44 protein-coding genes and 1 riboswitch (1 of these 45 only partly in view) are annotated in these 57,671 nt (G+C 66.2%); of the genes, 11 read left to right on the forward strand and 33 right to left on the reverse strand.

Annotated features, from left to right (window positions below; translation table 11 throughout):
• Positions 1–146: 146 nt before the first annotated feature.
• Complete coding sequence (locus tag ACFPPB_RS05945) at positions 147–1,382, forward strand: multifunctional CCA addition/repair protein (protein WP_377325318.1); 1,236 nt, start codon at positions 147–149, stop codon at positions 1,380–1,382.
• Positions 1,383–1,458: 76 nt separating this feature from the next.
• Positions 1,459–3,639, forward strand: a complete 2,181-nt coding sequence (locus tag ACFPPB_RS05950) for an LTA synthase family protein (protein ID WP_377325320.1) — start codon at positions 1,459–1,461, stop codon at positions 3,637–3,639.
• A 111-nt stretch (positions 3,640–3,750) separates the two neighbouring features.
• Here ACFPPB_RS05950 and ACFPPB_RS05955 read toward each other — a convergent pair whose 3' ends face one another.
• Complete coding sequence (locus ACFPPB_RS05955; RefSeq protein WP_377325322.1) at positions 3,751–4,944, reverse strand: class I SAM-dependent methyltransferase; 1,194 nt, start codon at positions 4,942–4,944, stop codon at positions 3,751–3,753.
• Between the two features lie 157 nt (positions 4,945–5,101).
• Positions 5,102–7,258 carry a TonB-dependent receptor gene (locus ACFPPB_RS05960; RefSeq protein WP_377325324.1) on the reverse strand — a complete coding sequence of 719 codons (2,157 nt, stop codon included), beginning with the start codon at positions 7,256–7,258 and terminating at the stop codon, positions 5,102–5,104.
• Between the two features lie 208 nt (positions 7,259–7,466).
• Between ACFPPB_RS05960 and ACFPPB_RS05965 the strand changes: the two genes are divergently transcribed.
• Positions 7,467–8,246, forward strand: coding sequence for a hypothetical protein (locus ACFPPB_RS05965; protein WP_377325326.1), 780 nt, complete (start codon positions 7,467–7,469; stop codon positions 8,244–8,246).
• A 72-nt stretch (positions 8,247–8,318) separates the two neighbouring features.
• Entirely contained in the window at positions 8,319–9,065 is a 747-nt protein-coding gene (locus ACFPPB_RS05970) for a pteridine reductase (protein ID WP_377325328.1), read from the forward strand.
• Positions 9,066–9,163: 98 nt separating this feature from the next.
• Here ACFPPB_RS05970 and ACFPPB_RS05975 read toward each other — a convergent pair whose 3' ends face one another.
• The 3 genes from ACFPPB_RS05975 to folB all read right to left on the reverse strand — a co-directional run bounded on the left by ACFPPB_RS05975 (position 9,164) and on the right by folB (position 10,949).
• Entirely contained in the window at positions 9,164–10,024 is an 861-nt protein-coding gene (locus ACFPPB_RS05975; protein ID WP_377325330.1) for a DUF6159 family protein, read from the reverse strand.
• Between the two features lie 77 nt (positions 10,025–10,101).
• Complete coding sequence (folK, locus tag ACFPPB_RS05980; RefSeq protein ID WP_377325332.1) at positions 10,102–10,590, reverse strand: 2-amino-4-hydroxy-6-hydroxymethyldihydropteridine diphosphokinase; 489 nt, start codon at positions 10,588–10,590, stop codon at positions 10,102–10,104.
• The gene (gene folB / locus ACFPPB_RS05985) at positions 10,590–10,949 is read right to left on the reverse strand and encodes a dihydroneopterin aldolase (RefSeq protein ID WP_377325334.1); all 360 of its coding nucleotides are present in this window, start codon (positions 10,947–10,949) and stop codon (positions 10,590–10,592) included. The genes folK and folB overlap by 1 nt, the downstream gene beginning before the upstream one ends.
• A 99-nt stretch (positions 10,950–11,048) precedes the next feature.
• On the opposite strand from folB, the gene dbpA reads away from it, so the two are divergent.
• On the forward strand, positions 11,049–12,428 hold the full coding sequence (gene dbpA / locus ACFPPB_RS05990; RefSeq protein WP_377325335.1) for an ATP-dependent RNA helicase DbpA: 1,380 nt from the start codon (positions 11,049–11,051) through the stop codon (positions 12,426–12,428).
• Between the two features lie 45 nt (positions 12,429–12,473).
• Positions 12,474–13,256: a glutaminyl-peptide cyclotransferase gene (locus ACFPPB_RS05995; protein ID WP_377325337.1), complete on the forward strand. Its 783-nt coding sequence runs from the start codon at positions 12,474–12,476 to the stop codon at positions 13,254–13,256.
• A 37-nt stretch (positions 13,257–13,293) separates the two neighbouring features.
• Here the strand turns inward: ACFPPB_RS05995 and ACFPPB_RS06000 are convergent, their stop codons facing one another.
• The 16 genes from ACFPPB_RS06000 to gspE form a co-directional block, all read right to left on the reverse strand.
• Positions 13,294–14,547, reverse strand: coding sequence for a TIGR03862 family flavoprotein (locus ACFPPB_RS06000; protein ID WP_377325339.1), 1,254 nt, complete (start codon positions 14,545–14,547; stop codon positions 13,294–13,296).
• Between the two features lie 194 nt (positions 14,548–14,741).
• Entirely contained in the window at positions 14,742–16,823 is a 2,082-nt protein-coding gene (locus tag ACFPPB_RS06005) for a PKD domain-containing protein (RefSeq protein ID WP_377325341.1), read from the reverse strand.
• Positions 16,824–17,362: 539 nt separating this feature from the next.
• A complete protein-coding gene (locus ACFPPB_RS06010; protein WP_377325343.1) occupies positions 17,363–18,049 on the reverse strand; it encodes an ArsR/SmtB family transcription factor in 687 nt (228 codons plus the stop codon).
• 86 nt (positions 18,050–18,135) lie between these two features.
• Positions 18,136–20,679, reverse strand: a complete 2,544-nt coding sequence (locus tag ACFPPB_RS06015) for a bifunctional diguanylate cyclase/phosphodiesterase (RefSeq protein WP_377325344.1) — start codon at positions 20,677–20,679, stop codon at positions 18,136–18,138.
• Between the two features lie 243 nt (positions 20,680–20,922).
• Positions 20,923–23,448, reverse strand: a complete 2,526-nt coding sequence (hrpB, locus tag ACFPPB_RS06020; protein ID WP_377325346.1) for an ATP-dependent helicase HrpB — start codon at positions 23,446–23,448, stop codon at positions 20,923–20,925.
• 61 nt (positions 23,449–23,509) lie between these two features.
• Positions 23,510–26,122, reverse strand: a complete 2,613-nt coding sequence (gspD, locus tag ACFPPB_RS06025; RefSeq protein WP_377325348.1) for a type II secretion system secretin GspD — start codon at positions 26,120–26,122, stop codon at positions 23,510–23,512.
• A gap of 3 nt (positions 26,123–26,125) precedes the next feature.
• On the reverse strand, positions 26,126–26,821 hold the full coding sequence (locus ACFPPB_RS06030; RefSeq protein ID WP_377325350.1) for a hypothetical protein: 696 nt from the start codon (positions 26,819–26,821) through the stop codon (positions 26,126–26,128).
• A complete protein-coding gene (gene gspM, locus ACFPPB_RS06035) occupies positions 26,818–27,471 on the reverse strand; it encodes a type II secretion system protein GspM (RefSeq protein WP_377325352.1) in 654 nt (217 codons plus the stop codon). The genes ACFPPB_RS06030 and gspM overlap by 4 nt, the downstream gene beginning before the upstream one ends.
• The gene (locus ACFPPB_RS06040) at positions 27,468–28,661 is read right to left on the reverse strand and encodes a PilN domain-containing protein (RefSeq protein WP_377325354.1); all 1,194 of its coding nucleotides are present in this window, start codon (positions 28,659–28,661) and stop codon (positions 27,468–27,470) included. The genes gspM and ACFPPB_RS06040 overlap by 4 nt, the downstream gene beginning before the upstream one ends.
• Positions 28,658–29,530: a type II secretion system minor pseudopilin gene (locus ACFPPB_RS06045; protein WP_377325356.1), complete on the reverse strand. Its 873-nt coding sequence runs from the start codon at positions 29,528–29,530 to the stop codon at positions 28,658–28,660. The genes ACFPPB_RS06040 and ACFPPB_RS06045 overlap by 4 nt, the downstream gene beginning before the upstream one ends.
• Positions 29,527–30,186, reverse strand: a complete 660-nt coding sequence (locus tag ACFPPB_RS06050; RefSeq protein WP_377325358.1) for a prepilin-type N-terminal cleavage/methylation domain-containing protein — start codon at positions 30,184–30,186, stop codon at positions 29,527–29,529. Before ACFPPB_RS06050 ends, ACFPPB_RS06045 begins: the two co-directional genes overlap by 4 nt.
• Positions 30,183–30,719, reverse strand: coding sequence for a type IV pilus modification PilV family protein (locus tag ACFPPB_RS06055; RefSeq protein ID WP_377325360.1), 537 nt, complete (start codon positions 30,717–30,719; stop codon positions 30,183–30,185). Before ACFPPB_RS06055 ends, ACFPPB_RS06050 begins: the two co-directional genes overlap by 4 nt.
• Positions 30,716–31,201 carry a GspH/FimT family pseudopilin gene (locus tag ACFPPB_RS06060; protein WP_377325477.1) on the reverse strand — a complete coding sequence of 162 codons (486 nt, stop codon included), beginning with the start codon at positions 31,199–31,201 and terminating at the stop codon, positions 30,716–30,718. Before ACFPPB_RS06060 ends, ACFPPB_RS06055 begins: the two co-directional genes overlap by 4 nt.
• Positions 31,202–31,332: 131 nt before the next feature.
• Positions 31,333–31,746: a type II secretion system major pseudopilin GspG gene (gene gspG, locus ACFPPB_RS06065; RefSeq protein ID WP_377325479.1), complete on the reverse strand. Its 414-nt coding sequence runs from the start codon at positions 31,744–31,746 to the stop codon at positions 31,333–31,335.
• Positions 31,747–31,863: 117 nt separating this feature from the next.
• Positions 31,864–33,081, reverse strand: coding sequence for a type II secretion system inner membrane protein GspF (gspF, locus tag ACFPPB_RS06070; RefSeq protein ID WP_377325362.1), 1,218 nt, complete (start codon positions 33,079–33,081; stop codon positions 31,864–31,866).
• 141 nt (positions 33,082–33,222) lie between these two features.
• Complete coding sequence (gene gspE, locus ACFPPB_RS06075; protein WP_377325364.1) at positions 33,223–34,950, reverse strand: type II secretion system ATPase GspE; 1,728 nt, start codon at positions 34,948–34,950, stop codon at positions 33,223–33,225.
• 299 nt (positions 34,951–35,249) lie between these two features.
• Between gspE and ACFPPB_RS06080 the strand changes: the two genes are divergently transcribed.
• Positions 35,250–36,062: a TatD family hydrolase gene (locus tag ACFPPB_RS06080; RefSeq protein ID WP_377325366.1), complete on the forward strand. Its 813-nt coding sequence runs from the start codon at positions 35,250–35,252 to the stop codon at positions 36,060–36,062.
• A 569-nt stretch (positions 36,063–36,631) separates the two neighbouring features.
• On the opposite strand, the gene ACFPPB_RS06085 is transcribed toward ACFPPB_RS06080, so the two are convergent.
• The 5 genes from ACFPPB_RS06085 to ACFPPB_RS06105 all read right to left on the reverse strand — a co-directional run bounded on the left by ACFPPB_RS06085 (position 36,632) and on the right by ACFPPB_RS06105 (position 41,147).
• Positions 36,632–37,171, reverse strand: coding sequence for an rRNA large subunit pseudouridine synthase E (locus tag ACFPPB_RS06085; protein WP_377325368.1), 540 nt, complete (start codon positions 37,169–37,171; stop codon positions 36,632–36,634).
• 44 nt (positions 37,172–37,215) lie between these two features.
• Positions 37,216–38,127 (reverse strand): class I SAM-dependent methyltransferase, encoded by a 912-nt coding sequence (locus ACFPPB_RS06090; protein WP_377325481.1) that lies wholly within the window; start codon positions 38,125–38,127, stop codon positions 37,216–37,218.
• A gap of 110 nt (positions 38,128–38,237) precedes the next feature.
• On the reverse strand, positions 38,238–38,900 hold the full coding sequence (locus ACFPPB_RS06095) for an NYN domain-containing protein (RefSeq protein ID WP_377325370.1): 663 nt from the start codon (positions 38,898–38,900) through the stop codon (positions 38,238–38,240).
• A gap of 126 nt (positions 38,901–39,026) precedes the next feature.
• Positions 39,027–40,154: an S-(hydroxymethyl)glutathione dehydrogenase/class III alcohol dehydrogenase gene (locus ACFPPB_RS06100; RefSeq protein WP_377325372.1), complete on the reverse strand. Its 1,128-nt coding sequence runs from the start codon at positions 40,152–40,154 to the stop codon at positions 39,027–39,029.
• 69 nt (positions 40,155–40,223) lie between these two features.
• Positions 40,224–41,147, reverse strand: a complete 924-nt coding sequence (locus tag ACFPPB_RS06105; RefSeq protein ID WP_377325374.1) for a LysR substrate-binding domain-containing protein — start codon at positions 41,145–41,147, stop codon at positions 40,224–40,226.
• Positions 41,148–41,259: 112 nt separating this feature from the next.
• On the opposite strand from ACFPPB_RS06105, the gene ACFPPB_RS06110 reads away from it, so the two are divergent.
• Both ACFPPB_RS06110 and ACFPPB_RS06115 read left to right on the forward strand, forming a co-directional pair.
• Positions 41,260–41,445: a hypothetical protein gene (locus ACFPPB_RS06110; RefSeq protein WP_377325376.1), complete on the forward strand. Its 186-nt coding sequence runs from the start codon at positions 41,260–41,262 to the stop codon at positions 41,443–41,445.
• Positions 41,446–41,550: 105 nt separating this feature from the next.
• Positions 41,551–42,495 (forward strand): aldo/keto reductase, encoded by a 945-nt coding sequence (locus tag ACFPPB_RS06115; protein WP_377325378.1) that lies wholly within the window; start codon positions 41,551–41,553, stop codon positions 42,493–42,495.
• A gap of 483 nt (positions 42,496–42,978) precedes the next feature.
• Here the strand turns inward: ACFPPB_RS06115 and ACFPPB_RS06120 are convergent, their stop codons facing one another.
• On the reverse strand, positions 42,979–44,013 hold the full coding sequence (locus ACFPPB_RS06120; protein ID WP_377325380.1) for a TraB/GumN family protein: 1,035 nt from the start codon (positions 44,011–44,013) through the stop codon (positions 42,979–42,981).
• Between the two features lie 128 nt (positions 44,014–44,141).
• Positions 44,142–44,223: riboswitch (ZMP/ZTP riboswitch) on the forward strand.
• A gap of 25 nt (positions 44,224–44,248) precedes the next feature.
• On the opposite strand from ACFPPB_RS06120, the gene ACFPPB_RS06125 reads away from it, so the two are divergent.
• Entirely contained in the window at positions 44,249–44,881 is a 633-nt protein-coding gene (locus ACFPPB_RS06125; protein ID WP_377325382.1) for a LysE family translocator, read from the forward strand.
• Positions 44,882–44,973: 92 nt separating this feature from the next.
• Here ACFPPB_RS06125 and ACFPPB_RS06130 read toward each other — a convergent pair whose 3' ends face one another.
• The 5 genes from ACFPPB_RS06130 to ACFPPB_RS06150 form a co-directional block, all read right to left on the reverse strand.
• On the reverse strand, positions 44,974–47,202 hold the full coding sequence (locus ACFPPB_RS06130; protein WP_377325384.1) for an NADP-dependent isocitrate dehydrogenase: 2,229 nt from the start codon (positions 47,200–47,202) through the stop codon (positions 44,974–44,976).
• 244 nt (positions 47,203–47,446) lie between these two features.
• Positions 47,447–47,965: a hypothetical protein gene (locus tag ACFPPB_RS06135; protein WP_377325386.1), complete on the reverse strand. Its 519-nt coding sequence runs from the start codon at positions 47,963–47,965 to the stop codon at positions 47,447–47,449.
• A 566-nt stretch (positions 47,966–48,531) separates the two neighbouring features.
• Positions 48,532–51,678 carry an efflux RND transporter permease subunit gene (locus tag ACFPPB_RS06140; protein WP_377325388.1) on the reverse strand — a complete coding sequence of 1,049 codons (3,147 nt, stop codon included), beginning with the start codon at positions 51,676–51,678 and terminating at the stop codon, positions 48,532–48,534.
• Between the two features lie 151 nt (positions 51,679–51,829).
• The gene (locus ACFPPB_RS06145; RefSeq protein WP_377325390.1) at positions 51,830–55,084 is read right to left on the reverse strand and encodes an efflux RND transporter permease subunit; all 3,255 of its coding nucleotides are present in this window, start codon (positions 55,082–55,084) and stop codon (positions 51,830–51,832) included.
• Between the two features lie 108 nt (positions 55,085–55,192).
• Positions 55,193–56,425, reverse strand: a complete 1,233-nt coding sequence (locus ACFPPB_RS06150; protein WP_377325392.1) for an efflux RND transporter periplasmic adaptor subunit — start codon at positions 56,423–56,425, stop codon at positions 55,193–55,195.
• Between the two features lie 503 nt (positions 56,426–56,928).
• Here ACFPPB_RS06150 and ACFPPB_RS06155 point away from each other — a divergent pair.
• The gene (locus ACFPPB_RS06155) at positions 56,929–57,450 is read left to right on the forward strand and encodes a c-type cytochrome (RefSeq protein WP_377325394.1); all 522 of its coding nucleotides are present in this window, start codon (positions 56,929–56,931) and stop codon (positions 57,448–57,450) included.
• 115 nt (positions 57,451–57,565) lie between these two features.
• Here the strand turns inward: ACFPPB_RS06155 and ACFPPB_RS06160 are convergent, their stop codons facing one another.
• On the reverse strand, positions 57,566–57,671 hold the 3' portion of the coding sequence (locus tag ACFPPB_RS06160) for an acyl carrier protein phosphodiesterase (RefSeq protein WP_377325396.1). Its footprint extends 488 nt past the window's final position; the window shows 106 of its 594 coding nt (coding positions 489–594); the start codon falls outside the window, past its right edge — the gene reads right to left on this strand; it ends in the stop codon at positions 57,566–57,568.

Genomic DNA, 57,671 nt, shown 5'->3' on the forward strand with positions numbered 1-57,671 from the left:
ATTCCAGCACTTATGCAATCGGTTGAGGTAGACATCAAAGGGGCGGTTTCAAGGTCCAAGCCAGGATGGTTTCGCGCGTCGCTCGCCGTTCGGGCGGGGTACGCCATCTTTCGGGTGACTCCCCTTGCGCATGGCAGAATCCCCCCATGCAAACCTATCTGGTCGGCGGCGCGGTCCGCGACAAACTGCTGAACCGCCCCGTGGTCGACCATGACCATGTGGTGGTCGGCGCGATGCCCGAGGAACTGCTGGCGCTGGGCTACAAGCCGGTGGGCAAGGATTTCCCGGTGTTCCTGCATCCCAAGACCGGCGAGGAATACGCGCTGGCGCGCACCGAGCGCAAGACTGGGCGCGGTTATCACGGCTTCGTGTTCCAGGCCGATGCGACGGTGACGCTGGAGCAGGATCTGGCGCGGCGCGACCTCACCATCAATGCGATCGCGCAGGACGAGCACGGCGCGCTGACCGATCCGTGCCACGGTGTGCGCGATATCGAGGCTCGCGTGCTGCGGCATGTGTCGCCGGCGTTTGTCGAGGATCCGGTGCGCGTGCTGCGGGTGGCGCGGTTCGCTGCGCGTTTCGCGCCGCTCGGCTTCACGGTGGCCGCGGAGACCATGGCGCTGATGCAGCAGATGGTGCGCGATGGCGAGGTCGATCATCTGGTGCCCGAGCGCGTGTGGGCGGAAACCCGCAAGGCCCTGGGCGAACCGCAGCCGTCGGCGTTCCTGCGCGTGCTGCGCGAATGCGGCGCGCTGGCCGTGCTGTTTCCCGAGATCGACGCGTTGTACGGCGTGCCGCAACGCGCCGAGTTTCATCCGGAGATCGATACCGGCGTGCATCTGGAAATGGTGCTGGATGCGGCGGCGCGAATCGCGCCGGGCGACGACCTGGTCGGCTTCTGCGCGCTCACGCACGACTTGGGCAAGGCGCTGACACCGGCCGGCGAACTGCCTCGCCATGTCGGCCACGAACATCGCGGCGTGGCGCCACTGCGCGTATTGGCCGCGCGCCTGAAGGTGCCGACCGAACACGCGGCGCTGGCCGAACTGGCATGCCGCGAGCATCTGAACGCGCATCGCGCGTTCGAGCTGAAGCCGGCCACGGTGCTAAAGCTGCTGGGTGCGCTCGACGCATTGCGCCGTCCCGCGCGGCTGGACTCTTTTCTGGCCGCCTGCGAAGCGGACAAGCTCGGCCGGCTGGGCCACGAGCACGACAACTACCCGCAGGCGGCCTATCTGCGCGAAGCCCGTGCTGCCGCAGCGGCGGTCGATGCGGCAGCCTTTGTCGCCCAGGGCCTGACCGGGACGGCGATCGGCGCGGCGATGGAAGCGGCCCGCATCCATGCCATCGCCACCTTGAAAACTAACCACTCGCCAAGCTGATCCGCGGTATAAAGCCCGGATTGTGTGGCGCCCGCATCGGCGCCCGCTTATTTCATGTCTTTTGCTGGAGTTGCCTGTGTCGCGTGCGTTCACCCCCACTTCCCCGTTGCGTCAGCGTTTCCGTCCGCTGCTGTGGCTGGCCATCACCTTCGTGGCGATCTCGTTCGTCACCCGTGTGGTCTTGCTGATCATGTCCGGCCACGAAGTGCCGCATACGCCGCTGACCCTGCTGTACGCGTTCGGCGTGGGTTTCGGCTATGACTTGATCACGTATATCTACGTGGCGTGGCCGCTGGTGCTGTTCCTGTGGCTGGTGCCGACACGGCGCGCCACCGTCTCCGGCCTGGGTCAATGGCTGCTGTGGGTGCTGGCGCTGGCGCTGGTGTATGCGCTGTGCCTGGGCGTGCTGTACGCGTTGTATCGCGCACACCTGGGCATGACCTGGCCGCTGGTGGTGCTGTTCCTGCTGGTATTGCCGATCCCGGGTTTCGCCTACGTCTCGCGCGGCGGTCAGTGGGCGCTGTACGGGCTGGCGCTGGTGCTGCTGTACGGGTTGCTGTTCGTGGCGGCATCCGAGCTGGTGTTCTGGAACGAGTTCAGCGTGCGCTTCAATTTCATCGCGGTGGACTATCTGGTCTACACCACCGAGGTGATCGGCAACATTCGCGAGTCCTATCCGGTCGGCCGCTGGCTCGCGCTGCTGGTGGCGGGCACTCTGGTGGTGTTCGCGATCGGCCGTCGCGGCCTGCGCGTCCGCGACGGCGGCAGCCGCTTCTGGCAGCGCGGCAGGATCGTGCTGTTGTGGCTGGTGCTGACCGTGGTCTCGCTGGCCGCGGTCAATGGGAGCATGAAGGATCGCACCGACAACAACTACGTCAACGAACTGGCCGGCAACGGCATCTACCAGTTCTTCAGCGCGTTCCGCAGCAGCCATCTCGATTACGCGAAGTTCTACCGTACCTTGCCGGACGATCAGGCGTTCCGGCTGGTGCGCGAAGGCCTCAAGACACCGGACGCCACCTACATCGGCGACGACCCGCACGATCTCACCCGCGCGATCCGTCGCGTAGGCCCGGAGCGGCATCTCAACGTGGTGCTGATCAGCGTCGAGAGCCTGTCCGGCGACTATCTGGGTACCTTCGGCAACAAGGAAAACATCACGCCGTACCTCGATTCGCTGGTCAGCCAGAGCCTGTTCTTCGACAACCTCTACGCGAACGGCACGCGCACCGTGCGCGGGTTGGAAGCGCTGTCGCTGTCGGTGCCGCCGACGCCGGGCGACTCGCTGCTGAAGGAGCACAACAACGAGAACCTGTTCTCGCTGGCGGACATCTTCAACGACCGCGGCTACCAGTCGGATTTCGTCTACGGCGGCTACGGCGAATTCGACAACATGAATTATTTCTTCAGCCACAACGGCTATCGCACGGTGGACCGCCGCGACATCCCGAAGGGCGCCACGATCCACAGCGAGAACGTGTGGGGCGTGGCCGACGAGGACTTGTACACGCTGGCATTGAAGCAGATGGACGACGCGCATGCCGCGGGCAAGCCATTCTTCCTGCACATCATGACCACCTCCAACCACCGGCCGTACACCTTCCCGGCCGGACGGGTCAGCCAGGCCAACCAGACCCGTGCGGGCGCGGTGGCTTACACCGACTGGTCGATCGGCGATTTCATCAGGCGCGCACGCGCGAAACCGTACTTCGACGATACCGTGTTCGTGATCACCGCCGACCATTGCGCTTCCAGCGCCGGCAAGACCAGCGTACCGGTCAACCGCTACCACATCCCGCTGTGGATCTATGCGCCCGCGCAGATCAAGCCGCAACGCGTGGAGCGGCTGATGGGCCAGGTCGACATCGCGCCAACCCTGCTCGGCCTGCTCAACTTCAGCTACCGCTCGCGCTTCTTCGGCTACGACCTGTTCCAGCTGGAGCCCGGCCGCGAGCGCGCGTTCCCGGCCACCTACGAGAAACTCGGCTACCTGCACCAGGATGTGCTCACCGTGCTGGAGCCGCAGCGCAAGCTGGAGCAGCTGAAGCCCGACTACGCCACCGGCGACGCCAGCCCGATCACCCCGCAGAACGAAAACCAGATCGAACAGGCGATTGCGTATTACCAGGTGGCCAGCGAGCTGTTCCGGCATGGTGGACTGGCGCGTCGACCGGCCGACTCGACGGCGGTGGAGCCGTTGCCGCTGCCGGCACCCGCCAGCTCGACCCCGGCGCCCGCCAGCAGCGCCGAGTTGTAACCCGCGCAACCGCACCGGGTAGGAGCCCGCTGGCGGGCGATGCTGTTGTTTTCATCTTTCCTGACCGACTATCAGGGCAAAGGCATCGCCCGCTAGCGGGCTCCTACGTTTTTATAGTCTGGCGCCCTGGTCGGCGGCCAGCAGTTCGGCGGGCAGCGGCAGCACGTCGAGACCGCGGGCCAGCAGCATTGCCTGGAAGCGCTCGCCCATCTGATCGGGCAGCATCAGCTTCTTCACTTCCCGGGCCAGTCGGTAACGGCCGTGTTCGTCGGCGATCTTCGCCTGCTCGCTCACGAAAATGTCCTGCAGGCCGGCACCGATCAGGAACTGGGCCTGCGGCAGATAGGCAGCCACACCGAAGCCGGCGCTGTTGCCGGCCTCGGCCAGCGCGGTGAAATCGACCGACGCGGTCAGGTCGTTCAGACCGGGCAGATACAGCGGATCGTTGTGGGCGTGATGGCGGTAATGCGCCATCAGCGTGCCGTCGTCGCGTTCGGGCAGGTAGAACTCCCGGCGCACGTAGCCATAGTCGATGAACAGCACCAGCCCGGCCACCAGCGAGCCGGCGACCGCCTGGATCCAGTACGGCAGTTGCGGCAGGATCTCCGAGCGGTAGCCGTCGGCAAACTCGTTGCCCAGGTCGCGTTCGACGTGACGCACGGCCGCGGCGACCAGCGCGTCGGCGGGGCGATCGGTGCGCAGCAGGCGACCTTCGCCATCCAGCGCCACGTACTCCTCGAAAACCTCACCGTCGCGCAGGCTGAAACGCGTGGCCGGCAACGCGTCGATCACTTCGTTGGCGAACAGCACGCCGCGCCAGTCCGGTTCAGGCGGTCGATCCAGCCATTGCACGCGAGCGTTGAGTTCGGCCGGAAGATTCGCGCGCAGCCGTTCGCGCTGACGCTCGCGCAGGTCGGCGCTGGGTTCCAGAATCAGATACTGCCGCGGCAGCGTACCGCCCGCGGCCAGCGCCTTGAGCGCCGCCTCGGCGAAGGCGCCGCTGCCACCGCCCAGTTCCAGAAAATCCGCGTCGTTGCCGAGCATGGCCAGCACCGGCTGCACCGCGTTGATCACGCAGCGCGCGAACAGCTCGCCCAGTTCGGGCGCGGTGACGAAATCGCCGGCCGCGCCGAACTTGGTCTTGCCCGCGCTGTAGTAACCCAGCCCCGGTGCATACAGGCACCGCTCCATGTACTGCGAAAACGGCAGCGGTCCGTGCGAGACGATCTGCTCGCGCAGCAGCTGCAGCAGGCGATCGGAATGCGCACGTTCGTCGGCGCCGGGCTCGGGGAGGCGGGAAGGCATGTGCGTTGCCGGTGAGGAATACCGCGGCAAGCATAATGGATGAGGCCTCGCACCCTCCGTAGGAGCCCGCTGGCGGGCGATGCTGTTGTTTTGATTTTTCCTACCTAGCACCAAAATAAAGGCATCGCCCGCCAGCGGGCTCCTACCTACGGGAGCGTCAGAAGTCTTTCTGCAGACTCAGATACAGGCCGCGGCGGGGGCCGAACTGCGGCGCACCGACGCCGACACCGGTGCCGTCGCGCAGCTCATAGGTGCGATCCAGCGCGTTGATCACCGCCAGCTGGGTGTGCAGTTTGCCGAAATGGTCGAACGCGAAGTCGTGCGACACGCTGAGGTTGAGCTGGAAGTACGCCGGAACATGGTCACCGTTCGGCACCGCGCCATTCCTGCGCAGGCCGCTGCCGAACAAGTAGTCGGCGCCGACCCGAGTGCTGTCGTCCAGCGCATAGCTGATGCCTCCCGAGGAGGTATAGGTCTGGTCGTGATCGAGGTGAATGTAGTTGTCGGCGATATAGGCCAACTCGTCCACACCGAAATTGTACTGGCTGGTGATCACCCTCTTTCCCATCGCGCGGCTGTAGGCGAGGTTGAAGTAGGCCGACAGCGGGCCCTGGTTGTAGTTCGCCGTGAATTCCGCACCGCCGATATGACCGAGGTCGTAGTTGAAGGTGGAATACACCAGCGCGGCGCCGAACTGACCCTCGTCCTGCAGGCGCTGCACCTTGCGGTAGTAAGTGTCCAGGCCAAGCGTCAAGGCGCTGCCGATATTCTGCGAGACGCCGGCATCGAAATAATCCGCACGTTCGGCCAGCGGCGTCGCGTTGCCGGGATTGGACACCGCGTTGGTGGTGCCGTCGAACTTGGCGATGTTGGAGGTGGTGATCATCTCGGTCGCCGGCGGCGTGAAGTAGCGCGAGTAGCCGGCATGCACGGTGGTGCTGTCGGTGGCCTGCCACACCACGCCCAGACGCGGGCTGAGCTGGCTTTCGATGCGCCCGGCCAGCGTGTACTTGTCGCCACGCAGGCCGTAGTTCACGGTCCAGTTCTGGCCGATGCTCCATTCGTCCTGGATGTAGCCAGACCAGGTCTTCGCGATGAGCCGGTTGTTGTCGATGATGTTGATCGGCGTGGTACTGGCCTGGCCGCCGTTCGCGTCGGCCGGGAACACCCAGGCGTTGTTGCCGCTGGCGGCTTGTTCGAAGCTGCCGTAGATGCCGTAGCGCAAGGTGTTGCTGTTGCCCAGCGGCGTGGCGAAATCCACCTGCAGCGTGCTGGCGCGATTGCTGCGGCCGACCTTCGCGGCGATGCCGTTGAACATCAGGTCGCCGACCTGATCGGGGTTGAACGCCACCTCGGTATAGCGCTGGCCAAGCGACACTTGATAGTCCGTGCTGCCCAGCTTGCCCTGTAGCGACAGCACACCGAAACGGGTGGTCTCGTGCTGCTGCTCGTTGAGGAGTGTGGAATCGAAATCGGTCTGGCCCAGATAGCCGAACTGCGGCGTCTGGCCCGGGTTGTTCGGAACCTGGAATCGGTTGTTGGCCACACCGAACATGAAGCTGAGGCGCGTTTCGTTGTTGATCAGATAGGACAGGTCGCCGAAGCCCTTCGCTTGGTCGGTGTGATCGTGGATCGGCTTGCGGCTGGCCGTGGGGTTCTCTATGCCAACATCGCTTTCGAGGTAATTGCCAGTGAGGAACCAGCTCCAGCGATCGCTGCTGCCCCAGATCGACGCGTTGGGATTGAGCGTGCCGAACGAGCCGCTGGTGATGCCCACGCTGCCGCCGTTACCGAGGTCGTGGCCGCTCTTGGTGGTGATGTCAACCACCGCGGCGGTGCGCAAGCCATACTGCGCCGGCAGCGCGCCGTCGAGCAGTTTCACGCTCTTGATCGTGCGTGCGTCCAGGGTCTGACCGAAGCCCGAGATCGACTCGGGCACGATGACGCCGTTGATGCGGTATTGCAGGTTCGCGTGGTCGCCGCGCACGTGCAGGCCGCCGTAGGAATCCTGCACCACGCCCGGCGCCTGCAACACCACCTGATTGACCGGCGTGGCGGCGCCCAGCGGCAGCTGCGCGATCGCCTTCTGGTCGATCACGTACTGGCTGCTGCCCGTGTCCGGCGACAGCGCGTTGCGCGCCTGGTCCAGCTTGGCGGACACGTCGATCGTGCTCAGATTCTTGGTCGCGGGTTGATCGTTGCCGATGCCGCTGTCCGCCGGGGCAGCGGCCGCCGCCAGCGGCGTATCGGCAGCACGAGCGGCGGTCGCGGCCAGCGCGGCGGCAAGACTCAGGGCGAGCAGGGATGGCTTCATCAGGGGCTCCAGCAGGGGACGATTGGGTAATGAATGTAATGTTATAACATCTCATATCGCCTGTCTGTCGCACCTGCGCCAAAAGTCATGCCCGAGATGAAACTTGCTGCCGACCGGCCCACGCCAGCCATTGAGGCCGGCTTCACACGGCTCCTCTAGACTGCCGGGACGCCCGCCGGTTCACGGCGGCGATCCCTCGGAGCAGCGCATGGCCAAACACAGCGAGCACGTTCCGGCCGTCATCGCCCCGGTCGAACACGGCCGGGTCACCCAGGCGATCCTCGATTTCGTCAGCGAGGTTCCCGACAGCAAGATCGGCAGCAGCAGGGATCCCGCCAGCGAGGCACGCCGGCTGGCCCGGCGCGCCGCCCAGCGCGCCGCACTCACCGCCGGCTCGCTGGCACTGCCGCCGGGGCCGCTGGGCTGGCTGACCCTGCTGCCGGAGCTGATCGCGATCTGGAAGATCCAGGGCCAGATGGTCAGCGACATCGCCGCCGCGTATGGCCGCAATCACACGCTGGGCCGCGAACAGATGCTGTGGTGCCTGTTCCGCCACACTGCAGCGCAGGCGTTCCGCGACCTGGTCGTGCAGACGGGCGACCGGCTTGTGTTCCGCCGGATGTCCTATACCGTCGCGCAAAGAGTGGCCAAGCAGGTCGGCGTGAAACTGACCCGGCGCACGGTGAGCGAAGGCATTTCGCGCTGGCTGCCGGTGATCGGCGCGCTCGGCGTCGGCGCCTACGCGTATTACGACACCGGGCAGGTCGCCGGCACGGCGATCGCCTTGTTCAGCAGCGACGCCGTGATGGCTGACGAGAACGAGGCCGCGGCGGAACCGGTCGAAGCTGCACCGCGCAAGAAGGCCTCGCCGGTGCGTCGCGCGATGGACAAACTGGCCGACAAGGCGACCACCGGCGCCGCACGCAAGATCGCCAGCGCCGCGCGCAAGGCCGCCAGCAAGAAACCGCGCAAGCCGAAGCCGGAGTGATCACTCGTCGGCGGATGACGCATCGCGTGCTTTGCGGCAAGCTGTCCGCTGGATCGCCACAGGAGTCGATGCATGAAGCCACGCCATGACCGGCCCGTCGTGCTGATCACCGGTGCCGGGCGCCGCGTGGGTGCGGTGATCGCGCGCACGCTGCATGCGGCCGGCTACGACCTTGCATTGCACTATCGCCGCTCCGTCGACGATGCGCGCACTCTGGCCGACGAACTGGAACAGCAGCGCAGCGGCAGCACGCTGCTGCTGCGGGCCGAACTGGCCGACATCCCCGCACTGCCCGCATTGATCGAGCAGTTGCTGGCGCACTACGGACGGCTCGACGCGCTGGTCAACAATGCCTCGGCGTTCTATCCCACGCCGCTGGGCACCGCGACGCCGCAGCAATGGAACGAGCTGTTCGCCTCCAATGCGCAGGCGCCGTTCTTCCTCAGCCAGGCGGCCATCCCCGCCTTGCGGGAAGCGCACGGCGGCATCGTCAACTTGGTCGACATCTACGCCGAACGGCCGCTGGCGGAACACCCGCTGTACTGCATGGCCAAGGCGGCGCTCGCCGCGATGACCCGTTCGCTGGCACTGGATCTGGGTCCGCACATCCGCGTCAACGGCATCGCCCCCGGCGCCGTGATGTGGCCCAGCGACGGCAAGCCGTATGCCGACCAGCAGGCGATGCTGGCGCGCACGCCGCTGCAACGTGCGGGCGCGCCGGACGACGTGGCCGGGGCGGTGCTGTGGCTGCTGCGCGATGCCACGTTCGTCACCGGCCAGATCATCCACATCGACGGCGGCCGCACGCTGTCGGTGTGAGTTTCGCGAAGAGTCTCACCCTGGGCTCCCCTGCATGCAGGGGAGCGTATCCGCGCGTCCTCGTACTTCACGCCTGCCTGCTTCACGCAGGCTACCGGCTATTTCTTCTTCGGAGCGAACGCCTGCTCGAGCAAGGCCTGGTCGAAACCGACACTGGCCTCGCCCGCTTCCGCATAGCGGTACAGCGCGGCCGAGTAGATGCCTTGCAGCGACGACTGGATCAGGCCGAGCAGGATGAACCCCAGCACCACTACGGTCACCGCCAGCACGATCGCAACGACCGATTGCAGCGCGACCGCGCCGCCGATCAGCACTGCGCCGACCAGCACGGCCATGAGCATCAGCAAACCGAACACCACGCCGATGCCGCCGTTGCCGATCAGGTTCTCGCCCCAGCTGCGCTTGAGCAATTCCACGCTGCGCTTCACCGCATCGACCGGGCCGACATCCTCGCTGGCCAGGATCGGCACGACCAGGAACGTGGCGACCGTCCAGGCCAACCCGAGGAAACCCACCACCAACCGCCCGATCAGGCCGAGGCGCTCCTGGACCATCCGCAACACCAGGCCGACGGTGGCCGCAATCAGCGCGTAACCAAAGATATGCGGCAAGCGGGAACGCGCCAGCGCAAACCCTGCCGCCACGCTGGTCGGTTCGCCGCGCAGATGCATCAGCGCTACACCGGTCAGCGCGGTCTGGAAGAAGATGATCACGAAGTACTGCACCAGATAGAACGCGAACATCAGCAGATACGCACCTGCCGACATGCGTTGCTGGAAGTCCTGCCCGGCATGCTCGCCGCCGACCGTCATCACTACGACCGGGATCAGGAAGCTAGCCGCCACCAGCAGCGTGCACAGCCCCGACAGCAAAGGAAAAACCAGCAACGACTTGTCCGAGCGCAACACCATCGCGCTCGCTTTCATCAAGGCCCAACTGCGTGCGAATTTTCCAGCCATGTGCGTCGCCCCCGCGTCCGTGGATTATGAAGATGCCTTTCTAGCACCAGCCGTCCACGCGCGACAGTGCGGATCGCTCAATCCGGCAGCTGCTCGACGGTCAGTGGCTCGTGCTCCGCCGGAAACGCCGCCCACAACTCGGCCATGCTGAGGCCGCTGCGGGGATGCAGGAACGCAGGCGCGATATCCGCGATCGGCCGCAGCACGAACGCATGTCGCAATTCCTTGCGGGGAATCTGCAGATGCCCCGGCCCGTCCAGCACCAGCGCGTCGTAGAACACGATGTCGATATCCAGCGTGCGATCGGAGTAACGCGGCAGGTCGCGGCGGCGGCCGTGGCTATCTTCCAGCGCGTGCAGCCAGTCGTTCAGCGCTTCGGGCGACAGCTCGGTATCCAGCCCCACCGCCAGGTTGACGAAGTCCGCGCCGTCGAAACCCACCGACCGGCTGCGATAAGCCGGCGACACCGCGATCGCACCGAAGCGCTCGCGCAAGGCGGCAATTGCCGCAGGCAGATAACGCTGCGGCTCCAGGTTGGAGCCCAGACTCAGATAGACCTGCGCCATCAGTCCGGCCGCGTGCCGCGTTCGATCCGCACGCCCACCGCCTTCGCACCGCGCACCGCGCCGGGCTTGGACAGTTTCAGGCGTACCCAGCCGACCCCGAACTCCTCGCGAATGATCGCCGCGCAGCGCTCGGCCAGCGTCTCGACCAGACCGAAGCTGGATTCGCCCACGTAGCCGATCAGGCGCTTGGAAACGTCCTTGTAGTTCAGCGTGAGCGCTATGTCGTCGCCGGCTGCCGGCACGGTGTTGTCGAACGCCATCTCGATATCGAACGACAGCGTCTGCCGCACGCGGCGCTCCCAGTCGTAGATGCCGATGACGGTGTCGATGCGCAGGTCTTCGATGAAAACGATATCCATGGCGGTAATCACTGGGGCGATAGCCGTACAGGGTCGGCGAGCTGGCGGCTGGATGCAAGTCATCGCGGTGCGCGGCGGCGGGCATGCGATCATGTACGGATGACCGCCTTCAGCACGCTCCCGCTCAAACCCGCCCTGCTCGCCAGCCTCGAAACGCTCGGCTACGCCACGATGACGCCGGTGCAGGCGCAAAGCCTGCCGCCGATGCTGGAGGGCCACGACGTGATCGCGCAGGCGCAGACCGGCAGCGGCAAGACCGCGGCGTTCGGCTTGAGCCTGCTGCAATCGATCGACGTGGACACGATCCGGCTGCAGGCGCTGGTGCTGTGCCCGACCCGCGAACTGGCCGACCAGGTCAGCAAGGCGATCCGCAAGCTGGCGGCGAACATCCCGAACGTGAAGCTGCTGACCCTGTGCGGCGGCATGCCGCTGGGGCCGCAGCTGGCCTCGCTCACGCATGACCCGCACATTGTGGTGGGCACGCCCGGCCGCGTGCAGGAACATCTGAAGCGCGAAAGCCTGCATGGCGGCGGCATCAAGGTGCTGGTGCTGGACGAGGCCGACCGCATGCTCGACATGGGCTTCACCGAGGCGATCGACGACATCATCGGGCGCATCGCCAAGCACCATCAGACGCTGCTGTTCTCGGCAACCTATCCCGATGAGATCCGTACGGTGAGCCAGCGCGTGCAGAAGCATCCAGTCGAGGTGACAGTCGATGCGCCGGTGCACCAACAGCCGGCAATCGAGCAGCGCTTCCACGAGGTGGAACCGGCACAGAAGCCCGACGCGTTGGCGCAGCTGCTGAGCGGTGCGCACGCGGAGCATGCCCTGGTGTTCTGCAACATGCGCCGCGAAGTGGATGCGGTAGCGCAGGAGCTGGATCGCCGCGGCTTCTCCGCGCTCGCGCTGCATGGCGACATGGAGCAGCGCGACCGCGACGAAGTACTGGTGCGTTTCGCCAATCGCAGTTGCGCGGTACTGGTGGCCACCGACGTGGCCGCGCGCGGTCTGGACATCGTCGCGCTGCCGCTGGTGGTGAGCTACGACATCGCACACGATCCGGAAACGCACACCCACCGCATCGGCCGTACCGGCCGCGCTGGCCAGACCGGCTTGGCGATCACGCTGTGCACCCCGCGCGAGCGGCCGAAGGCGGCGAACATCGAGGAGCTGGCCGGCACGCCACTGCCGTGGCGTCCGCTGAAAGTGGCGCCGTCACGCGGCAAGACCTTGCACCTGGCGCCGATGAAGACGCTGGTGATCGATGCCGGGCGGCAGGACAAGCTGCGTCCCGGCGATATCCTGGGCGCACTCACCGGCGATGCCGGGCTGGACGCGAAGGACATCGGCAAGATCGACGTATTCGCCACCCGCGCCTACGTGGCGATCAGCCGCGCGCTGGCGAACAAGGCACTCGAGCGCCTGCGCGCCGGCAAGATCAAGGGCCGCAACTTCCGCGTGCGTCCACTGGGCTGACGGTTGCTGGCCCCGACATTATTCACCAACCAAAAAGCTGACCCGATGATGCGATCGCCCGGCCTCTCCTTGATCTTCGCTCTCGTCCTGCTGCTGGGCAGCGCCGTCGCGCAGGCAGCCATCCCGGTCTACGGCTACAAGATCGTGCACACCTACCCGCACGACACCGGCGCCTATACCGAAGGCCTGTTCTACAAAAACGGCTATCTCTACGAAAGCACCGGCCAGGCCGGCACCTCGACCGTACGCAAGGTGGAGTTGTCCAGCGGCGAGACGGTGCAGCGCTACAAGCTGCCGTCGCAGTATTTCGGCGAAGGCATCGTGGACTGGAAAGACCGGCTGGTGCAGCTCACCTGGCAGACGCAGACCGGTTTCGTCTACGACCTGGCCAGCTTCAAGCTGCGGCACACGTTTACCTATGCGGGCGAAGGCTGGGCGTTGACGCGCGACGGCCACCACCTCTACATGAGCGACGGCACGCCGGTGCTGCGAGTGCTGGATCCGGAAACGCTGGCCACGACCCGCCGCATCAAGGTGACGGCCGACGGCGCACCGGTCACCAACCTCAATGAGCTGGAGTGGATCAAGGGCGAGCTCTACGCGAACGTGTGGCTGACCAACCGCATCGCGCGGATCGACCCCGCGAACGGGCACGTCGTGGGCTGGATCGACCTGGACGGCTTGTTCGATATCAGCCAGTTGCCGGATCCCGGCAACGACGTGCTCAACGGCATCGCCTACGACGCCGCGCACGATCGCCTGTTCGTCACCGGCAAGTGTTGGCCGAAATTGTTCGAGATCAAGCTGGTGAAGCGACCCGCGCCTTGAAGCCGCGTCGCCGGCCGCCGAAGCGGGCGGCACCCGCCTAGCGCGATGCCGCGTGACCGGCGCCCAGCCAGCGTGCCGCGCCGCGACCGGCGATCAAGCCGCTGGCAAAACACGCGGTCAGCAGATAGCCGCCGGTCGGGGCTTCCCAATCGAGCATCTCGCCGGCGCAGAACACGCCGGGACGGGCACGCAGCATCTGGTTTTCATCCAGCGCCTCCAGTCGCACGCCGCCGGCGGTGCTGATCGCTTCGGCTACCGGCCGCGGCGCGCGCAGCCGCAGCGACAACGCCTTGAGCTGTTTCGCCAGCGCCGGCGGATCGGCCAGCACGGGTTTGCCGGTCAGCTCGAACACCAGCGCGCACTTCGCTGCATCCAGCCCGGCCCGACGGCGCAACCAGTCGCCGATGCTGTGTTTGCCGCGAGGCGCCGCGAGGCGATCGGCGAGTACCGGCTCGGTGTAGCCGGGCACCAGATCGAGCATCAGCCTCGCCTCGCCACGTTCGGCCATCTGTTCGCGCAGCTCCGCGCCGATCGCGTAGATCAGGCTGCCCTCGATGCCGTATTCGCTGAGCACGCATTCGCCCTGGCGCGCATGAGCCACCCCGCGGCGATCGATCCAGTGCGCCACCACCGGTTTGAGCGGTGCGCCGCCGAAGCGGCTCGACAGATGTTCGCTCCAGTCGAGCTCGAAGCCGCAGTTCGCCGGTTGCAGCGGTGCGATGTCGACACCCGCTTGCTGCAACGGTTTTACCCAGGCGCCATCGGAACCGAGCTGCGGCCAGCTGGCGCCGCCCAGCGCCAGGATCACCGCGCTGGCCGGCACCGTGCGCTCGCCCTGCGGCGTAGCGAAATGCAAGGTGTCATGCGCCTGCCAGCCGAGCCAGCGATGATGCATGTGAAACGTCACGCCGGACTCGCGCAGGCGGCGCAGCCAGGCGCGCAGCAACGGCGCCGCCTTGAGGCCGACGGGAAATACCCGGCCGGAGCTGCCGGCAAAGGTGTCCACGCCGAGTCCGCGCGCCCACGCGCGCAGCGCATCCGCATCGAACTCTTCGAACCACCGCCGGATCTCCTTACCGCGCGCACCGTAGCGTTCGACGAAACGCGCCGGCGGCTCGCTGTGGGTGAGGTTGAGGCCGCCCTTGCCGGCCAGCAGGAATTTCCGTCCGACCGAACCCATCGTGTCGTACAGGTCGACGGCCACGCCCGCCGCGCACGCCGCTTCGGCCGCCATCAGGCCAGCCGGGCCGCCGCCGATGATCGCCAGTCGAAGATGGGGGGTCGGAGTCATCTGCCCATGGTCGCATGCGGCCCGCGCGCAATGCACCGCTCACCGGGCCATCGCCGATCGGCTGCGCGCATCAAAAAGGCCCGATCGTTGCCGATCGGGCCGGAGATACTTCCTTGTTCGGCGCGAGGATGCGCGCTTGCGCATCCTCGATGGCCGCTGACGGCAGCCGCACGAAGCGGCTGCCGTCCTGGGGCTTACTGCACGTTCAGCGTGACATCGTCCAGCACGAACGAGGTCTGCAGGGAGCTATCTTCCTTGCCGGTGAACTTGATTGTCACGGTCTGACCGATGTACGGCGCGAGATTGGCCGTGTGCACGGTGTAGCCGCTCGCCGCGTTGACGTTCGAGAACGTCGCCAGTGTCGCGAGCACCGAGCCCGAGCTGTTCAGCACCTGCACCGTCAGCTTGTCGTACGCCGTCGATCCGCTCTCCGCCGTATCGATGTGCAGGTAGTAAGACAAGGTGGCCGAGGTCTCGCCGCTCGGGATGGTCACCTTCTGCGACACCGTGTCGGTGTGCGACGAACCATAGCCATCCAGCCATGCGAACCCGCTGCCGCTGTGGGCGACTTCACCCGAGCAGGTGCTGTTGCTGCACAGTACGCCGGAGCTCATCGTCCACGGCGAGGCGGCGCCGCTTTCGAAGCCGGTGTTGCCGAGCAGCTGCGACGAACCGCCACCGCTGGAGACCGTCACCGATGTCGTCTTGGAGCTGGTCTGGCCATCGACGCTGTCGGTCACCGTCTCGGTGACGCTGTAGGTACCAGCTGCCGCATAGGTGTGACTCGGGCTGGTAGCCGTCGAGGTGCTGCCGTCGCCGAAGGTCCATGCATGCGAGCCGATGCTGCCGCCCGAATCCGTGGAGGTGTCGGTAAAGGTCGCGGTCAGGCCGCTGACGGTGTCGGTGAAGTTGGCGGTCGGCGTGCCACCCGAACTCGCGACGGTCACGGAGGACGTCTTGGAGTTGGTCGCGCCGCTGACGCTGTCGGTCACCGTTTCAGTCACGCTGTAGGTGCCGGCTGTCGCATAGGTGTGGCTCGGGCTGGTGGCAGTCGACGTGCTGCCGTCGCCGAAAGTCCACGAGTGCGACGAAATGGTGCCGCCGGTATCGGTGGAGCTGTCGGTGAAGTTCACCGTCAAGCCGCTGATCGTGTCGGTGAAATTCGCCACCGGCGTGCCGCCGCCGGTGCCACCACCCACGATCGGATGCGAGATGGAACACGCATTGGTGTCATTGGACCAGCTGGCCTGTTCGGTGAACGTGCCGGTGGCAAAGGTGATGTTGGCTGCACCGCCGGGCGAACCCGCCGCGATCCAGGCGCACTCGTCGGAGTTTTCCTGGCCGTTGTAGGTCGCATTGCCGGTGTGGTTGGTCCAGCCGCCGGCCGGATAGGTATCCGACATCATTTCGTGCCACTCGTGGCCGAGCGTCATGGTCCAGCCGTCCAGCGTACCGGCGCTGCCCGAGTTGACGAAATTCACGCCACAACCCTGGCCCGAGTCCATGTTGTACGGCTGGTTGCTGTATGCGATGTCGCCGTAGGACGAGGTGGTGTAGTCATGCCATGCGCAGTACGAACCCTGGTAGCTGTCCGGGTTGGTCCCGTGCGGCGACATGATGATGTAGTAGGTGTAGCGGTTCGAACCTGCCGCGGTGTTGCCGAAGTGAGCCGCGGCGGAAACCGCCTCGGCAGCCAGCTGGGCCTGCGTGGCCGTGGCGGGCGAGGCCTTGGTGTTGTCGTACCAGACGCCGGCAAGAGTGCCGCCGCTCTGGTACGGCACGAAGTTGGCGTTCGACGGGCAGCTGGTGGCACCGCTGCTGACGTTGGGGCCGTCGCACCACTGGGTCAGGTCGGCCGACCACAATTCGTTGTTGGTGCCGATACCCTTGAACATTTCCTCGGCCTTCGCCGCGGCTCCATCGGAGTCGCCCGTGAACACCGAGTCACCCGCGCCGTTGGTAGTGCGCGTGCCCCACTGGGTGCCGTAGTAAACGACGTAGACCTTCACCTTGCCGCTCATCACGCCCACGCTGTCGAGCGCACCGCCGTAGCTCAACGTTTCGATGCCGGTGGCTGTCGTCTGCGTGGCCAGCGCGTGCTGCGCCTTCCAGTGGTTCATCTTGTTCAACACGTCGCGGGTCGGCAGCACGCCGTGACGGTACGCGTGGCCGTTGGCCGGCGAATACGGGTTGGTCTCCGAAGCGGACACCGGCGCGGCGGATAAGCCGAGCAAGGTGCAGGCAGCAAGAGTGCTCAATAAAAATTTGTGCTTCATGAAATAGTTTCCCCGAAATGAGGACGAGCGGACCCAACACGGCCGCCCAGACCCCGTGGCAATGACATGTCGCGCCCTCGCGCGACTCTCGTATTTCGATCAATTGCCTTGCGGTTCCGCGATGCCCGATAAACCGTCGCTCCCCCTGTCTTGCCTAGAGGACGAATGTCGAGCCATTGCTTGAACGGCGCACGGATCCCCCGATCCATGCGCTGTTACGGAACCATCCGCCTGATGTCTCCCCGCGACGGACGGGTGGAAACTAGTGGCGCCGATAGTGGGTGTCAACCCGGAATTAATCCTATGTGATTACGGTCGCAATTTTAGTAATTGCCTGACTTGCGCATTATCTTGCGATTTAAAATAAGCGCGCCGCCGCTTTGCCGAAGTTTATGCCCGTTGCGCCTTCATCGATTTTCCGGCGGTACGCGATGGATACTCGCCGAAAAATGAAAACGGATAATGCTCGAATAAATACGCGATAAGCCTTTTCGTAAATGGACGCCTGGACGTCCATTTTTTTCTGGCCATCGACAATGTCATTCGAGCGACACGCCCAGGATGCCCAGCTGGCGCAGGCCACCGGCACTGGGCTGCAGGGCGCGGCCATGCGGCAGCGGGCGCAACCAGCCGGCTTGCAGCATCGCCGAGGTCAGCATCACCCCGAGCGGGCCGCCCAGGTGCATGCGGCGCTCGGTCCAGTCCAGGCAGCTGCGGCCATACAGTTGCGAGACGTCGGCCAATTCCAGCCCGGTGGCGGCCAACGCCGCCGCACCGTCCGGCCGCAGGAACAAGCCACGCGATCCGGTCTGCAGCCAGTCGCGCCGCAGCAAGGTGGCGCAGAACGCAACGCCGAGCGTTCCGGCCAGATGCCGATAACAGCAACGCGCCCGCCGCAGCTTCGCATCGGCCCGGGTCGGCAGCGGCCGCGGCGCGGCGGAGCGCGCCAGCGACAGCGATTCCAGCATCGCGGCGACCCGCTCATCGGCCAGCCGATAGTAGCGATGGCGACCTTGCGCATACGCCGCCAGCAGGCCGCCATCGAGCAACCGGCGCAGATGTGCGCTGGCGGTGGCCGGTGCGACGCCGGCCGCATGGGCCAGCTCGCCGGCCGGGCGGGACGTGCCGTCCACCAGCGCCAGCAGCATGGCGGCACGCGCCGGCTCAGCCAGCAGGCTGCCTAGCTCGGCCAGCTGGTATCGGTTGAGGGGAGCGGTATCGTCCATCCCCGCAGTCTAGCCACGCCGGCACCGGCATGTTGCGGCGTAGGACGAAACATCCGCGACAAGCTGCGCTGCCATCCGCTGGCGTTTCAGTCGTTCTGGAACACGGCCAGCTCGGGATGGTGCAGGCTGAAACCCTGCACGCAGTTGACCCCAAGCACCGTCAGCGCGTGCACGGTTTCCAGATCGGTCACCCACTCGGCGACCACTTCAAGGCCGAGCCGATGGCCGATGTCGGTGACGGCCCTGACCATCAGGTGGCTGACCGGATCGCTGAGCATGTCGCGCACGAAGCTGCCGTCGATCTTGATGATGTCCAGCGGCAAGTTCTTCAAATAGGTGAACGAGGACATGCCGGCGCCGAAATCGTCCAGCGCGATGCGGCAGCCCGCCGCGCGCAACTGCTTCATGAAGCGCACCACCTGCGACAGGTTTCGCACTGCCACGGTCTCGGTGATCTCGAAGCAGACCCTCGACGGCTCGACCTGGTATTGCCGCAGCCAGCCGATGATCAGTCCCGCCAGCGCCTCGTCCTCGACGCTGGCGCCGGAGAGATTGATAGCCACCGTGTGCAGCTCGGCGCCGGCGGGATGCAGCCGGTCGAAGTTGGCCAGCGTGGTTTCGACCACCCAGCGATCGACCACCGGCATCATGCCGTAGCGCTCGGCCGCCGGCATGAACACGCCGGGCACCACCAGCTGGCCGGACTCGTCGCGGAACCGCAGCAGTACTTCGATTCCGGCCTCGCCGCCGGGCGTCAGCGGCAACGTCCAGATTTCCTGGTACATCAGCACCAGGCGTTGCTCATCGACCGCCCAGCGCAGCCGGTTGGCCCACTCCATCTCGCCGTGGCGGCGCAGGGTTTCGTCGTCGCGCTCGGAATAGAAATGCACCCGGTTGCGGCCCACTTCCTTGGCCATGTAGCAGGCGGTGTCGGCTTGCGTGAGCAGGTCCTTCACCAGGATGTCCGGACGATCGATCATCACGCCGCCGATGCTGGCGCTGACGGTGTAGCTGTGCTGCTCCCAGATGAATACATAGCCGTCGATGCAGCGGCGCATGCGCTCGGCGATCTCCTCGGCGACGGCCCGACCGGCCACATCGGCAACCAGTACACCGAACTCGTCGCCGCCGAGGCGCGCCAGCACATCGTCGCCGCCCAGCTGCCTGCCCATGACGATGGCCAGCTGCGCCAGCAGCTGATCGCCGGCCAGATGACCGGAAGTGTCGTTGACCAGCTTGAACTGGTCGAGATCGAGGTACAGCAGGACGGCGGGCGGCGTGTCGCTGACGGTCAGCGCCAGCGCGGCCTGCAGCCGGCGCTCGAACTCGCGCCGGTTGTACAGCCCGGTCAAGGCGTCATGGCTGGCCTGGTAGCTCAGCAACTCGGTGAGCTGCCGCTGTTCGCTGATGTCGTTCGCCACCACCAGCAACTTGTCGCGGCCGCTCAGCACGATGCGCGAGATCGCCACGCTGGCCCAGAAACTGGCGCCATCACCCATGCGCAGCTGCGCTTCGAGCCGGTCGCAGCCGCGATTGTCCGCGCTACGCAACCACACGCGCAGATCCTGGTCCTCGAACAGATCGGGCATATAGCGTTCGGCCACATGTTCGCCGAGACGGGCGCGCGCAGCCTGGTTGGTGTAGGTGATCCGTCCGCTCCCGACCTCGGCCAGCAAGACCAGCATAGGCAGGAGATCGTTCAGCGCGCGAAAGCGCTCTTCGCTCTCGCGGTAGCGGCGGCTCATCCGCCAGCCCAGGTCCAGTGCCCGCTGGCGCGCGCCGACCACGGAAAAAACCAGCAGCGCCAGCAGCACGCTCACCAGCAGGCCGGCGGGCAGGACGGACTGGCTCCATGCGATCCGCGTCGAGTCGGAGTCCAGCGGCTGCATCACGATGTCCCACACCCGGCCGCCATACTCGAGCCGTCGTTCGAAATGGTATCCGCCCGCCGGCAGGGCCGGACCCGGATGGGAGTCGAACAGGAGCAACCCGAGCGGGCCGCTGGTGTCGGTGATGCGCACATGCAGTTCGCGGGTCAGTGGCTCTGGGATGGCATCGCCGATCAGGCGGCTCAACCGGAACGACATCGCGATCGAGCCGCGCATGCGCTTGCGCCGCTCCTCGACCGTGCGCGGCGGGTTGCCCGGACTGAAGACGGGCAGCCGCATCGTGATGCCATCGTCCGGCGTGCCGGGCAAGACCTGCTGAACCAGGCGGAACGGCGCCGAAAGCGCGATCTGGTCGGTGTCGCGCGAGACCAGCAAGGCGGCCAGATTGTGTGGCTGCGCACTGACGTCGAGCCCGGCCACTGCCTCGTTCCCTGCCAGCGGATTGACCCAGCGGGTTATGTAATGCTCGCCGCCGGAACGCACCTCGCGTTGTGCATATGCCAGCGCCAGCAGGCCGGGATTTTGTTCGCGCGGGCGCATGTTGAGGTAGAGGGTGCCGAAATCCGACGGAGTGACATCCGCCGAGACGAGAAAGAGCGTCTGCACGGCACGCAGCAGCGCTTCGGCCGAATGCAATTTCTCCTGCAGTTCCGCATAGCTCTTGCTGGCAAGCTCATTGCGAACGAGGGTTCGCTTCGCCTCCCGGGCCTGCACCTGCTGGCTATGGATCACCAGCGTCACCGCCAATCCTGTCAGCAGCGCCAGCAAACTCCACAGATACGCCGTCAGGTGACGCGGTGAGGACGGTTGATTCGCGGAATGATGGGAATCATGTGTCTGTGGCAAGGTAACCCCGGGCGAAGCCGTTGCGATCAAGGGTACACAACCAGGCGGCAACGGTGACATGAGCAAGGTAACGCTTCCAGTCGATCCGTGCGCCATGGACGGCCTGATCCATTCAACGCCGGGCGTCCCCGGGCGGGATCAATGCCGCGGGCGCGGCTTGGCACGATGCGTCGGTGTGGCGGTCCACGGATCGTCCGGCCACGGATGGCGCGGATAACGGCCCTTCAGTTCCTTCTTCACATCCGGATAGGTGCGCTCCCAGAAACCCTTCAGGTCCTGGGTCACCTGGATCGGCCGGCCAGCCGGCGACAGCAGATGCAAGGTGACCGGAATGCGGCCGCCGCCGACGCGGGGCGTATCGGCCAGACCGAACAGTTCCTGCAGCTTCACCGCCAGCACCGGCGGTTCGCCTCCGGCGTATTCGAGCCGTCGGCTCTGGCCGCTGGGCACCAGCAGGCTTTCCGGCGCCTGCGCATCGAGCAGGCGGCGTTGCTCGTAATCGAACAACGCGGTCAGTGCTTGCGACAGCTCTTCGGCGTCCAACGCATCGAGCCGGTGCTTGCCATCCAGATACGGCGCCAGCCAGTCATCCAGCGAAGCCAGTAGCGCCGCATCCGAAACATCCGGCAGGCCCAGCTCCGGCATCCATGCGCGCAGCGCCTGCATGCGCGCCCGCAGGCGCCGCGCGTGTTCGCTCCAGGGGAGTACATCGATGCCGCCGGCGCGCACCGCGGCGAGCAAGGCCGGCAACGCATCCTGCGGCTGCACCGGCACACTGCGGCGCTCCAGCACGATGGCGCCGAAACGCCGTTCGTCGAAAGCCTCGACCGCGGCGCGTTCGGCGTTCCAGCGCAGCGTGCGTTCACGCGTGAACTGCGCGGGATAGTCGCGTTCCAGCGCCCGTGGATCGAACGGCGCGGCGGCCAGGATCAGGCTGTCGCGCGCTTCGTGGCGGACATCCAGCGCGACCAGCCACGGCTCGCCATGCAAGGCGGTGTTTTCGTGCAGGCGCGCACCGCGGCCATTGGCCAGCGTATAGCGCAGCGCATTGCTGTCGTCGCGGCGCGCGACTCTGTCGGGAAACGCGTGCAGCAACAGATCGCCCACGCTGTGGCTGTCCGGCATGCCGCTGGCTGCGGTACGCACCTCCAGACGCCGGCGCCAGCCCTTGCTGACCTGCTCGATCGCCGCCAGTGCGCCGGTGTCCGCCTCGCCACGCGCGGTGCTGCCGCGACGATCGCGCCATGCATGCAAGGCCGCCACCCGCACCCGGAAATCGTCGCTGCGCGCCTGTCCGCCACGCAGCGGCGAGCGGGCTTCCATCAACGCCAGCAGATCGGCGATCAACGCACGCAGCTCGACCGGCGCGCGCCACGCCGCCGCAGCCAGCCGCGGCGCGGCACCCAGCTCCAGCATGCCCCGGCCCAGCGCGCTGATGCGGCCGTCGGCGCCGAGTGCGCCGAGCCGGACCAGCAGCTCGCGCGCCTGCGCCAGCGCGCCGGCCGGCGGCGGATCCAGCCAGCGCATCGCGTCGGTGCCGTCGGCCGGCACGCCCCAGGCTGCCAGTTCCAGCGCCAGCGCGGACAGTTCGGCCTGGGCGATTTCCGCGCTGCGCGCCGGTTCCAGTCGCTTGCTCTGCGGCCATAACCGATACGCGGTACCCGCCGCCACGCGACCGGCACGGCCGGCACGCTGGTCGGCCGAAGCCTGCGAGATGCTGACGGTCTCCAGCCGGGTGAAGCCGGAGTTCGGATCGAAGCGTGGTTCGCGCGCGAGGCCCGCGTCGACCACGGCACGGATGCCGGGCAAGGTGATGCTGGACTCGGCTACGTTGGTCGCCAGCACCACGCGTCTCGTGCCCGGCTCGGCCGGCGCCAGCGCGGCCTGCTGTTCGGCCAGCGACAGCTCGCCGTGCAGAGCAAGCACCTCGACGTCGGCACGCGTCAGCGTCTGCGCCAGCACGGTTTGCGCACGCGCGATCTCGCGCCGGCCGGGCAGGAACGCCAGCACGTCGCCGTCGTTTTCCTCCAGCGCGAGCCGCACGATGCGGGCCAGCTGATGCTCGATGCTTTCTTGCGCGCGGGCGGCCGGATGCTCGGTGCGTACCGGAAAACTGCGTCCGGGACTGGAGATGCGCGGCGCATCCAGCCATTGCGCGATGCGCTCGCCGTCCAGCGTGGCCGACATCAGCAGCAGGCGCAGCTCGGGACGCAGCGTGGCCTGCACGTCCAGCGCCAGCACCGCGCCGAGATCGCCGGCCAGATGGCGCTCGTGAAATTCGTCGAACACGATCGCACCGATGCCGCCCAGTTCCGGATCGTGCTGGATCAGCCGGGTCAGGATGCCTTCGGTGACCACCTCGATCCGGGTCGCCGCGCTCACCTTCGATTCGAAGCGGATGCGGTAGCCGACGGTCTGGCCGACCGCTTCGCCGAGCTGCCGCGCCATGAATTGCGCGGCGGCGCGCGCCGCGATCCGGCGCGGTTCCAGCATCACGATCTTGCGCCCCGCCAGCCACACCGCGTCGAGCAGGGCCAGCGGCACCTGGGTGGTCTTGCCGGCGCCGGGCGGCGCCTCCAGTACCAGCCGCGGATGCGCCGCCAGCGATGCGCGGATCTGCGGCAGCAGCGGCGTGATGGGGAATATCGGCGTGGATGCAGTCATCCACGCCGATGATAACGGCTGCGCCGGTCGTATCAGCGCCGCGCCGCCTCGGCCACGATCATCACTGAGGTTTCAGACACGTGGCTTGCTGCTTGCGCGCATCGTCGACGCTGCCCAGCCGGTTGCTGTGCTGGCGCGACTCGATGATCACCTGCCAGTTGCGCTCGCACAGGGCGCCGTGGCGCGAGCCCTGCTTCCACGACTGCAGCGCGAGGTCCTGTGCGGTGGCGTAGTCGGAGTGCTGCAGCGCCGTTTCGGCATGCTGCTGCAACTGCTCCGGCCAGCCCGGCGCCGGTGCCGGAGCCGTGGCCGGCAGCGGTGCGATGACGGCCGGCGCCGTGCCGGCACGATCGGCGGATGCGCGCAGCGGCGCCAGCGATTCGAACTTGGCCTGATAGTCGTCGGTGACCTGACGGGCGTCCTCGCCGCCGCGAATCACCCGCGGCGTGATCAGCACGATCAGCTCGGTGCGGTTGCGGCTGCGGTTGGTATTGCCGAACAGCCGACCGAAGATGGGCACCCGGTTGATTCCCGGAATGCCGGTGTCGGTATTGCCCTCGGCCTGCTGGATCAGGCCGCCGAGCAGCACGGTCTGCCCGCTCTGCACCGCCACCTGGGTGGACAGCTTGCGTTGCGAGATGGCCGGATTGCCGTTGACCGGCGCTACCGACGTGTCGCGCTGGCTGACCTCCTGGCTGATGTTCATGTAGACCAGGCCGCCGGGATTGATGCGCGGCTGCACATTGAGTATCACGCCGGTGTTGAGGTAGCTCACCTGGCTGTAGCTGGTGGCTGTGCCGATACCGGTGTTGACGCTGGTCTGGTTGATCGGAATCTGGTCGCCGACCGTGATGCTCGCCAGCTGGTTGTTCATCACCACCATCGACGGCGCCGACAGCGTCTTGGTATTGCCGCTGGTCTCCATCGCACTCACGGCGACCTGCAGCTTGCTGTTGAGGAACGAGTAGAAGAACGGCTCGCCCTTGAAGACATTGCCGCCCTGGCCCAGCGCGACCTGCCGGTGCCGGTACGGTTCGCCGGGCACGATGTTGCCGTTGCTGTCGGTGGTGCTGCCGGTCAGCCCTTCCAGGTACCACTGCACGCCGAACTGGAATTCGCCGGTGAGGCTGACCTCGAGGATGCGCGTCTCGATCTGCACCTGCATCGGCACGTTGTCGAGCTTGTGGATCGCCGACTTGATCTCTTCCCACTGCGACGGCCGCGCGCGCACCAGCAGCTGGTTGTTGCTGTCGACCGAACTGATCTTCACGCTGCCGTCGCTGGAGCTGTACTGCTGGTCGTTCGACGCACCGGCATTGTTGCCGCCACCCGTGCCGGTATTGCCGAAGCCGGACGATGTTCCGCCCAGTCCACCGGCCGCACCGCCGCTTTCGCCGTTTTCGGAACCGGTGCCGCCCAAAACGGAACCGCCGGATTTTCCGTTCAGGCCGCCGCCCAGGACGCCAGTGCCCGCGCCAGCCGAGCTGCCGAAGCTGCCGGCCGTGCTGCCCATGCTGGTCGCGCTGGCATTGTTGGCGCTGCCCAGCGTGCCGCTATTGAGGCCCGGGCCGACCTGGCCGCCATTGTCGCTACCGCCGCCGGCGCCGTTGGTATAGATCTGCGCCAGATACTTCGCCAGGTCCGACGCTTTTAGGTTGCGCACGTCGTAGACGAACAGCTGCGGCTCGTTGCCGCCGCCGCGATCGATGCGGGTGATCCAGTCGCCCACTTCCTGCAGATACTCGGGCTGGGTGCTGATCACCACCAGCGCATTGGTGCGTTCGATCGGGATGAAGCGCAGCATGCCGGCCAGCGGGGTATTCCCCTTTTCGCCGAACATGCCATCCAGCTTCGGCATCAGCTCGCCCACGCTGGCGTATTGCAGGTTGAACACGCCCACCGACATGCCGCGCAGCCAGTCGACGTCGAAGGTGCGCACCATGCTCTGGTAGTTGGCCAGCTCGTCCGGCGTACCGGACATCACCAGCAGATTGCGCGCCGGGTCCGCCAGCAGGATCGAATCCTTCCGCGCGAACGGCTTGATCAGCTTCTGCATCTCGGTGGCCGAGATGTAGTGCAGCGGAAACAGCCGCGCCTGCATGCCGCCCTGTGGCGACGCCGCACCGAGACTGGGCACCAGGTTGCCGGCTACCGCGTCCTTCTCGGGCACCACCACGTAGCCGCCGCTGCGCCGCACCAGCGCGTTGTGCGTCCACGACAGCAAGGTTTCCAGGATCGGCAACGCCTGGCTCGAATCGACCGGCTCGGAGGTGGCGAACGAGATGTTGCCCTGTACGCCCGGCACGATCGTGTAGTTCTGCTTGAGCAGGTCGCCGAGGATCGCCTTGACTACCGCCTGCACCGGCTGGTTCTCGAAGTTGAACGTCACCGCGCCGTTGCCGCCGGCCGCCGGACGTGGCGTGGCCAGAGCACCAGGTCGGATGAACTGGCCGCTGCCGTGACTGACCTCGGGTTTCGCCGTGGCCGCGCTTTCGCCGCCGACGTCGTTGTTCACCGGCAATGGCGCCGGCACCGGGTTACGGGTGCCGGCCATCGCCTCGCGCTGCAGCGCGCCGTCGTCGGGCGCCTGCGGCAGGCTGGCGCAACCGGCCATGCCCACGGCAACGGCAAGTGTGGCAGTGCGCAGGACTTGCTGGGTGAGCATGCGGAACATGGATCAACGTACTCCTTCGTGGCCCGCGGCGGCGCGAGCGGCCCGACGTTTCTGGATATTCTGGCGTAGCCGCTGGACAGCCGATTGCACTGCGGGATTGGGTGCCGGGCGTTGCTGCGGCGCGCCCGGGCTGGTGCCGCCGGGCTGGGCCCCCGGCTCGACCTGCATGATCGTGCCGGTACCCGGGGCGGCATTGGCCGTGGCAGGGGGCTTGTCGTCGATCGGAGCGCCGGCCGGCAACTTCAGCTCGGTGCGGCCCGCGGACGAGTCGAACAGCGCCGAACGCGGGCGCACCTCCACCAGCTTCACGCTGCCGTCGGCCAGAGCCTCGCCTTCGCGCAGCCGCACCTGCTTGTCGCCGTTCTTGTCGCGCAGCAAGACCATGCGCAGGTTGGGGGTGAGAATGATGCCGGTCAGTTCGAGATCGCCGAGGTTGCTGCCGCCGTCGGCCGCACGGGCCACCGGTTTGCGGTCGGGGCTGAACAACGGCTTTTGCCAGACCAGCGCAAACTTCTGCAGCGGCTGCGGCTGCGGCAGATCGGCGGGATTGCCGGTTGGCGGCAGCGCGGCCAGCGTGCGCGGGGGATCCCAATGCGCAGCGCGGCCGACGCCGCCCAGCAACAGCAGCAGCGCGGCACTCAGCAGCACCACGATCGCGACCAGGACCGGCGTCAGCTGACGCTGGTTAGCCGCGGTCATGGCGGGGCTCCCGCGCCGGCGGGCGTCGCGCTGGCAGCCGACGGCGCAGGCGCGCCGCGCGCCGGCCGTACATAGCCGGACAAGGTGAACTGCACTTCCAGTGGCGCCGCGTGATTCTGCTGCGACGCCACCGGGTTGCGGTAGATGCTCAGATCGTCGACGAACAGATACGGCGTGCCCTGCTCCAGCGCTTGCAGCACCGCCGCCAGCGGCTCGATGTCGCAACTCAGGCTGATGCTCACCGCGGCCTTGCGGTACGGCTCGCCGGCGCTGACCGGCGGATTCGGCAGCGGCATCTTCTGGCTGACCACGCAGCTGCCGCCTTGCGTGTTGCCGGCGACCACGTCGACCACGCGCTGCATCAGATCGGCCGCCGCGGTGTTCGGATCGTCCGCGGCCAGGAACGCGCTGCTGGCGGCCTGGCCCGCACCGAGCGCGGCGATGCGCTGCTGCAGGGCCGGTTTCTCGGCGATCGCGGCGGCATAGCGGCTGTGGGTGTCGCGCAGGTCGGCCATGTCGCTGCGGATCTGCTGCAGCGGCGCCACGAACCACCAGTGCAGCAACACGAAATAAGCCAGCAGCAGCGCCAGCAGCAGCAATGCGATCGCGGCGATGCGGCTGTCGCGCCGATTGAGGGCGATAGCCTTCATGGCGCGCTCCCGCCATTTGCCGCGCCCGTTGCCAGGGCCGACGACTTCGGCTTGCCGACGGTGGGCTGGTGCACGCGCGCGGTCAGGTAGAAGCGCTCCTTGCCGGTGGTCGGGTCGGGCTGGATGCTGCCCTGGAAACTGGCATCGGTGATCAGCGTGGAATCCTTCAGCGTGTCGAGCAGTTTCGCCGCCTGCTGGCTCTGCCCCTGAAAGCCGATCTGGCCGGTGTTGTCGACACTGAAGCGCTCCAGCCACGCACTGTCGGGCAGCCGCGCGGTGGCGTCCTGCAACAGGCTGAGCATGCTGACGGTGTTCTTCTTGCGCTGGGCCAGGAAACCGGCCGCGCCGGCGTTGTCCTGCAGTTGCTGGCGCAGCGCGACCACCTGCTGCGCCTCGCTGCGCATGCTGTCGACCTCGGCCTGCATCTCGCCGAGCGCGGCCTGCCGATTGTGCAGCCATGCACCCAGCACCGCGAACAGCAACAGCACGCAGGCGGCGGCCAGCGCCAGATTCAGGCGGCGCCGCGGCCGCACGCGATGCGGCGTCTGTTCCGGCGGCAACAGGTTGACGCCGAGGCGATCGTTCGCCACCGCCACGTCCACCGCGTCGATCGAGATGCCTTGCGCGCGCAGGCGCGCCAGCAGCGGGTCCAGCGTGCCGCGGGTGACTGCAACCAGTTCCGCGTTGAAGCGGCCGACAGCCGCCGGTGTGGCCAGCTCGCGTGCGGAGTAATAAACCTGCGCCACGTTGAACGGCGTCTGCCTATCCATTTCGAACGCGACGACTTGCAGCAGGTTGTCGCGCGCAGCCAGCGGCAACGCAAGCACCCGGCGCAATACCACGGCGGGCGGCAGCAGCAGCGCCAGCCGCCTGTCCTCGCGATCGACGTTGCGCAACGCGGCGTCCAGCGCCACCGGCGCGATGCGGGCATCGCCGGCCGGGTTGTCGACGCTGTCGTCCCAGTTCGCCAGCAGCTCGGCGTGGCCGCTGCGGCGCAACGTCCATTGCGCATCGGAGTGCTGCAGCAGATACCAGTCCGCGCCGCTGGCGAACCAGGCACGCCAGCGCAGCGGCAGCAGACCGAGCAGCTCGCCGCCCCACCAGCGGAAAAATCCCGGCATCGGCGAAGCACGCCAGGCTCGGCGCAGGGGATCCATCAGCGGCCGCAGCGACTGCGTTGCCGTACTCATTCCGTCTCTCCCTCCTGCCAGCGCAGCACCGCGTACGGTTGTGCGCCCCCCTGCCCCGTAAAACGAATCGTGGCGCGCAGGACGGCGCGCGTGCCGTCGGCCAGCGTAGCCTCAGAACGGATACTATGCGTTGTTCCATTGCCCAGAACCAGACTCGGGTCGGTGGCCTGCCTGGCGCGTGCGGCCAGGATCGCAGCCATCTGCTCCGGCGTCATGCCCGGAATCGCAGCCAGCGCCAGCGGAGGCGCGGTATTCGGATTCGGGCTCGCGGTACCCGACCAGATCGTGATCACCGGCGCCAGCTGCCGATACAGCGCCGGCGTGATGCCGAGCACCATCTGCAATTCCTCGATGCTGGCGAACGGGCCATGGCGCGGGCCGTAATCGCGCCCGGCCGCCACATACGCGGCCCGGCTGGTGTCGGCCTCGCCGCCGAGGCCGGTCGGGCTGTGCCAGTCCACCACGCGATCGGCCAGCACCTGCGCCTCGGCCGGTTTCATGCCGGTGGCGCGGAACAGCGCCTGCAACACCTCGGGCGTGGCGGTGTTGAGATCGACCTTGCCGCTCTCGTCGATCGCCGACAGCGTGACCTTGGCATTGTCGTAAGGGAACGAATAAGTCCTGCCGTCCCCGATCCAGCGCTGTTTCGCCACGGGGTCCTGCAAGCCGTAAACCGCACGCATCAGGCCGGCCTCGGCGGCGTAATGCGCCTGGGTCTGCGCGAACAGGTAGCGCGCCTGCAGACCTTCGGTGCGCGCCAGCGCGGCGTAACCGCCCAGCAGGATAGCCAGCAGCGTGCACGCCCACAGCACCAGCAGCAGCGCAACCCCGCGCTGATCGCTAGGTGGCGGCAACGACCGACGTCTCATCGTATGCTCCCGCCGCGCAAGCCCATCCGCTGCAGCAAACCGGTCTGCGCCGGGTTGACCCGCAACGGCACGTCCAGCTGCGGCCAGTCGACCCCGTCCTGCGATCGCAGGCTGATCCTCACCAGCTGCGGCAGCAGCCGGCCATCGGCCCATGCCGGCGTCCACGGCACGGCATGGCCCTGGCCATCGATACCGCGATAGTTGAAGCTGCCGTCGCGGATGTGATCGAGCAGCACCTGCGGTTCACTCAGCGGCTGCGGCGGCTTGCCGTCCGGCGGCAGCAGGACCAGGCTCAACTCCAGCCGCAGTCCGTCGTGGCCGTCGTCGACCAGCTGCAGCCGCTGCAACTGCGGCCCCAGCTTGCCGAGATAGCCTGGCAGCGGCGCGACATAGCGCATCTCGTGCGCGGTACCGACGAAATAGACCGGCTCGCCCTGATCGGTGTGCCCGATCGGCTGGGTCAGGCTCTGCGCCAGTTCGCGGCGCAGGAACTGCTGGGCCGAGCGGATCTGATCGAGCCGTTCGATCGCGGCCGTGCCCGAACGCACGCTGTGGGTGGCGGTGCGGATGCCCGAATACACGCCGACCAGCAACAGTGCCAGCAGCACCAGCGCGGCCAGCACTTCCAGCAAGGTGAAGCCGGCCGTGCGCTTCACGGAAACGCCTGCGCATTAGCGGCGACATTCGGGCCGCCCAGTCGCAGGGTACGGAAGTGCGCCGAACGCGGATGCGCCGGCGCCCCCCACGACACGTCCAGGTCCAGTTGATACAGATGCAGCGGCGTCCCTGGCGGCGCGTTGCCGGCCTCGTTCCATGGCGTCACATCGAGCTGCCAGCGGTACTGCCGGTCGAACCGGCCCGAGCTGCTGCCCGGCTTGATCGGCTCGCCCACGAACGCGCTGTCGAGCAGGCTGCGCGCCCGCATCGCCGCCTGGCTGTGTTCGGCTGCGTTCTGGGTCAGGCTGATCGACGCGCCGGCCACCTTCATCAGTGCGGTGAACGCGATCGCCAGCAGCATGATCGCGGCGATCACTTCGAGCAGGCTGAAGCCGCCTTGATGCCGGGAATGGGGGGTCGGGAATCCCGCAGGGGGACTTCCTGACGGTCGCCGGGAGTGGCAAAAGCAGGGGGATGGCGCCCGCGCGCCGTGCCGATTCCCCACTCCCGATTCCCGACTCCCGGTTTTCATGGCTGCGCCACCGCGTCGACCACACGCACTTCGCCGGTCAGCCAGGACACGTTGACATGCCACTGGCGCTTGCCGCTCTGCAAGGTGATGCGCCCGCCGGTGGAACTTCCGTCCGGGAAGAAGCGGATGCGCCCGGTATGATCGTTCGGCTGGTCTTCCTTCGCGCTGGTGATGCTCACGCGCATGCCTTTGGGCAGGCGCACGTCCTGCTGCTTCACGTTGCGATAGCTGTTCGCCTGGGTATCTACATCGAAGTTCTGGTCCCGCCCACGCACGATCGCCTGCGCGCGGGTGGCCCGCAGCGCGCCGGCCAGTTCGCTGCTGGCCGCACGCACGCGCGCACTGGCCAAACCCTGCGTCACCGAGATCGACACCGCCGCCGCGGCAATGCCGATCAGCAGAATCACCGCCAGCATTTCCAGCAGGGTGAAGCCGTTGGCGCGCTGCGCGCGGCCGGGAGTCGGGAATCGGGAGTCGGGAATCGGAAAGGCGCTGTTCCACCTACTTGCGCGCCTCTGCGCGACCCGATGCCGCACATCAGTTCGTACAGGGCGGAAGGTGCAGCGCTGGCCGGCTCCAACCATTCCCTATTCCCTATTCCCGAATCCCGGCTTCATTGCCAGTTACCCACGTCCTTGCTGTAGCCGTCGCCGCCGGGCTTGCCGTCCTGGCCGTAGAAGATCAGGTCGAAGCTGCCGTTCTGGCCGGGATACTGGTAGCCGAACGCATGCCCCCACGGATCCTTCAGCTCGGACTCCTTCGCATAAGGGCCTTGCCAGTTCGTTGCGTTGGCGGGTTTCACCACCAGGTCCTGCAGCTGTTGCGGCGGCGAGCCGTTGTCCAGCGCGTAGTTCTCGATCTTCTGGCTCAGCGTCGTCAGCTGTGCCTTGCCGGCGCCGTACTTGCCCTTGTCGACGTTCTTGCCGACCTGGGTCACCACCACCGCACCGATGATGCCGATCAGCACGATCACCGCGAGCATTTCCAGCAGGGTGAAACCGCTGGCGCGCTTTGCGCGCCCGGGAATCGAGAGTCGGGATTCGGGATTCGTAAAAGCGGACGGCAGGCGCTTGGGCGCCTTGCCGAATCCCGAATCCCGAATCCCGAATCCCCTTGCGCGATCAATCATAAATATCTCCAAGTTTCACTGAATGTTGCTGGTCAGGCTGAGCAGCGGCAGCAGGATCGCCGCCATGATGACCGCCACCATTACCGTCATCACGATGGTGAGCGCCGGCACCAGCGCAGCCAGTAAACGATCGATCGCGCGTTTGGACTCAAGTTCAAACGTATCGGCGACTTTCAGCAGCATGGTGTCGAGCTGGCCGGCTTCCTCGCCGACCTGCACCATCTGCATCGCCAGCCGCGGGAACAGTTTCGACTGCCCCAGCGCGAGGCTGAGGCCGGAGCCGCCCTTGACCTGTTCGTGCGCCGCGCTCAAGGCCGTATCCAGCGCGAGATTGCCGGTGACCTGGCGGGCGATGGTCAGTGCGCTCAGCAGCGGCACGCCGTTCTTCAGCAAGGTGCCCAGTGTGCGCGCGATCCGCGCTGTCTCCACCTTCAACAGCAGCGGGCCGACCAGCCGCATGCCCAGCAGGCGGGTATGCCAGGCCAGCAGCGCAGCGGGATCGCGCAGACGCCTGCGCCAGGCGAACAGGCCGCCGCCGAGCAGCAGCAGGATCAGCCACCACCAGGACTGCAGCGTATTGCCCAGCACCAGCACGGCCTCCGTGATCCACGGGATCGGTACCTGCATGTCCTCGAAGATCGGCACGAACTGCGGCACCACGTAAGCCAGCAGCAGCACCAGCGAACCGAGTACGCCGACCATCAGGAAGGCGGGATAGATCAGCGCGTTGACGATGCTGCCGCGCATCGCCTGCGCGCGTTCCAGATAATCGGCGAGCCGGCGCAGCGTCTCCTCCAGCGAACCACCCGCCTCGCCGGCGCGCACCAGGCTGACGTACAGCTTGGGAAACACGCCGTGTTCCTCATCCAGCGCCGAAGACAAGGTGTTGCCGCCGCGCACGCGGTCGCGCACGCGCTCGATCAGCTTCTTCGCGTGCTCGCCCTCGGGCAGGTCGAGCAGGATGCTGAGTGCGCGATCCAGCGGCTGGCCGGCGCCGAGCAGGGTCGCCAGCTGATGGGTGAACTGGGCCAGCTGATCGCCGGTGAACGGCCCGCGCTTGAACAACGCCGCGAGACCGCTGCCGCCGGCCGCGCCATCGGCCGGCCGCGCCTCCAGCGGCGTATGGCCCTGGTCCTGCAGACGCCCGATCACCTCCTCGACGCTGGCCGCCTCCATCTGGCCCTGCAGCGTCTCGCCGGCATCGTTGACCGCCTTGTAACGGAACTGGGTCATGGGGCGAGTGGAGAGTGGAGAGGGGTGAGAAACGAGTGGTCATCGTGCGAGGCATGGCTCGAGAAGATGGACGCATGGCCCGCAAGCGCCGCACCGAAGCCGCACTCTTCGCTCACTCCTCTCCACTTTCCACTGGCACCATCAGCCTTCCTGAGTAACACGCAGCACCTCCTCCAGCGTGGTGATGCCGGCCACGGCCTTGGCGATGCCGTCCTCGTACATCGTGCGCATGCCTTCGGCGCGCGCCTGCCTTTCGATCTCGCCCTCGTTGGCACGCTGCATCACCAGCCGGCGCAGCGGATCGCTCATGGTCAGAAACTCCATGATGGCGCGGCGGCCGCGGTAACCGGTGGGATTGGCCGCGCTGCTGCCCGGCTTCCACAGCCGGATCGGGCGTTCGTCGGTGTATTTCTCCAGCTCGAACTGTTCGATCACCTCCGGCAACGCCTCGTAAGACGTCGCAGTCTCCGGATCGAGCCGGCGCACCAGCCGCTGCGCCAGGATGCCGTTGATGGTGGAGCCGAGCAGGTAATCCTCCACACCCATGTCGAGCAGGCGCGTGATGCCGCCCGCCGCGCTGTTGGTGTGCAGCGTGGACAGCACCAGATGGCCGGTGAGCGCGGACTGGATTGCGATGCGGCAGGTTTCCAGATCGCGCATTTCGCCGATCATGATCACGTCCGGATCCTGGCGCATGATCGAGCGCAGCGCGCCGGAGAAATCCAGCCCGATCTGCGGCTTCACCTGGATCTGGTTGATGCCTTCGAGCTGGTACTCGACCGGATCCTCGACGGTGATGATCTTCACGTCGTTGGTATTGATCTGCGACAGCGCGGTGTACAACGTGGTGGTCTTGCCGGAACCGGTCGGGCCGGTCACCAGCAGAATGCCGTGCGGCCGTTCCAGCACATCGACGAAGCGCTGCTGGAAGCTGTCGGTGAAACCGAGCGAGGCGAAGTCGAACACCACCGATTCGCGGTCCAGGATGCGCATCACCACCGATTCGCCGAAGCTGGTCGGTACGGTGGACACGCGCAGGTCGAGTTCCTTGCCCTGCACGCGCAGCTGAATGCGGCCGTCCTGCGGCAGGCGGCGCTCGGCGATGTTCAGCCGCGCCATGATTTTCACGCGCGAGATCACCGCGGCCGTGGACGAGGATGGCGGCGCTTCCACTTCGTGCAGCACGCCGTCGATGCGGTAGCGCACTTTCAGGCGGTTCTCGAACGGTTCGATATGCACGTCGGAGGCGCGCTGCTCGACCGCACGTTGAAGAATCAGGTTGACCAGCCGGATGACCGGCGCCTCGGAGGCCAGGTCGCGCAGGTGCTCGACGTCGTCCTCTTCCGCAGCGCTGCCGTCGAGGTTCTCCACGATGGTGCCCATCGCCGAACGGCCGCTGCCGTAATAACGTTCGATCAAGCCGTCGATTTCCGAGCGCAGGCCGACCCGCAACGCCACCGGCCGGCCGGCGGCGAGTTCGACCGCCTGCAGCGGATACGGATCGGCCGGATCGGCCACGATCAGGGCCAGCCCGTACTCGTCGTCGTGTACCGGCACCACATGCTGCTGCTTGAGAAAACGCAACGACAGCTCGAGCTCGGCCGGCGGCAGTTCCGGCGCATCGCGCGCGGACAGCAGCGGCACCTGCAGCAATTCAGCCCACGCCTCGGCCAGATCGCGCTCGGACACCAGCCCCAGCCGCGCCATCAAGGTCGTCAGCGTGCCCTCGGCCGACTCCTCGTGCAAACGGCGCGCGCGACCCAGATCGCTGTCTTTCAGGCGACCACGCGCAACCAGCCATGCGCAGACTTCCGCTTCGCGGCTGTCCACGCCTGCTCCGCTGATCGCCGGCTCAATCACTGCCGACATCCTCCACCCCGCTCGATACGTGCCAGCACCGCTGCGCGATCGGCCGCGAAACGGTGGAACCCCATAGTTATCACATCCGCCCCGGCACACGCGAATCTTCCCCCGAGTTCAGCCCCATGCCGTTCATGTTCGGGATGACCCGCCATTGTGCCGCGTTCGCCAGCGATAAAGACGATACGCCATCTAGGAATATTTCCCCTGTTCAAAAACTGATAGCACGGTCGCAAGGCCATACGCCGGCGACAGGCCGCAGCGGGATGCTGTCTGCGAGAATGACGTTTCCCGACACGGAAAAACCCATGCATCTCGTCGATATCGGCGCCAATCTCACTCATGAATCGTTTCACCACGACCTTGATGCGGTGTTGCAGCGGGCGGGCGGGTACGGCGTGACGCGAATGATGGTGACCGGCGCCTCGCGCGATGGCAGCCGTCACGCCGTGGCGCTGGCCGAAGCGCACCCGGGCCTGCTTTTCGCCACGACCGGCGTGCATCCGCACCACGCGGTCGATTACGACGACGCCACCGACGCCGCATTGCGCGAACTGGTGCACCATGCAGCGGTGCGCGCCGTGGGCGAGACCGGCCTGGACTACAACCGCAACTACTCGCCGCGCGAGGTGCAACTGCAGGTGTTCGAGCGTCAGCTGCAGATCGCGGTGGATGTGCAGAAGCCGCTGTTTCTGCATCAGCGTGACGCACATGCCGATTTCGTCGCGCTGCTCAAGCGCTACCGCGACAAGGTGCCGGCAGCTGTGGTGCATTGCTTCACCGACACCGGCGAGGCGCTGCGCGACTACCTGGCGCTGGACTGCCACATCGGCATCACCGGCTGGATCTGCGACGAACGCCGCGGCACCCATCTGCGCGAACTGGTGCGCGAGATTCCGGCCAACCGGCTGATGATCGAAACCGACGCGCCCTACCTGCTGCCGCGCACGGTGCGGCCACCGCCCGCGCATCGGCGCAATGAGCCGATGTACCTGAAGCACATCTGCGAAGAGATCGCCCGCGATCGGGGCGAGCCGGTGGAAGTCACCGCGGCCAACAGCACCGCTGCCGCCGAAGCATTTTTCGGACTGCCACCTACGGTATTCGTAGGAGCCCGCTAGCGGGCGATGTCGTTGCTCTGATGTTGGGTGGAAAAGATCAAAACAGGGGCATCGCCCGCTAGCGGGCTCCTACAACGGTGGGAGGTGTCGGGTTTCACCTGGGGCTAGTCCGTCGAGGGCGTACTCGCCGATGCGCACACGTATCAACCGCAGGGTCGGGAAGCCGCCTCCGGACGGTCATCCAGCGGACCGCGCGGCCACGGCATTCCTCGCACTGCCGCCTGCCGTGGGTTGTGTAGGAGCCCGCTAGCGGGCGATGCCGTTGCTCTGATGTTGGGTAGGAAAGATCAAAACAGGGGCATCGCCCGCTAGCGGGCTCCTACAACGGTGGGAGGTATCGGGTCTCGCCTGAGGCTAATCCGTCGAGCGCGTGTTCGCCGATGCGCACGCGTATCAGCCGCAGGGTCGGGAAGCCGCCTCCGGACGGTCATCCAGCGGACCGCGCGACCACGGCACTCCTCGCACTGCCGCCTGCCGTGGGTTGTGTAGGAGCCCGCTAGCGGGCGATGCTGTTGCTCTGATGTTGGGTAGGAAAGATCAAAACAGGGGCATCGCCCGCTAGCGGGCTCCTACAACGATGGGAGGTGTCGGGTTTCGCCTGGGGCTAGTCCGTCGAGGGCGTACTCGCCGATGCGCACACGTATCAGCCGCAGGGTCGGGAAACCTACCGCAGCGGTCATCCGGCGGACCTGGCGGTTGCGGCCTTCGCGCAAGGTGAGGCTGAGCCAGCTGGTGGGGATGCTCTTGCGGAAACGTACGGGCGGATCGCGCGGCCACAACCAGTCCGGCTCGGCAGTGCGTACCGCTTCCGCCGGCAAGGTGGGGCCATCGTTCAACTGCACCCCGCGACGCAAAGCCTGCAGAGCTGCTTCGTCGATCTCGCCGTCGACCTGCGCGAGATAGGTCTTGGCCTGCTTATGGCGAGGGTCGGTCAGCTGATGCGCCAACCGCCCATCGTCGGTCAGCAGCAACAGGCCTTCACTGTCATGATCCAGACGTCCAGCCGCATAGACGTCTTTTTGCCTGACGAATTCGGCCAGCGTGCGGCGCCCTTCCGGATCGGTGAACTGACACAGCACGCCGTACGGCTTGTTCAATGCGATCAGCATGGCGATCCGTTTCGCGCGCCTCGCCTAACGGGCGCGCGATGGCTTCAGTGAGCCGATGCGGCAGGCGGCGGCAACGGCTTGACGAAACGGAGAGTCATCCGGTCGGATTCGCCAATCGCCAGGTACTTCGCCTTGTCCTGCTCGCCCAGCGTGAGGGTGGGCGGAAGCGTCCACACGCCCTTCGGATAATCCTTGGTGTCCTTCGGATTGGCGTTGATCTCGCTGCTCTCCTCCAGCACGAAGCCTGCTGCGGTGGCCAGTTTCACCACGTAACGGGTCGGCAGGTAGCCGCTCTGCTTCACCGCGTCCAGCGAAGCCTCATCGCTGGCGCGATGGTCGACCACGCCGAGCACGCCACCGGGCCGCAACACCGCGAAGAACGCCTTGAACATCGCCGGCGCGGTATCGGCCATCACCCAGTTGTGCACGTTGCGGAAGGTCAGCACCAGGTCGGCCGAACCGGGCGCGCCGAACACCGGCGCCTTCGGATCGAATTCGACGAACTTCGCCTTGCCGTAATGCGCCGCGTCGGCGGCGAATTTCCGGTGCAGGGCATCGCCATCGCGACGCGCTTCACCTTCTTCCGCGGGCGCCTGCACGGCGGCGATGTAGTGCCCGTTGTCGTGCAGCAGCGGCGCCAGGATTTCGCTGTACCAGCCGCCGCCGGGCGTGATTTCCACCACCGTCTGATCCGGCCGGATACCGAAGAACTGCAAGGTCGCCTTCGGATGGCGATACACGTCGCGCGCACGGTTCGCCGGCAAGCGCCAGCTGCCGGCCAGTGCGCTGTCCAGTTGCGTCGACGTGAAATCGCCGGCGCTGGTCGGCGGCACCAGCTGGTCGGCGGGCTGATCGGGCTCGACCGAGGCGGCCGGCACCACCTGAGCGCCGGCCGTCATCGGCAGGCCCAGACAGATTGCCAGCCACAGCGCTGCGCCCACGCGCGCCGGCTTCATCTTTCCCATCTTGATCCCCGTCGCTTCCATCTCGCGCTTCATCGATTGCTCCTTGGCGTAACAGCCGTTATCGGCTGCAATATCACGAAAACCATGTGTAGACCGGGTATTCAGAACGGTCGCGGGCACACCGACTGCAAGCCATCGATATGTTCATGCAGATCCGGCGCGATGCCCTGCCACATCGGATCGAGGATGAAGTCGATGCCCTCGTAGCGCGCCAGCTTCGCCGCCGGGATGAAATCCGCGTCGCCGGCGATCAGGATGATCTGGTCGACCAGCTTCTTGTAGGTCAGCGCGGCAATGTCGATGCCGATTTTCATGTCGACCTGGGTCTGCCGCATGTCCGGTTCGAAATGCTCGTCACCGAGATCATCCCAACGCAGGCCGCCGTCGCGCAATTGCTGGTAGGCATTGCGCTTCAATTGCCATTCGCCGCGCTCGGACAGCCTGCCCAGCCGCAAGGCCATCTTGCGCTGGCGGCGCAACTGATCGTGCAGCTCGCGCCGGAACGCCGCTGCACCGGTTCGCCCGAAGTCGATGCTGTCGCCGCTGACCGGCTTGACGAAGCTCTTTTCCAGCGGCGGACAGTCGTAGAAGAAGATCCGGTACAACGATTCGCGCGGACGGTCGACCGCCTTCAGATGCTCCAGCGCCATGCCGAATACGGTTTTGGCGACAGCACGCGCGTCGCCCGCGTCGCGCTCGCCGTACACCTTGCGGTAGCGGGCAAGAAAAAAAGCGCCGTCGACGAGGATGGCGGTGCGGTTCATAGGACGACCTTATGGACAGGCAGACATGGCAAGCAAGAATGGGTGCAGCCGGCAGAATAGGGCCGGCGATGCGCGCCTATTCTAGAGCCTCGACAACCGCTCTTGTAGGAGCCCGCTAGCGGGCTCCTACAGGGGCTTCGGTCGGTAGTGGATCACCGAGCGGATCACCTTGCCTTCGTGCATCAGGTCGAACGCGTCGTTGATGCGCTCCAGCGGCAGCACCTCGGTGATCATCTCGTCGATCCTGATCTCGCCGGCCATATAGCGCTCGACGTAACCGGGCAGCTGCGAGCGCCCTTTGACCCCGCCGAAGGCGGAGCCGCGCCAGACGCGGCCGGTGACCAGCTGGAACGGCCTTGTACTGATCTCCTGCCCCGCGCCAGCGACGCCGATGATGACCGATTCGCCCCAGCCCTTGTGGCAGCACTCCAGTGCCGCGCGCATCACGTGCACGTTGCCGATGCACTCGAACGAGTAATCGACTCCGCCGTCGGTGAGCTCGACGATCACCTGCTGGATCGGCGTGTCCGGGTAATCCTTCGGATTGATGAAGTCGGTGGCGCCCAGCAGCTTTGCCATCTCGAACTTCGCCGGGTTGGCGTCGACCACCACGATACGCCCGGCCTTCGCCATCACCGCGCCCTGCACCACCGACAAGCCGATGCCGCCCATGCCGAACACGGCCACCGTGGCACCCGGCTCGACCTTCGCCGTGTTGAGCACCGCGCCGATGCCGGTGGTGATGCCGCAGCCGAGCAGACACACCTTCTCCAGCGGCGCCGCCTTGTTGATCTTGGCCACGGAGATTTCCGGCAGCACGGTGTATTCGCTGAACGTGCTGGTGCCCATGTAATGCAGCAGCGGCTTGCCGTTGAGCGAGAAGCGCGATGTGCCGTCGGGCATCAGCCCCTTGCCCTGGGTAACGCGGATCTTCTGGCACAGGTTGGTCTTTCCGGACAGGCAGAATCTGCATTCGCCGCATTCGGGCGTGTATAGCGGAATCACGTGATCGCCGACCGCGAGCGAGGTGACGCCTTCGCCGACCTCCTCGACGATGCCGCCGCCTTCATGACCCAGGATCACCGGGAACATGCCCTCCGGATCGGCCCCGGACAGCGTGAACGCGTCGGTGTGGCAGACGCCGGTCGCGACGATGCGCACCAGCACTTCGCCGGCCTTGGGCCCGGCAACGTCGACCTGCTCGATCGACAAAGGCTTGCCTGCTTCCCAGGCGACGGCGGCGCGTGACTTCATGATTCGACTCCCGAGAGATCCATGCACAATGAAGCATCATGCCGCGCGCGGCGGCTTTGCGAAACCGCTTCAGCCCTCGATCGCCGCATCGTCGGTGCCCGGCACCGGCAGGTGACGGCAGTAGTCGTCCGCTTCGGCGAGCAGCCATTCGCGAAACACCTGCAGTCCGGGATGCTCCTTCGATCGCTCGGGATAGACCAGCCAGTACGCATCGTCCACCGGCAGATAGCGTTCGCCCAGCACCGTCAGCCGGCCGGCGTCGATCAGCGACTTCGACATCACCATGCGCCCCATCGCCACCCCGAGGCCTTCCAGCGCCGCATGTCGCTGCGCCTCGAAACTGTCGAAGTGCGCCACGTAGCGGTGCGGCACCGAACCGCCGACTTTGTCGAACCAGTCCTTCCAGCGGTTCGACGGATTGGGATCGCCGAGCAGCGGCCACTGCGAAAGGTCGTTCGGGTCGGCATCGGCCATCCTCGCCACCAGGGCAGGCGCTGCGATCGGCGCGATCCATTCGCCGAAAAGCCGCTCGCTATGCAGTCCCGCCCACACGCCACGACCGTAGCGGAGCGCCGCGTCCACCGGCTCACGCTCGAAGTTCACCAGTGCCGAACCCGATTGCAGGTTGAGTTCCAGCTCGGGATGCACGGCCACCAGCCGCGGCAGGCGCGGCACCAGCCAGCCCGACATGATGCCGGTGCTGGCGCTGAGGGTCAGTGTGTCGTTGCGGCGCTTCTGGTAATGCGAAAGCGCGTGCTCGATGCCGTCGAAATGCTCGCCGACCGCCTCCAGCAAGGCGCAGCCGTCGACCGTCAGCTTGACCCCGCGCGGACCGCGCTCCAGCAGGCGGCGCTCCAGCCGTTCTTCGAGCTGCCGCATCTGGTGACTGAGCGCGCTGACGGTGAGGTTGGCCTGCGCCGCGGCACGCGACAGATTGCCCAGCCGGGCAACCAGCACGAACTGTTGCAGAAGGGCTAACGGCAGCTTTCCCATCTTGAATATCCCTCAAGCCTGGCTTGCGAATATATCGCTTTTTGGCGGTCTGGCGCACGCGTACCTTGAGGACGTTCCAAAACCAATCGTGCTTTCCCCAGGAGTCATTCCCATGAATTCAATCTGGAAAGATCTACTGTTTCTGCACAGCCATCTCGTACGCAAGGAAGACCTGGACTGGCGTTCCGATACGCGCGCCGCGGCGGAGCGGGACAGGAACGCTGCAAAGAAAAAGGCCAGTGTCATGGCGGTGAAGTGCTGTGCGGCGGTATGGCCGCGCTTGGCCGGGCCGCGCTAATCCTCATCTGACCCGCATTCGTTACGCCATCACCCGGATACGTCACGCTCTTTTTCGCCGAACCCGTGCATGCTTGCCGCTCTCCACAGGCAGAGGTGCTGCTCCATGCACAAGCGTCCACTTGGCAGATCATCATTGTCCGTCGCTCCGCTCGCTTTCGGCGGCAACGTGTTCGGATGGAGTGTCGATGAAAGGCGCTCGTTCGAACTGCTCGACGCCTTCGTCGATGCCGGCGGCAACCTGATCGACACGGCGGACGTCTATTCGGCGTGGGTGTCGGGCAATCGGGGCGGCGAATCGGAGACCATCATCGGCAAGTGGCTCGAGCGCAGCGGCAAGCGCGAGCAGGTGCTGATCGCCACCAAGGTGGCGAAGTGGACCGAGCAACCTGGCCTGTCTCCGGTCAACATCCAGCAGGCGGTCGATGGCTCGCTGCGGCGTCTGCAGTGCGACCACATCGACCTGTACCAGGCGCATGAGGACGATGCCAGCGTGCCGCTGGCCGAAACGCTGGGTGCGTTCGCCCGTTTGATCGAAGCCGGCAAGGTGCGCGTGATCGGCGCGTCCAACTACGCGGCCGACCGGTTCGCCGACGCATTGGCGGTGTCGGGGCAGCACGGCCTGCCACGCTACGAAAGCCTGCAGCCGGAATACAACCTGGTCAGCCGCAGCGGTTACGAGAAGGAACTGGAACCGCTGATCCGCGCGGAACGCATCGGCGTGATCAGCTACTACGCGCTGGCCAGCGGGTTCCTCAGCGGCAAGTACCGCAGCGCGGTGGATCTGGCCAAGAGCGCGGCGCGCGGCGGCGCCGTAAAGAAATTCCTGAATCCGCACGGCCTGCAGGTGCTCGCCGCTCTCGACGCCGTTGCATCGGCACACCAGGCCACGCCCGCCCAGGTCGCGCTGGCCTGGCTGATCGCCCGCCCCGGCCTCACCGCACCTATCGTCAGCGCCACCAGCGTGGAGCAGTTGCACGAGCTGTTCGGCGCCACCCGCTTGCAGCTGACCCACGACGAGATCGCGCAACTCGACCTCGCCAGCGCCTGAGCGATCGTCGCGTGTGTGTAGGAGCCCGCTGGCGGGCGATGCTTTTCCAATATCCGAAAACCCAAGAGCATCGCGGCCGAGGCCGCTCCTACAAGTATCCCGCCCGACATCGTCCGGCCGACAGCCGAGACGCCGTTGTGTAGGGGCCCGCTGGCGGGCGATGCTTTTCCAATATCCGAAAACCCAAGAGCATCGCGGCCGAGGCCGCTCCTACAAGTATCCCGCCCGACATCGCCCGGCCGACAGCCGAGACGCCGTTGTGTAGGAGCCCGCTGGCGGGCGATGCTTTTCCAATATCCGAAAACCCAAGAGCATCGCGGCCGAGGCCGCTCCTACAAGTATCCCGGTCGACATTGCCCGGCCGACAGCCGAGACGCCGTTGTGTAGGAGCCCGCTAGCGGGCGATGCCTTTCACTACGCCGAAACCCAAGAGCATCGCGGCCGAGGCCGCTCCTACAGATGTCCGCAGGCATTTCGCGCCCTTCACTCCGGCGCTTCGACTTCGTAGCCTTCGGCTTGCAGCTTCGCCAGGTAACCGTCCGGTTTCAGCAGCTCGGCCATCGGCAGCATGGCGAAGGTCTGTGCGTTGCTGCCCAGCGCCGTGCGCGCAGCGGCCAGCCAGACGGCTTCCTGCTTCGCCGGCACGTCGTCCAGCCCCAGCGTGTGCGCGAAGCCGGCCGCGGTGAGCGCCGAGACACAAGCGTCGTGTCGCTCGCTATCGGGCAGTTCGCGCAGGGTCTGCAGATCGCCGGTCGCCCAGGCATTGGCGCGCGCCTTCATCGCCGGCATGTCCTGCTCGATGCTGTCCAGCGTGCGGATGAAACAGGTGGTGTCGTGCGGCGCAGAACTCTTGAAGGCCTGGAGCGCCGCTCGCGGATGCTCGATGACCACCTGATAGGTGGTCGGCATTTCCTTGACGCCGTAGCGTTTGGCCAGCGCGTCGATGTTGGCCTGGATGCCGCCGGTCTTGCTCAGGCCGTTGGCCTTGATCGCCTTCCGGTACAGCTCCTGCGCCGCGAAGATCGGCCGCCAGCGCTCGATGCCGCGATTGTTGCCGATGTATTTCTGCTTGAGCAGCTGCCAGCGTGCGTACACCGGCGGCGGCAGCACCTGCTGCAGCGTCTGGCCATCGTCGTTCTTGCGCGCGCTGTAGGCCGAGGGCAACAGGAACAACTTGCCGAAAAACCCGACATCGGCCTTGATCGCGACCACCGGCGACAGCAGCACCTGCTGCGATTCGCTGATCACCTGCTCCAGCTCGTGCGACTGCCACTGCACGCTCTGCGGCAACGGCGACAGCGTGCCAAGCACCCACAGCACATGATCGCCTGTCGCCGGATCTTTCCTGGTCACCTTCCACAGGCCGGGTCCCGGCTGCGCGCCGGTGACCACCACGGCGGCGAGTTCGGCCACGTCCGACGGCACCGGCGGCGGCGCTGCCGTGGCCGCCGTCGATTGCGCGAACGCCGGCGACAGGCCGGTGAGGGCTAATAGGCACAGCATGGCAGGCCAGCGCATCGATCTTGCTCCATCTACGGAAAACGCCATTGTGCCGCCATGAAGCTGACTGACCGCCTCGATGGCGGTGATTCGATGGCGCTAAAGCGGTCACCTTTTGTTGGGCAACCGCGCCGCGATATCATGGCACCCGTTCGCGCGACTGGCGCCTCGGATGGATCACCATCGGGAAACGCGGACGACGACGAGCCGCGCGCCTGGGCACCCCCTGATTCCCTTTAGGAGTGTGTCCGCCATGCCTGAATCGTCCAAGCTGCTCGCGTTTGCCCTCGTCGCCCTCGGCCTCGTGCTGACGCCGGGGCCCAACATGGTCTATCTGATCTCCCGCTCCATCAATCAGGGCCGCGCGGCCGGGTTGATCTCGCTCGGCGGCGTCGCGCTGGCTTTCGTGCTGTACCTGCTGTGCGCCGCGCTCGGCATCACCGCGCTGCTGCTCACGGTGCCGCTGGCCTACGACGCGTTGCGCCTCGCCGGCGCACTCTATCTGCTCTACCTCGCATGGCAGGCGCTGCGGCCCGGCGGCCGTTCGCCGTTCCAGGTGAGGCGGCTGGAGCGTGACCGCCCGCGCAAGCTGTTCGCGATGGGTTTCCTCACCAACCTGCTGAACCCGAAGGCCGCGGTGCTGTACCTGTCGCTGCTGCCGCAGTTCATTACGCCCGGCCGCGGCAACGTGCTGCAGCAATCGCTGGTGCTGGGCGCCACTCAGATGACGATCAGCCTCTCCGTGAACGCGCTGATCGTGCTGATGGCCGGGACCATCGCCGGCTTCCTGGCCGGCCGTCCACTGTGGCTGGCCGCGCAGCGCTGGCTGATGGGCACCGTGCTGGCCGGCCTGGCCGCACACATGGCGGTGCAATCGCGGCGCTGACGCTGGCGGGAGCCAGATGGCATGCCAATGAAACGGGGCACCACAGCGCCCCGTTTCATTTGGCCGTATGGACGGTCGTCCGCTACCGGCGATCAGCGCGTGGCGAGCATCGCCAGCGCTGAGTTGAAGGTCGCGCTCGGACGCATGGCCTGGCTGACCAGCTTCAGGTTCGGGTGGTAATAGCCATGGATATCCACCGGCTTGCCCTGGGCGCCATTGAGCTCGGCGACGATCTTGGCCTCGTTCTCCTGCAGCGCATTGGCCAGCGGAGCGAACTTTGCCTTCAGTACGGGATGGGTATCCTGCGAGGCCAGCGCCTGCGCCCAGTACAGCGCCAGGTAGAAATGGCTGCCCCGGTTGTCCAGTTCGCCGACCTTGCGCGAGGGCGACTTGTTGTTGTCGAGGAACTTGCCGTTGGCCTGATCCAGCGTCTTGGCCAGCACCTCGACCTCGGCACTGCCGTAGCGGCTACCAAGGTGTTCCAGCGACGCGGCCAGCGCGAGAAACTCGCCCAGCGAATCCCAGCGCAGGTAGTCCTCTTCCAGGAACTGCTGCACGTGCTTGGGCGCAGAACCGCCGGCGCCGGTTTCGAACAGGCCGCCGCCGGCCATCAGCGGCACGATCGAGAGCATCTTGGCGCTGGTGCCCAGCTCCATGATCGGGAACAGGTCGGTGAGGTAATCGCGCAACACATTGCCGGTGACGGAAATCGTGTCCAGCCCCTGGCGGATGCGTTCCAGCGAGAAACGCGTGGCGGCGACCGGATCCATGATGCGGATGTCCAGGCCGCTGAGATCGTGATCCTTCAGGTAGCGCTGGACCTTGATGATCATCTGCGCGTCATGGGCGCGCTGCGGGTCCAGCCAGAACACCGCCGGGGTATGGCGCGCACGGCTCACCGCCAGCTTCACCCAGTCCTGGATCGGCGCGTCCTTGACCTGGCACATGCGCCAGATGTCGCCCGCTTCCACATCGTGCTGCAGCAGCACGTTGCCCGCTTCGTCGAGCACCTTCACCACACCGTCGGCGGCGATCTGGAAGGTCTTGTCGTGCGAGCCGTACTCCTCGGCCTGCTGCGCCATGAGGCCGACATTCGGCACGCTGCCCATGGTGGCCGGATCGAACGCACCATGCGCCTTGCAGTCATCGATCGTCGCCTGATAGACACCGGCATAGCAGCGATCCGGGATCACCGCCTTGATGTCCTGCAACTTGCCTTCGGCGTTCCACATCTTGCCGGAGTCGCGGATCATCGCCGGCATCGAGGCGTCGATGATCACATCGCTGGACACGTGCAGGTTGGTGATGCCCTTGTCGGAGTTGACCATCGCCAGGCCCGGACGCTGCGCGTACTCCGCGTCGATATCGGCTGTGATCTGCGCCTGCTGCGCTTCCGGCAGCGCGGCGATGCGCGCATACAGGTCGCCGATGCCGTTGTTCGGATTGAAGCCGACCTGCTGCAGCGCAGCGGCGTGCTTTGCCAGCACGTCGCTATAGAACTCGCTGATCACCACGCCGAACATGATCGGGTCGGAGACCTTCATCATGGTGGCCTTCAGGTGTACTGAGAACAGCACGCCCTGCCGCTTCGCATCGGCGATCTGCGCGTCGATGAAGCTGGCCAGCGCACGCTTGCTCATCACGGCGGCGTCGATGATCTCGCCGGCTAGCAAGGCGGTCTTCGGCTTGAGCACGGTGTGGCTGCCGTCCTTGCCGAACCATTCGATGCTGACGTTGCCGGCGTGCTCGATCACCGCGGATTTCTCGGTGCCGTAGAAATCGCCATCGTCCATGTGCGAGACGTGGGTCCTGGAGTCGGCGCTCCACGGGCCCATCCGGTGCGGGTGCTTGCGCGCGTAGTTCTTGACCGAGCTCGGCGCGCGGCGGTCGGAATTGCCTTCGCGCAGCACCGGATTCACGGCGCTGCCCTTGACCCGGTCGTAGCGGCTCCTGATGTCCTTTTCCGACGCGTCCTTCGGCTCGTCCGGATAATCCGGCAGCGCGTAGCCCTGGCTCTGCAGCTCCTTGATGGCCGCCTTGAGCTGCGGCATCGAGGCGCTGATGTTCGGCAGCTTGATGATGTTGGCTTCCGGCGTGGTGGCCAGATGGCCAAGCTCCGCCAGGTCGTCGGCCATCTTCTGGTCGTCGCGCAGGAACTCCGGGAACAGCGCGATGATGCGCCCCGCCAGCGAGATGTCGCGCGTCTCCACCTTGATGCCCGCGGTGCCGGTGAACGCGTCGATGATCGGCAACAAGGACTGCGTGGCCAGGAACGGCGCTTCATCGGTCAACGTGTAGATGATCTTTGGCGTGGTGGACATTGTCTGATGGACCTCTCTGCTACGACATTCAGGGATGGGGCTGCCGCCCGGTCCGGGTTGGCGGACGCGTCGCGTCCGCGCCAGTCGGGACCATTCCGGATCACCCGGGCAAGCCTGCTCGGCACTCACAAAAGCTCCCCATTGTCGCGTTTTCGCGGGAGGCGGGAAAGCGCGCCGGATCCCCGCAACGACAAAGGGCGCGGCATGACCGCGCCCTTGTTGCATCCATCGCCGCCGGAGCGGCTTATTTGATCGAGAAATCCTTGCTGGCGACCTCGCTGCCGTTCAAGGAGATGTCGACCTTGTAATTGCCGGCCGGGAAGCCGCTGGGATCGCTGATCATGAAGGCGGTGGTCTGCGGCCCGTTGGAGTCGAGGGTCTTGCTGTCCTCATGCACGGTCTTGCCGTTCTGATCGCTCCATTTGGCAGCCAGCGTGGCATTGCCGTTGCCGCTGGTGTCGACCGAGGCGTAGATGGTGTCTTTCGGCGAGAAACTGCTGCCGCTGGCGAGGATCTTGTTGTTGGCATCGACCGTCGAACCCAGCTCCACCGAACCGAACGTGACGGCGGGAGGTGCATCGTTGGCAGGCATCCCGCTGGCCGGTACCGCGTCCGTTTTCGTCGTGGAGGCCGGTGCCGGCGCCATCACCGGAGCCGTGGCGGCATGCGGCGGCGTCGACTCCTCATGTTTGCCGCAGGCATTCAAGGCCAGCGCGGCGGCCAGCGATACGGCGAGGATCAAGGGTTGGCGAGTCGTCTTCATGAGAGCATCTCCTGCTTAAAGGCCTGGCGGCCGGTTGCGGTTGGCATCGAAGACCTGCTTCCATGCATTCGCGTTACCGCGGTAATGTTTCGCGATCTCAGTCAGGTTGTCGGCCAGCCACCGCTGGTATACGACGACGTACCCGATCTGCTACTGCACGTGGCTGAAATCCGCCTTGTTGGTCTCCTCGCCTGTCGCGTGCAACTCGGTCCCGGAAGGAGGGCTAGTGATAACCAGCCTGCAGTTAACGGCTTGTGATTGCGTTGGCGGGGCATTCAGCTGAGTGGTCTTGCCAGGCACCGCCGCCATCGACCCAGGCGAGGTGAAGTTCGGTTCGGCTGCGAAGCGGCTGAAAGCGTTGCGGCGAGCGTCATGACTATTTTTTTGCAATCAGCTCATCCAGAAACGGGCCTCCAGGCATTTCTAAATAGTTGTTTATCGCTGCATTTGGATGAACCTTGCTGGAAGTCATTCTCGGGAGATGGACTTGCAAGCGTGTAACCGAGCTCATCCGCAGTGATCGGCTGCGGCCTCGGAGGTAAGGACCGGCATTCACTACCCGCCGATCAAGCCCCCGCCAATTGCCGCCGGCGCGCCGCCTTGCGCACTTGCCGCCGCGTCCACCACGTCTTCCGCCGCTCGGCGAGGCAGGAGAAGATTACGTACAGCGCGGGGGTGCTCAGCAAAGTGAGGCTTTGCGAGATCAGCAGGCCGCCGATCAGCGCGATGCCCAGCGGGCGGCGCAGTTCGGAGCCTTCGCCCAGACCGATCGCGATCGGCAGGGCGGCCAGGATGGCCACCATCGTGGTCATCATGATCGGGCGGAAGCGCACGATGCACGCTTCGCGGGCTGCTTCCAGCGGGCTCTTGCCGTGTTCGCGCTCGGCGACCAGCGCGAAGTCGATCATCATGATCGCGTTTTTCTTGACGATGCCGATCAACAGCACCAGCGCGATCTGGGCCACCACCGACAACTCGGTGCCGGTCAGCCACAGCGCCAGCAGCGCGCCCACGCCGGCGGCCGGCAAGGTGGACAGGATCGTGACCGGATGGATCAGGTTTTCGTACAGCATGCCGAGCACGATGTAGACGGTAAGCACCGCAGCCAGCACCAGCCACAACATGCCGCTCTGCGATTGCTGGAAGCGGCGGAAATCGTTGCCCAACTGCACCTTGATGTCGCCGGGCATGCGCATGTTCCGTACGGTGGCCTGGATGATGGCCATCGCCTCGCCCATGCTCACGCCGGGAGCGAGGTTGAAGCTGAGGTCCATCGTGGTGAGCTGGTTTTGGTGCCTGATCTGCGAGGGTGCCAGGCCCGGTACCTGCCTGGCGACCGCGGTGATCGGAATCATCTTGCCGCTGCTGGAGCGCACGTAGACGCGATCGAGCGCGGCCGGCGTGGCGGTCTGGTCGGGCAGCGCGTTCACCACCACCTTGTACTGGTTGATGTCCGAGTAGATGGTGGAGACCTGGCGCTGGCCGAACGCGTCGTACAGCGCGCCGTCGATGGTGCCGACCGATACGCCCAGGCGCGCGGCCTTGTCGCGATCGATCACGATGTTCTGGCGCAGGCCGGCCTCGTCGACGTCGGTGCCGACATCGCGCAGCTTGGGGTTCTTGCTGAGCTCGGCCTGCAGTTTCGGCAGCCACTCCTGCAGCGTGACCAGGTCGTTGCCCTGCAGCGACACCTGGTATTGCGCACCCTGGCTGGTGCCCCCACCGCCGCCGCTGGGCAGATCCTGCACCGGGCGTAGCCGCAGGTTGAGATCCGGATAGTTGGCGGCTTTCGCGCTCAACCGCGCCAGCACCGCGAAAGTGTCGTCCTTGCGGCCTTCGGCGCGGGTCTTCAGATCGATATTGAACGAGCCGCTGGTGCCTTGCCGGCTGCTGCCCAGGCGCGAGCCCACGGTGGCCACGTCGGGGTCGGCCATCAGCATCGCGGTCAACCGCTGCAGGCGCAGTTTGCTCTCGGCGAAAGAGACGGTGGCGCTGGAATTGGCGCGGCCCCAGATCAGGCCGGTGTCCTGCGCCGGAAACAAGCCGGTCTTGACCACGCCGAACAGGTAGAACGTGGCGAAGATCAGCGCCAGCGGCGTCAACGCGAACAGCAGCGCGTGACGCAGCGAGAAGTTCAGCGCGCGACTGTAGACCCGCAGCATGCCGGCGTGGAACCGGTCCAGCGCGGCGCCGACCCGCGACGGCGGCCTCGGCTCGCGCGCGGTGCGTTGCCGGTGGCCGCTCAGGAAGCGTCCGCACAGCGCGGGCGTCAGCGTCAGCGAGACCGTCGCCGACACCACGATGGCAGCCACCAGCGTCACCGCGAACTCGTGCATGAACATGCCGGTGACGCCGCCGGCGAACAGCAGCGGAATGAATACGGCGATCAGCGAGGCGGTGATCGAGACAATGGTGAAGCCGATCTCGCGCGCGCCGGCCAGCGTCGCCTGCATTCGCGTCATGCCGTCGTCGATGTGGCGGATGATGTTCTCGATCACCACGATCGCATCGTCCACCACAAAACCTATCGCGATCACCAGCGCCAGCAGGGTGAGGTTGTTGAGCGTGTAGCCCAGGATGTACATCACCACGAACGCGCCGGCCAGCGACAGCGGCACCGCCACCGCGGCGATCAGGGTGGGCGCCAGCCGGCGCAGGAACAGCGCCATGGTCAGGATCACCATCGCCAGCGAAATCAGCAAGGTCGCCTGCACCTCGTGCAGCGAGGCACGGATGGTCGGCGTGCCGTCGAAGAACGGCGTCAGCACCGTGCCTGGCTGCAGGTAATCGCGCAGCAGCGGCAGCTGGTTGCGGACCAGATCGACGGTGGCGATGACGTTGGCGTCGGCCTTCTTGAAGACGTACATCAGCACGGCCGGCTTGCCGTGGAACCAGGCGGCCTGGTACGCGTCCTGCTGGCCGGCGTAGACCTTGGCCACGTCGGAGAGCCGCACCGGCGTGCCGTTGTGGCTGGCGATCACCAGCTGGGCAAATTCGTCCGCCGTATGCAGCTGGGCGGTGGCGGTGATCGACATGGTGGTCTTGCCGTCGGACAGAAAGCCCTCCGGCGACGTCACGTTGGCGGCGCTCAGCGCATTGCGCAATTGATCCGGCGACAGCCCCATCGCGTTCAAGGCGCGCAGGTTCACGTCGACCCGGATCGCCGGCGTGGCGGCGCCGGCGATCTCCACCGAGGACACGCCAGGCAGCTGGCGCAGCCGCTGCGCCAGCAAGGAGTCGGCGGTGTTGTACAAGTCGGCGGCCGACTGCGTGCCCGAGGTCAATGCCAGCGCGATGATCGGATCGTCGTTCGGATTCGCCTTTTCGTAGCTGGGCGCCCCGTTGAGCCCGGTCGGCAGATCCGGCGCCGCCGCGTTGATCGCCGCCTGCACTTCGCGCGCGGCGGCATCCAGGTTGGTGCCGTTGTCGAACATCATGAAGACGAACGTGCTGCCCTCGGAACTGGACGAGCGCATGGTCTCGATGCCGGGCACCTGGCCCAGGTGGCGCTCCAGCGGCGCGGCCACGGTGGAGGCCATCGTGTTGGCATCCGCGCCGGCCTGGCTGGCCTGCACGAAGATCGCCGGAAACTGCATGTTCGGCAACGCCGCCACGCCGAGCAGGAAGTAGCAGATCATGCCGACCACCAACAGCCCGGCCGCCAGCAACGAGGTGCCGATCGGACGGCGGATGAAGGTGCCGGAAATGTTCATGGCTTCAACGTGAGCGGAGAGCTGGCGGAGGTATGGCGGATGACGCGTGAACGAATCATCCCAGCATCAACGTCCATGCCGCGAAAAGGTTGATCGGCGGGAGTTGCCGGGCGACCGCTTCGCGCTGCCCGGACGCGAAGGGCGCGATCGATCACGCCGTGCCGTCGGCCTGCGCGCGCGCCAGCGCACGCCGCTCGCGGCGCACGGCCAGCCAGTCGGAGAAACGCTCCATGTACAGGTAGATCACCGGCGTGGTGTACAGCGTCACCAGCTGCGACAGCAGCAGGCCGCCGACGATCGACACGCCGAGCGGGCGGCGCAGTTCGGCGCCGATGCCGTTGCCCAGCGCCAGCGGCAAGGCGCCCAGCATGGCCGCAGCGGTGGTCATCATGATCGGGCGGAAGCGCAGCAGGCAGGCGCGGCGGATCGCATCGCGCGCATTCAGCCCGGTGCGGCGGGCCTCGATCGCGAAGTCGATCATCATGATCGCGTTTTTCTTGACGATGCCGATCAGCAGCACGATGCCGACGATGCCATCCACCGACAGGCTCATGCCGCACATCAGCAGCGCCAGCAGCGCGCCGACGCCGGCCGGCGGCAGGGTGGAGATGATCGTCAGCGGATGGATGTAGCTCTCGTACAGCACGCCCAGCACGATGTAGATCACCACGATCGCCGCCAGCAGCAGAAGCACCTCGTCGCCCAGCGAGGAGGTGAACTCGGCCGCCTTGCCGACGAACTCGCCGCGCACCTGCGGCGGGAAGTTGAGCTGTGCCTCGACCTGGTGGATCGCCGACACCGCGTCGGACAACGAGTAGCCCGCCGCCACGTTGAACGCCAGCGTCACCGCCGGCAGCTGCTGCTGATGGCTGACCACCAGCGGCGCGCTGGTGACCTGCGCACTGACCAGCGATGACAACGGAATGGTGCCGCCGCCGCCGAGCTGGAAGCCTACGTTGCCGGCGTTGCCGATGCCCGACGGCGTCGCCGAGTTGCTCGACTTGAGCTGGCCGAAGCTGGTGGCGTTGCTGCCGGTAAGCGCGCCGTTGCCGTTGCCGCGCACGGTCAGCTTGTTCAGCAGGTCGTCGCTGGAGCGGAACTCCGGCGCCACTTCCAGCACCACGCGGTACTGGTTGAGCTGGGTGAAGATAGTCGAGATCTGGCGCTGGCCGAACGCGTCGTACAAGGTGTCGTCGATGGTCTGCACCGGCACGCCGAGGCGGCTGGCCTTTTCGCGGTCGATGCTGAGTTTCAGCGCATTGCCGTTGTTGGCGAGGTTGTTGTCGACATCGGACAGCTCCGGCCGCTGGCGCATCGCCTGGGTCATCTGCCCGGCGTACTTGGCCAGCTCCGTCGAATTCACGTCGGACAGCGAATACTGGTATTCGGTGGCGGCGACGCGGCTGTCCAGGGTGACGTCCTGCACCGGCTTCAGGTACAGCGCGACGCCGGGAATGTCCGCCACGGCCTGCTGCAGTCGCGGCAGCAACGCGTCCAGACCATCGCGGCTACCGCGATCCTTCAGCACGATGCTGAGCTGACCCTGGTTGAGGGTGGGGTTGATGGTGCCGGCGCCGATGAACGCGGCTACGCCGGCCACGGCCGGATCTTTGCGCAGTGCCTCGGCGACGGCCTTGGTGCGGTCCTGCATCTGCGGGAACGCGATGTTGTCGTCGGCCTGTACCACGCCGGTGATCAGGCCGGTGTCCTGCTCCGGCAGCAAACCCTTCGGTATCACGACGTACAGGAACACGGTGAGCACCACCGCCGCCGCCGCCACCAGCATGGTCAGCTGGCGATGATCGAGCACCCAGTCCAGCGTGTTGGCGTAAAGATCGACCGTGCGCGACCACACCGTGCGCTTTCCCGCCGCAGCATGACGTTCGTGCGCGTCGTCGCCCCATCCCTCATCAGTGACCGGCAGCTGGTCCGGCTTGAGCAGGTAGGCGCACATCATCGGCGTCAGCGTCAGCGACACCAGCATCGAGATGGTCACCGCGATGGTCAGCACCCAGGCGAATTCGTGGAACAGCCGGCCGGTGACGCCGGGCATCAGCAGCAGCGGCAGGAACACCGCTACCAGCGACACGGTCAGCGACAGCACGGTGAAACCGATTTCCTTGGCGCCGATCTCGGCCGCTTCCTGGCCGCTCTTGCCCTGCTCGATGTAGCGCACGATGTTCTCGATCATCACGATCGCATCGTCGACCACGAAACCGGTGGCCACCGTAAGCGCCATCAGCGAGAGGTTGTCCAGCGACATGCCGGTGAACGCCATCACACCGAACGTGCCCAGCAGCGACAGCGGCACCGCCACCGACGGGATGATCGTGGCCCACAGCCGGCGCAGGAACACGAAGATCACGGCCACCACCAGGAAGATGGTCAGCAGCAGCGTGAATTCCACGTCGTGCACGGAGGCCTGGATGGTCACCGTGCGATCGGCGAACACGTCCAGGTGCACGTCGGCCGGCAGCGCGGCACGCAGTTCCGGCAGCACGGCGCGGATCTGCGCCACCGTCTGCACGATGTTGGCGCCGGGCTGGCGACGCACGTCCAGCAGCACCGCCGGCTTGCCGTTCGCCCACGCGGCGAGCTGGTCGTTCTCGACCCCGTCGACCACGTTGGCCACGTCGGACAGGCGCACCGGCGAGTTGTTCTTGTAGCTGATGATGCTGCTCTTGTATTCGGACGCGTCGGACAGCTGGTCGTTGGTGCCGATCGAGTAGCTCTGCGTCTTGCCGTTCAGCGTACCCTTGGGCGCGTTGACGTTGGCCTGGGTCAACGCGCTGCGCACGTCTTCCAGGGTCAGCCCGAGGTTGGACAGCTGCGCCGGATTCACCTGCACGCGCACGGCCGGGCGCACGTTGCCGGCGATCGAGACCAGGCCAACGCCCTGCACCTGCGACAACTTCTGCGCGATGATCGAGTCGGCCAGATCGTTCACCTCGCGCAACTGGCGGCTGGTCGAGGTGAGTTTGAGGGTGAGGATGGGCGCGTCGGCCGGATTGACCCGGTTGTACACCGGCGGGTACGGCAGGTTGCCCGGCAGCGTGCCCTTGGCCTGGTTGATCGCGGCCTGCACGTCCTGCGCGGCGATGTCGATGTCCCTGTCCATCGCGAACTGCAGGACGATGGTGGACAACCCGGCGGCCGAGTCCGAACTCATCATGCTGAGACCGGAGATCTGCCCCAGGTTGCGCTCCAGCGGCGTGGTGATCAGCGATGCCATGGTATTGGCGCTGGCACCCGGATACTGGGTACTCACCACCAGGCTGGGCGCCTCGATCTCCGGCAACGCGGACACCGGCAACTGGCGGTAGCCGAGGATGCCGAGCAGCAGCACCGCCACCATCAACAGCGAGGTGGCGATCGGCCGGCGAATGAAGAGGGTCGAGAATCCCATGGCTATCCGTAACGTGGTGGAGCGGCTTCAGCCGCGATCATGGCCGCACCGCGGCCAGGTTCATCGCGACAGTGGTGCCGGCGCACTGGTTGGAGCACCGGCCCGTCATCAATGACGTCGACCACCGCCCATGCTGTTTTTCTTGGCTTTGTCGAGCTGTTCCGCGGTCGGCGCCGGCGGCACTTCGCCCGGCTTCAACGCATTGACCTTGCTGCCCGGCTTCAGGCGGAACTGTCCTTCGGTGACCACCTGCTCGCCGGCCTTGAGGCCGCTGCCGATCATCACGTGGCTGTCGCCCACTTCGCCGGCGACCACCACCGGCTGCATCTTGACCGTGTGGTCGGCCTGCACCTGGTAGACATAGTCGCCATCGGGACCGCGCTGCACCGCCTGTGCCGGAATCACCAGGCCGCCATCGACCGTATTGACCAGCAATTGCACGTTGACGAACTGGCCCGGCCACAGCTCGTTCTTGGCGTTCGGAAATTCCGACTTGAGGCGGAACGTGCCGGTGGTGGCGTCGATCTGGTTGTCGATCACCTTCAGCACGCCGCCGCTGGCGATCGGATGGGCATCGGTGCGGTCGAGCGCGGTCACCTGCAGCACCGCGCCGGCCTGAGAGGCGGCGCCGCGCACCATGTCGAGGTTCTGCTCGGGCAGGGTGAACATGACATTGATCGGCTGCAGCTGCGTCAGCGTGACGATCGCCGTGCTGGTGGTGACCACATTGCCCGGATCCACGCCGCGGATGCCGGCCAGGCCGTCGATCGGCGAGATCACCTTGGTGTAGGCCAGCTGCACCTGGCTGTCGCGGATATTGGCCGCGTCGGCCGCCACCGCGGCCTGGTACTGGGCTGCCGTGTTGCGCAAGGTGTCCATATCCTGCTTGGAGATATAGCCCTTGGCGATCAGATCCTGGTTGCGCAAGAGGTTGCTTTTCGCGGTGTCCAGCAACGCCTGATCCTGATGCTGCTTCGCCAGCGCCTGGTCATACGCCGCCTGGTAGGTGCGCGGGTCGATCTGCGCCAGCACCTGGCCTTTCTTGACCGGCTGGCCTTCGGTGAAGTCGAGGCTGAGCAGCTGGCCGCCCACCTGCGGGTTCACGGTGACCGTGTTCAGCGCCTGCACCGTCCCAAGCGCGGTCAGATAGACCGGCACATTCTGCTTGACCACCGGCACCACGGTGACCGGCACCGGCGGCGTTTCATCCTTGCCGTCCTTGCCCTTGCCGGCGGTTTGCGCCGAGGCCGGTCCGGCCGGCTTGTGCAACAGGCGAAAACCCACGACGGCCACGATGATCACGGCAATGACGATCAACGCGATCTTCCAAAAACGCGACATGTAAAACTCCTGGACTGGACGGTGCGGTCAACCGGCACTCAGCAACGCAGCATGCGTCTGTGATGTGTCTGGCGTTTGTCAGGCCATACCGCACGGAACAGCACCGGGAAACGCCTCTCGAATGACAGCATAAGGGCAGTTGAACGAACTTGAACAATGCCGGTTGACACATGCGGGGCATGACCGATGGCATGGCTGACGGCTGTTGCGAAGCCATCTTCGGGCACCGCGCGGGCTGCGCAGGCCGCGGTGCCGGCACGACAATCTGGCGTCGCCGGCCTGAAACTTGCCGCGCGCTTCGTCTATAATCCGCGACTTGTTGCCTTCCGACCCCAGGGGTCTGGCGGCAGGTGGCATTCGTGTCGTACGTCCATCGGTACGGCAATCCGCACCGGGATGAGTTCGCCAGACCGGTGCAACAGTACAGGCATTCAGGCAGGTCGGAGCCGCCATCGTGGCGTTCCGCGCTGCCCACTGACAGGAGTACGTGCGTGAGTGGTCCCATGAGCAAATCCGATCAGAGCGTCCTGCGCCAGTTTTCGGTCATGATCGGCGGTCTGGCGGTATTGACGGTGGTGCTGATCTTCACGGCACTGGCGATTTACGAGCACGAGCCGCAGGAAACCAACCCGAACCAACCGGCAACGGTCGCCGCGCGGATCGCGCCGGCCGGCGCCGTCTACGCCGGCAACACCGGCCGCGCCGCGATGCAGGCTGCCGCCGATGCCGCCGCCAAGGCCGCAGCCTCGCAGGTCGCCTACGGCGGCACCACCGACGGCAAGGCGATCTTCGACCACCTGTGCACCAGCTGCCATACCGCCGGCGTGGCGGGCGCCCCCAAGGTCGGCAACAAGGCCATGTGGAGCCCGCGCATCGCGCAGGGCATCGACACCCTGGTCAAGCATGCGATCGACGGTTACCACGGCCCGGACGGCAACTTCATGCCGCCGAAGGGCGGCAACCCGGCGCTCACCGACGAGCAGGTAAAGAACGCCGTGCACTGGATTGTCGATCAGGCCAAGTAAGCCAGGCCTCAATCGAATCGAATCGACGCCGCCTTCGGGCGGCGTTTTCGTTTGCCCGTTCTCCCCCGTGTGGAGAAGGTGGGGGTGAGGGCCGGGTGCTTGCGCCATCCCCCACTCACGCCACCTGCCCCTCCACCCACGCCCGCGCAAACTCCTGCAGCTGCGGAAAGAACGCGTCGAAGCGCCCCTGCAGCGCAAGTTCCCGTTGCACCAGCACCGGC

The organism is Rhodanobacter terrae, from assembly GCF_042657005.1.
GTDB lineage: Bacteria > Pseudomonadota > Gammaproteobacteria > Xanthomonadales > Rhodanobacteraceae > Rhodanobacter > Rhodanobacter terrae.

Excerpts from the sequence above, each read along its gene's own strand:
- gspM (WP_377325352.1), bottom strand. The coding sequence starts at position 27,471 with ATGAAGGCTATCGCCCTCAATCGGCGCGACAGCCGCATCGCCGCGATC.
- ACFPPB_RS06040 (WP_377325354.1), bottom strand. The coding sequence starts at position 28,661 with ATGAGTACGGCAACGCAGTCGCTGCGGCCGCTGATGGATCCCCTGCGC.
- ACFPPB_RS05975 (WP_377325330.1), bottom strand. The coding sequence starts at position 10,024 with ATGGCTGGAAAATTCGCACGCAGTTGGGCCTTGATGAAAGCGAGCGCG.
- ACFPPB_RS06125 (WP_377325382.1), top strand. The coding sequence starts at position 44,249 with ATGCCTGAATCGTCCAAGCTGCTCGCGTTTGCCCTCGTCGCCCTCGGC.
- gspD (WP_377325348.1), bottom strand. The coding sequence starts at position 26,122 with ATGTTCCGCATGCTCACCCAGCAAGTCCTGCGCACTGCCACACTTGCC.
- ACFPPB_RS06145 (WP_377325390.1), bottom strand. The coding sequence starts at position 55,084 with ATGGGATTCTCGACCCTCTTCATTCGCCGGCCGATCGCCACCTCGCTG.
- ACFPPB_RS06010 (WP_377325343.1), bottom strand. The coding sequence starts at position 18,049 with ATGGACGATACCGCTCCCCTCAACCGATACCAGCTGGCCGAGCTAGGC.
- ACFPPB_RS06085 (WP_377325368.1), bottom strand. The coding sequence starts at position 37,171 with ATGCTGATCGCATTGAACAAGCCGTACGGCGTGCTGTGTCAGTTCACC.
- ACFPPB_RS05970 (WP_377325328.1), top strand. The coding sequence starts at position 8,319 with ATGAAGCCACGCCATGACCGGCCCGTCGTGCTGATCACCGGTGCCGGG.
- gspF (WP_377325362.1), bottom strand. The coding sequence starts at position 33,081 with ATGACCCAGTTCCGTTACAAGGCGGTCAACGATGCCGGCGAGACGCTG.
- gspE (WP_377325364.1), bottom strand. The coding sequence starts at position 34,950 with ATGTCGGCAGTGATTGAGCCGGCGATCAGCGGAGCAGGCGTGGACAGC.
- ACFPPB_RS06005 (WP_377325341.1), bottom strand. The coding sequence starts at position 16,823 with ATGAAGCACAAATTTTTATTGAGCACTCTTGCTGCCTGCACCTTGCTC.
- ACFPPB_RS06080 (WP_377325366.1), top strand. The coding sequence starts at position 35,250 with ATGCATCTCGTCGATATCGGCGCCAATCTCACTCATGAATCGTTTCAC.
- ACFPPB_RS06135 (WP_377325386.1), bottom strand. The coding sequence starts at position 47,965 with ATGAAGACGACTCGCCAACCCTTGATCCTCGCCGTATCGCTGGCCGCC.
- folK (WP_377325332.1), bottom strand. The coding sequence starts at position 10,590 with ATGGCGCAGGTCTATCTGAGTCTGGGCTCCAACCTGGAGCCGCAGCGT.
- ACFPPB_RS06095 (WP_377325370.1), bottom strand. The coding sequence starts at position 38,900 with ATGAACCGCACCGCCATCCTCGTCGACGGCGCTTTTTTTCTTGCCCGC.
- ACFPPB_RS05965 (WP_377325326.1), top strand. The coding sequence starts at position 7,467 with ATGGCCAAACACAGCGAGCACGTTCCGGCCGTCATCGCCCCGGTCGAA.
- ACFPPB_RS05945 (WP_377325318.1), top strand. The coding sequence starts at position 147 with ATGCAAACCTATCTGGTCGGCGGCGCGGTCCGCGACAAACTGCTGAAC.
- ACFPPB_RS06000 (WP_377325339.1), bottom strand. The coding sequence starts at position 14,547 with ATGACTCCGACCCCCCATCTTCGACTGGCGATCATCGGCGGCGGCCCG.
- ACFPPB_RS06110 (WP_377325376.1), top strand. The coding sequence starts at position 41,260 with ATGAATTCAATCTGGAAAGATCTACTGTTTCTGCACAGCCATCTCGTA.
- ACFPPB_RS05960 (WP_377325324.1), bottom strand. The coding sequence starts at position 7,258 with ATGAAGCCATCCCTGCTCGCCCTGAGTCTTGCCGCCGCGCTGGCCGCG.
- ACFPPB_RS05995 (WP_377325337.1), top strand. The coding sequence starts at position 12,474 with ATGATGCGATCGCCCGGCCTCTCCTTGATCTTCGCTCTCGTCCTGCTG.
- ACFPPB_RS06115 (WP_377325378.1), top strand. The coding sequence starts at position 41,551 with ATGCACAAGCGTCCACTTGGCAGATCATCATTGTCCGTCGCTCCGCTC.
- dbpA (WP_377325335.1), top strand. The coding sequence starts at position 11,049 with ATGACCGCCTTCAGCACGCTCCCGCTCAAACCCGCCCTGCTCGCCAGC.
- ACFPPB_RS05955 (WP_377325322.1), bottom strand. The coding sequence starts at position 4,944 with ATGCCTTCCCGCCTCCCCGAGCCCGGCGCCGACGAACGTGCGCATTCC.
- ACFPPB_RS06030 (WP_377325350.1), bottom strand. The coding sequence starts at position 26,821 with ATGACCGCGGCTAACCAGCGTCAGCTGACGCCGGTCCTGGTCGCGATC.
- ACFPPB_RS06140 (WP_377325388.1), bottom strand. The coding sequence starts at position 51,678 with ATGAACATTTCCGGCACCTTCATCCGCCGTCCGATCGGCACCTCGTTG.
- ACFPPB_RS06055 (WP_377325360.1), bottom strand. The coding sequence starts at position 30,719 with ATGAAAACCGGGAGTCGGGAATCGGGAGTGGGGAATCGGCACGGCGCG.
- ACFPPB_RS06045 (WP_377325356.1), bottom strand. The coding sequence starts at position 29,530 with ATGAGACGTCGGTCGTTGCCGCCACCTAGCGATCAGCGCGGGGTTGCG.
- ACFPPB_RS06120 (WP_377325380.1), bottom strand. The coding sequence starts at position 44,013 with ATGCGCTGGCCTGCCATGCTGTGCCTATTAGCCCTCACCGGCCTGTCG.
- ACFPPB_RS06105 (WP_377325374.1), bottom strand. The coding sequence starts at position 41,147 with ATGGGAAAGCTGCCGTTAGCCCTTCTGCAACAGTTCGTGCTGGTTGCC.
- ACFPPB_RS06100 (WP_377325372.1), bottom strand. The coding sequence starts at position 40,154 with ATGAAGTCACGCGCCGCCGTCGCCTGGGAAGCAGGCAAGCCTTTGTCG.
- ACFPPB_RS06155 (WP_377325394.1), top strand. The coding sequence starts at position 56,929 with ATGAGCAAATCCGATCAGAGCGTCCTGCGCCAGTTTTCGGTCATGATC.
- folB (WP_377325334.1), bottom strand. The coding sequence starts at position 10,949 with ATGGATATCGTTTTCATCGAAGACCTGCGCATCGACACCGTCATCGGC.
- hrpB (WP_377325346.1), bottom strand. The coding sequence starts at position 23,448 with ATGACTGCATCCACGCCGATATTCCCCATCACGCCGCTGCTGCCGCAG.
- ACFPPB_RS06090 (WP_377325481.1), bottom strand. The coding sequence starts at position 38,127 with ATGAAGCCGGCGCGCGTGGGCGCAGCGCTGTGGCTGGCAATCTGTCTG.
- ACFPPB_RS06130 (WP_377325384.1), bottom strand. The coding sequence starts at position 47,202 with ATGTCCACCACGCCAAAGATCATCTACACGTTGACCGATGAAGCGCCG.
- ACFPPB_RS06150 (WP_377325392.1), bottom strand. The coding sequence starts at position 56,425 with ATGTCGCGTTTTTGGAAGATCGCGTTGATCGTCATTGCCGTGATCATC.